At 61.3% G+C, this 43,227-nt stretch carries 48 protein-coding genes, 1 pseudogene and 1 riboswitch (1 of these 50 cut by a window edge); of the genes and pseudogenes, 24 read left to right on the top strand and 25 right to left on the bottom strand.

Annotated features, from left to right (window positions below; genetic code table 11):
• A pseudogene (locus GJV78_RS14430) lies at positions 1-496 on the bottom strand (hypothetical protein); the annotation flags it as partial.
• A 516-nt stretch (positions 497-1,012) separates the two neighbouring features.
• On the opposite strand from GJV78_RS14430, the gene GJV78_RS14425 reads away from it, so the two are divergent.
• A complete protein-coding gene (locus GJV78_RS14425) occupies positions 1,013-2,404 on the top strand; it encodes a hypothetical protein (RefSeq protein WP_155109023.1) in 1,392 nt (463 codons plus the stop codon).
• A 3-nt stretch (positions 2,405-2,407) separates the two neighbouring features.
• On the top strand, positions 2,408-3,406 hold the full coding sequence (locus tag GJV78_RS14420; protein WP_155109022.1) for an SPFH domain-containing protein: 999 nt from the start codon (positions 2,408-2,410) through the stop codon (positions 3,404-3,406).
• Positions 3,407-3,654: 248 nt separating this feature from the next.
• Here the strand turns inward: GJV78_RS14420 and ldtA are convergent, their stop codons facing one another.
• Positions 3,655-4,587, bottom strand: a complete 933-nt coding sequence (gene ldtA, locus GJV78_RS14415; RefSeq protein WP_155109021.1) for a L,D-transpeptidase — start codon at positions 4,585-4,587, stop codon at positions 3,655-3,657.
• A gap of 316 nt (positions 4,588-4,903) precedes the next feature.
• Between ldtA and GJV78_RS14410 the strand changes: the two genes are divergently transcribed.
• A complete protein-coding gene (locus GJV78_RS14410) occupies positions 4,904-5,140 on the top strand; it encodes a hypothetical protein (RefSeq protein ID WP_155109020.1) in 237 nt (78 codons plus the stop codon).
• A gap of 13 nt (positions 5,141-5,153) precedes the next feature.
• Positions 5,154-7,625 (top strand): toll/interleukin-1 receptor domain-containing protein, encoded by a 2,472-nt coding sequence (locus GJV78_RS14405; RefSeq protein ID WP_155109019.1) that lies wholly within the window; start codon positions 5,154-5,156, stop codon positions 7,623-7,625.
• 51 nt (positions 7,626-7,676) lie between these two features.
• Here the strand turns inward: GJV78_RS14405 and cobT are convergent, their stop codons facing one another.
• From cobT to GJV78_RS23945, 23 genes are all read right to left on the bottom strand, one after another.
• On the bottom strand, positions 7,677-8,747 hold the full coding sequence (cobT, locus tag GJV78_RS14400; RefSeq protein ID WP_155109018.1) for a nicotinate-nucleotide--dimethylbenzimidazole phosphoribosyltransferase: 1,071 nt from the start codon (positions 8,745-8,747) through the stop codon (positions 7,677-7,679).
• A 25-nt stretch (positions 8,748-8,772) separates the two neighbouring features.
• Positions 8,773-9,516: an adenosylcobinamide-GDP ribazoletransferase gene (gene cobS, locus GJV78_RS14395; protein ID WP_155109017.1), complete on the bottom strand. Its 744-nt coding sequence runs from the start codon at positions 9,514-9,516 to the stop codon at positions 8,773-8,775.
• A complete protein-coding gene (gene cobU, locus GJV78_RS14390; RefSeq protein WP_155109016.1) occupies positions 9,513-10,058 on the bottom strand; it encodes a bifunctional adenosylcobinamide kinase/adenosylcobinamide-phosphate guanylyltransferase in 546 nt (181 codons plus the stop codon). The genes cobS and cobU overlap by 4 nt, the downstream gene beginning before the upstream one ends.
• A complete protein-coding gene (locus GJV78_RS14385; RefSeq protein ID WP_155109015.1) occupies positions 10,052-11,575 on the bottom strand; it encodes a cobyric acid synthase in 1,524 nt (507 codons plus the stop codon). Before GJV78_RS14385 ends, cobU begins: the two co-directional genes overlap by 7 nt.
• Complete coding sequence (locus GJV78_RS14380; protein WP_155109014.1) at positions 11,572-12,387, bottom strand: energy-coupling factor ABC transporter ATP-binding protein; 816 nt, start codon at positions 12,385-12,387, stop codon at positions 11,572-11,574. The genes GJV78_RS14385 and GJV78_RS14380 overlap by 4 nt, the downstream gene beginning before the upstream one ends.
• A gap of 8 nt (positions 12,388-12,395) precedes the next feature.
• Positions 12,396-13,073 (bottom strand): energy-coupling factor ABC transporter transmembrane protein, encoded by a 678-nt coding sequence (locus GJV78_RS14375; protein ID WP_155109031.1) that lies wholly within the window; start codon positions 13,071-13,073, stop codon positions 12,396-12,398.
• On the bottom strand, positions 13,060-13,341 hold the full coding sequence (locus GJV78_RS14370; protein ID WP_155109013.1) for an energy-coupling factor ABC transporter substrate-binding protein: 282 nt from the start codon (positions 13,339-13,341) through the stop codon (positions 13,060-13,062). The genes GJV78_RS14375 and GJV78_RS14370 overlap by 14 nt, the downstream gene beginning before the upstream one ends.
• A gap of 10 nt (positions 13,342-13,351) precedes the next feature.
• Positions 13,352-14,080: a cobalt ECF transporter S component CbiM gene (cbiM, locus tag GJV78_RS14365; protein ID WP_155109012.1), complete on the bottom strand. Its 729-nt coding sequence runs from the start codon at positions 14,078-14,080 to the stop codon at positions 13,352-13,354.
• A complete protein-coding gene (locus GJV78_RS14360) occupies positions 14,077-14,790 on the bottom strand; it encodes a cobalt-factor II C(20)-methyltransferase (protein WP_155109011.1) in 714 nt (237 codons plus the stop codon). The genes cbiM and GJV78_RS14360 overlap by 4 nt, the downstream gene beginning before the upstream one ends.
• Entirely contained in the window at positions 14,787-15,581 is a 795-nt protein-coding gene (gene cbiK, locus GJV78_RS14355) for a sirohydrochlorin cobaltochelatase (protein WP_155109010.1), read from the bottom strand. Before cbiK ends, GJV78_RS14360 begins: the two co-directional genes overlap by 4 nt.
• Before the next feature lie 10 nt (positions 15,582-15,591).
• Complete coding sequence (locus GJV78_RS14350) at positions 15,592-16,377, bottom strand: cobalt-precorrin-6A reductase (protein ID WP_167519582.1); 786 nt, start codon at positions 16,375-16,377, stop codon at positions 15,592-15,594.
• Positions 16,374-17,099, bottom strand: coding sequence for a precorrin-3B C(17)-methyltransferase (locus GJV78_RS14345; RefSeq protein ID WP_155109009.1), 726 nt, complete (start codon positions 17,097-17,099; stop codon positions 16,374-16,376). Before GJV78_RS14345 ends, GJV78_RS14350 begins: the two co-directional genes overlap by 4 nt.
• On the bottom strand, positions 17,099-18,154 hold the full coding sequence (gene cbiG, locus GJV78_RS14340; RefSeq protein ID WP_155109008.1) for a cobalt-precorrin 5A hydrolase: 1,056 nt from the start codon (positions 18,152-18,154) through the stop codon (positions 17,099-17,101). Before cbiG ends, GJV78_RS14345 begins: the two co-directional genes overlap by 1 nt.
• Positions 18,135-18,908 carry a cobalt-precorrin-4 methyltransferase gene (locus GJV78_RS14335; RefSeq protein ID WP_155109007.1) on the bottom strand — a complete coding sequence of 258 codons (774 nt, stop codon included), beginning with the start codon at positions 18,906-18,908 and terminating at the stop codon, positions 18,135-18,137. The genes cbiG and GJV78_RS14335 overlap by 20 nt, the downstream gene beginning before the upstream one ends.
• Positions 18,901-19,470 carry a decarboxylating cobalt-precorrin-6B (C(15))-methyltransferase gene (locus tag GJV78_RS14330; protein WP_155109006.1) on the bottom strand — a complete coding sequence of 190 codons (570 nt, stop codon included), beginning with the start codon at positions 19,468-19,470 and terminating at the stop codon, positions 18,901-18,903. Before GJV78_RS14330 ends, GJV78_RS14335 begins: the two co-directional genes overlap by 8 nt.
• A complete protein-coding gene (locus GJV78_RS14325) occupies positions 19,460-20,065 on the bottom strand; it encodes a cobalt-precorrin-7 (C(5))-methyltransferase (protein WP_155109005.1) in 606 nt (201 codons plus the stop codon). The genes GJV78_RS14330 and GJV78_RS14325 overlap by 11 nt, the downstream gene beginning before the upstream one ends.
• The gene (gene cbiD, locus GJV78_RS14320) at positions 20,059-21,198 is read right to left on the bottom strand and encodes a cobalt-precorrin-5B (C(1))-methyltransferase CbiD (protein ID WP_155109004.1); all 1,140 of its coding nucleotides are present in this window, start codon (positions 21,196-21,198) and stop codon (positions 20,059-20,061) included. Before cbiD ends, GJV78_RS14325 begins: the two co-directional genes overlap by 7 nt.
• On the bottom strand, positions 21,195-21,827 hold the full coding sequence (locus tag GJV78_RS14315) for a cobalt-precorrin-8 methylmutase (RefSeq protein WP_155109003.1): 633 nt from the start codon (positions 21,825-21,827) through the stop codon (positions 21,195-21,197). Before GJV78_RS14315 ends, cbiD begins: the two co-directional genes overlap by 4 nt.
• An 11-nt stretch (positions 21,828-21,838) precedes the next feature.
• The gene (cbiB, locus tag GJV78_RS14310) at positions 21,839-22,798 is read right to left on the bottom strand and encodes an adenosylcobinamide-phosphate synthase CbiB (RefSeq protein ID WP_155109002.1); all 960 of its coding nucleotides are present in this window, start codon (positions 22,796-22,798) and stop codon (positions 21,839-21,841) included.
• The gene (locus tag GJV78_RS14305; RefSeq protein WP_155109001.1) at positions 22,795-24,174 is read right to left on the bottom strand and encodes a cobyrinate a,c-diamide synthase; all 1,380 of its coding nucleotides are present in this window, start codon (positions 24,172-24,174) and stop codon (positions 22,795-22,797) included. The genes cbiB and GJV78_RS14305 overlap by 4 nt, the downstream gene beginning before the upstream one ends.
• Positions 24,175-24,263: 89 nt before the next feature.
• A riboswitch (cobalamin riboswitch) is annotated at positions 24,264-24,438 on the bottom strand.
• Between the two features lie 269 nt (positions 24,439-24,707).
• Positions 24,708-25,619 carry a transcriptional regulator PocR gene (pocR, locus tag GJV78_RS14300; protein ID WP_155109000.1) on the bottom strand — a complete coding sequence of 304 codons (912 nt, stop codon included), beginning with the start codon at positions 25,617-25,619 and terminating at the stop codon, positions 24,708-24,710.
• Positions 25,620-26,144: 525 nt separating this feature from the next.
• Complete coding sequence (gene pduF / locus GJV78_RS14295; protein WP_155108999.1) at positions 26,145-26,954, bottom strand: propanediol diffusion facilitator PduF; 810 nt, start codon at positions 26,952-26,954, stop codon at positions 26,145-26,147.
• 30 nt (positions 26,955-26,984) lie between these two features.
• A complete protein-coding gene (locus GJV78_RS23945) occupies positions 26,985-27,119 on the bottom strand; it encodes a hypothetical protein (protein ID WP_269140487.1) in 135 nt (44 codons plus the stop codon).
• A gap of 357 nt (positions 27,120-27,476) precedes the next feature.
• On the opposite strand from GJV78_RS23945, the gene pduA reads away from it, so the two are divergent.
• The 20 genes from pduA to GJV78_RS14195 form a co-directional block, all read left to right on the top strand.
• Positions 27,477-27,761: a propanediol utilization microcompartment protein PduA gene (gene pduA, locus GJV78_RS14290; protein WP_155108998.1), complete on the top strand. Its 285-nt coding sequence runs from the start codon at positions 27,477-27,479 to the stop codon at positions 27,759-27,761.
• On the top strand, positions 27,758-28,570 hold the full coding sequence (gene pduB / locus GJV78_RS14285; protein ID WP_155108997.1) for a propanediol utilization microcompartment protein PduB: 813 nt from the start codon (positions 27,758-27,760) through the stop codon (positions 28,568-28,570). The genes pduA and pduB overlap by 4 nt, the downstream gene beginning before the upstream one ends.
• An 18-nt stretch (positions 28,571-28,588) precedes the next feature.
• Complete coding sequence (gene pduC, locus GJV78_RS14280; RefSeq protein WP_155108996.1) at positions 28,589-30,253, top strand: propanediol dehydratase large subunit PduC; 1,665 nt, start codon at positions 28,589-28,591, stop codon at positions 30,251-30,253.
• A 10-nt stretch (positions 30,254-30,263) separates the two neighbouring features.
• Positions 30,264-30,935 carry a propanediol dehydratase medium subunit PduD gene (gene pduD / locus GJV78_RS14275; protein ID WP_155108995.1) on the top strand — a complete coding sequence of 224 codons (672 nt, stop codon included), beginning with the start codon at positions 30,264-30,266 and terminating at the stop codon, positions 30,933-30,935.
• 14 nt (positions 30,936-30,949) lie between these two features.
• The gene (pduE, locus tag GJV78_RS14270; RefSeq protein ID WP_155108994.1) at positions 30,950-31,474 is read left to right on the top strand and encodes a propanediol dehydratase small subunit PduE; all 525 of its coding nucleotides are present in this window, start codon (positions 30,950-30,952) and stop codon (positions 31,472-31,474) included.
• A gap of 130 nt (positions 31,475-31,604) precedes the next feature.
• Positions 31,605-33,437 (top strand): diol dehydratase reactivase subunit alpha, encoded by a 1,833-nt coding sequence (locus GJV78_RS14265; RefSeq protein ID WP_155108993.1) that lies wholly within the window; start codon positions 31,605-31,607, stop codon positions 33,435-33,437.
• The gene (locus GJV78_RS14260) at positions 33,427-33,771 is read left to right on the top strand and encodes a glycerol dehydratase reactivase beta/small subunit family protein (protein WP_155108992.1); all 345 of its coding nucleotides are present in this window, start codon (positions 33,427-33,429) and stop codon (positions 33,769-33,771) included. Before GJV78_RS14265 ends, GJV78_RS14260 begins: the two co-directional genes overlap by 11 nt.
• A 25-nt stretch (positions 33,772-33,796) precedes the next feature.
• A complete protein-coding gene (pduJ, locus tag GJV78_RS14255; RefSeq protein ID WP_155108991.1) occupies positions 33,797-34,072 on the top strand; it encodes a propanediol utilization microcompartment protein PduJ in 276 nt (91 codons plus the stop codon).
• 24 nt (positions 34,073-34,096) lie between these two features.
• Positions 34,097-34,606 carry a BMC domain-containing protein gene (locus GJV78_RS14250; RefSeq protein WP_167519581.1) on the top strand — a complete coding sequence of 170 codons (510 nt, stop codon included), beginning with the start codon at positions 34,097-34,099 and terminating at the stop codon, positions 34,604-34,606.
• Positions 34,606-35,238: a phosphate propanoyltransferase gene (locus GJV78_RS14245; RefSeq protein WP_155108990.1), complete on the top strand. Its 633-nt coding sequence runs from the start codon at positions 34,606-34,608 to the stop codon at positions 35,236-35,238. The genes GJV78_RS14250 and GJV78_RS14245 overlap by 1 nt, the downstream gene beginning before the upstream one ends.
• Positions 35,235-35,726 (top strand): microcompartment protein PduM, encoded by a 492-nt coding sequence (pduM, locus tag GJV78_RS14240; protein WP_155108989.1) that lies wholly within the window; start codon positions 35,235-35,237, stop codon positions 35,724-35,726. Before GJV78_RS14245 ends, pduM begins: the two co-directional genes overlap by 4 nt.
• Before the next feature lie 3 nt (positions 35,727-35,729).
• The gene (locus tag GJV78_RS14235; RefSeq protein WP_155108988.1) at positions 35,730-36,005 is read left to right on the top strand and encodes a EutN/CcmL family microcompartment protein; all 276 of its coding nucleotides are present in this window, start codon (positions 35,730-35,732) and stop codon (positions 36,003-36,005) included.
• 9 nt (positions 36,006-36,014) lie between these two features.
• Positions 36,015-37,022 carry a two-domain cob(I)yrinic acid a,c-diamide adenosyltransferase PduO gene (gene pduO, locus GJV78_RS14230; RefSeq protein WP_155108987.1) on the top strand — a complete coding sequence of 336 codons (1,008 nt, stop codon included), beginning with the start codon at positions 36,015-36,017 and terminating at the stop codon, positions 37,020-37,022.
• Positions 37,019-38,413 carry a CoA-acylating propionaldehyde dehydrogenase PduP gene (gene pduP / locus GJV78_RS14225; protein WP_155108986.1) on the top strand — a complete coding sequence of 465 codons (1,395 nt, stop codon included), beginning with the start codon at positions 37,019-37,021 and terminating at the stop codon, positions 38,411-38,413. The genes pduO and pduP overlap by 4 nt, the downstream gene beginning before the upstream one ends.
• Before the next feature lie 10 nt (positions 38,414-38,423).
• Positions 38,424-39,536 carry a 1-propanol dehydrogenase PduQ gene (locus GJV78_RS14220; RefSeq protein WP_155108985.1) on the top strand — a complete coding sequence of 371 codons (1,113 nt, stop codon included), beginning with the start codon at positions 38,424-38,426 and terminating at the stop codon, positions 39,534-39,536.
• Positions 39,533-40,888: a 4Fe-4S dicluster domain-containing protein gene (locus GJV78_RS14215; protein WP_155108984.1), complete on the top strand. Its 1,356-nt coding sequence runs from the start codon at positions 39,533-39,535 to the stop codon at positions 40,886-40,888. The genes GJV78_RS14220 and GJV78_RS14215 overlap by 4 nt, the downstream gene beginning before the upstream one ends.
• A gap of 2 nt (positions 40,889-40,890) precedes the next feature.
• Complete coding sequence (pduT, locus tag GJV78_RS14210) at positions 40,891-41,445, top strand: propanediol utilization microcompartment protein PduT (protein ID WP_155108983.1); 555 nt, start codon at positions 40,891-40,893, stop codon at positions 41,443-41,445.
• Positions 41,445-41,786, top strand: coding sequence for a propanediol utilization microcompartment protein PduU (gene pduU, locus GJV78_RS14205; RefSeq protein WP_155108982.1), 342 nt, complete (start codon positions 41,445-41,447; stop codon positions 41,784-41,786). Before pduT ends, pduU begins: the two co-directional genes overlap by 1 nt.
• A 4-nt stretch (positions 41,787-41,790) precedes the next feature.
• Positions 41,791-42,243, top strand: a complete 453-nt coding sequence (gene pduV, locus GJV78_RS14200) for a propanediol utilization protein PduV (RefSeq protein WP_155108981.1) — start codon at positions 41,791-41,793, stop codon at positions 42,241-42,243.
• Positions 42,228-43,227 carry the 5' portion of an acetate/propionate family kinase gene (locus tag GJV78_RS14195; RefSeq protein WP_155108980.1) on the top strand. 197 nt of this gene lie beyond the right edge of the window, so the window shows 1,000 of its 1,197 coding nt (coding positions 1-1,000); the start codon lies at positions 42,228-42,230; its stop codon lies beyond the right edge, outside the window. Before pduV ends, GJV78_RS14195 begins: the two co-directional genes overlap by 16 nt.

The raw sequence follows: 43,227 nt of genomic DNA, 5'->3' as shown, positions 1-43,227 counted from the left end.
ATTTATAAAAGGAGCTTCGCTTCCTGGGTTCCGGGATCTCCTCTGCTGGTTTCTTTTTCCTGGCAGTCTGAGCATGTTGGGGAACATCAGTCTCGAAAGCTGGATCAGCTGATGGAACTGCCTGATAAAATGCCATTGCCGCAAAATTAGTATGAGGTTCCTGCTCTTCTCCGGCATCATTACAACCTTCACCACGAAGGCAGGATTTGGCAAAGACACGATTACGCTCACGTTCTTCCGCCAGTCGTTTTTCCTCCGCTTCTCGCTCTGCAACGACTCTGGCTGCGTACTCTTCCCTGGCAACCTCTACGGGATCTCTGCCTCTCCCCGTCCATTTTTCAATTTGCCTTAAAAGCGATGTTTGTAAAAACCAGTGACGATTCAAAGTGTTTAAAATCAAAGCGGTAAAACAGGCTGTTGAGCGCGGCCACTCTGTTTCCAGCGTGACAACACATCTCGCTATTTCCCCCACGCTCTGTATGCCTGGATAAGGCATATGACCTGAATTCCTCAACCAATAAAATCCAGTCAGACTCGTTCGGTAACGTAAAAGTGGTTACACCAGACGTTCTCCAGTCCGCCCCGGGGCGCGCCAGCCCTTGCCCGACCGTTAAAAAACCTCCCATAGCAAAATTCGGAACAGAACGTCCGGACCGCAGGCTTTATCTCATCCAGGGTTTCAAGTAACATCGCCCCGGAAGTGCCGTTAATTGCGTTTTTATCTGCCACTTTCCGGGCGTCGAGCGATGAATTTATCGTGGCAGCCCCACCGGCAGCGCCGATCGCCGCCATCGGGAGGGAATAAACGCAAATCTATAATTTTCATAAATACTAAGGAAGGTTACATGAATATAAATAATTATTTTTTACCGATACCGATATTCAAATCATCCGCATATCGCGCGCTTTTTATTTAATCCCGCGCATCGGTTGGAAAGCGTTCCGCTCTCCTTAAACGTCACTTTTTCTCTGCGGCAGGTGCCTGACGGGGAACCTATGGTTTTATTTCAATATGGCAAAACAGCTAAAAACAATTAAATGTCCGCAATGCGGAAGCACGCAAAAAACAGCGCTTGCAGCCGAACACTATCTTTGTCAGAGCTGTCATAGCGAGTATTATCTGGACAATGACGATATTAACGTTCATATCCGCCATCATGAACCGCCGCCGCATAAAGAATGCCTCCCTGAGGATGAGATCAGGCTGCTGAAGACGCTGGGCCTGATTGTCGTTGGCCTGCTGTTACTGTCCGGCGCGCTGACCCTTTTTTTCCGGTTCGAAAAAGCGGCCATCCCGGTAAAGCACACTTCGTCCAGCACCAGCACTACCGCGTCTCCGACATCGGAGCTAAAAAAGCCGGCCCGCTATACCACATTTGTCTGTTCGTTTTTGCCCCATTCGCAGCAAAAAATCTACCTTTCTGTGGTTGAAAAAGTTTCGGGAAGTGGTGTCCAGCAGCAGGCGGACGATCCAGAAAGCGGCTTCTACGCGGTTTTTACCGATCTTACTACAAAGAAAATTGTAAAAAAGGTGCGCATTAACTCCCACGCCAAAGCGAGATGGGGAACACCCTCGAAGAGCTGGAGTATCCGGGAATTTGCGGATGGCAAAATTTATCTTATTCTACTCCAGCGTGAATTATTTCAGCTGAATAGTGATACGTTGTCGATAGATCCCGTGGGCGAAACGTTTTTTTCCGGCCACAAAGCGTTTCAGTCCGGCATTGCCACCATTGATTTTGTCTCCCACAGCCAGGGCAGCGGCTTTACCATTCTGAGCAATGATGGCAAACGGCTGTACTATTATCCCGTAATTGATAAAGTTTATGCGGGCGATGATGCTATTTATAATGCCAGCCATTTTATGCGCAATCTGCTTCCTGACCACAGCCCGGCAACCCTCTACAAATTTGTTGGGCCGAAGTTCCCTAAGGAAGGGGACAAAAAGGAGTTAATCAAAATTACCTACCTGAATAATAACGGTGGCCCGATATCTATTCCACAGAGATTAAACTGGTATGAGGGCTACGATCCTGAATCAAAAACCTATGTCGGACCAGCGACCAAAATAAGAGTTCTGGATGACGCTGACCGATATCGCATCATTAATTTTAAGAATCTTACCGATCCGGATCGCATCTATTTCTCACCCGTCATTATGTATTATGACCAGAAAAATTTGTTTATTGCCGTAAAAGAAAACGCCAGCCCGGATGCAGCCTATAATCTGCAAAAGCTTGATCCTGATAGCGGCGCGGTACTCTGGACCATCCCTTCGCCGGGAATACAGGATATCTACCCGTTTGACGACGGCTTTTTAATGGAAAAGGACTGCACCCATCTCTACACCATCGATGCCGACGGAAAAACGCAAACCACCTACACGCTGACCTATGAGGAATAATCTATGTTAAGGAATTTATTTAAAAGACAGCTGCCGGGGGTCATCGAGTGGAAAAATCACGATCCCGCGGTTCTTTTCAGCCGGCTGGTCACGCCAACCGATGAAATCAAAAACGCCAGCAAGCTCATTGTCGCCCCCGGACAGGGATGCGTTCTGGTCTATGAAGGAAAAATTATCGATGTGCTCAGTGAACCGGGCATTCACGATCTGAAGACGGCTAACACACCTTTTATTACCTCACTGGCTAGCCTGCTGCGTCGCTTTGAAAGCGAACATAAGCTGTACCTTTACTTCTGGCGACAAACGGAGCAGGTCAACCAGCAGTGGGGAACCTCTTCCCCCGTCAAATATACCGAACCGAACCACCAGCTGCCGATGGAGCTTGGGGCCTACGGAACCTATGCGTTTCGTATTGAGGATGCGCGACTGTTTTTTGAGAATATCGTCGGTAGCCGGGATAGCTTTACGCAGGCGGATCTGCAGAGCATCATTAATTCCCGGATAGCGCCGGAAATCGCCGCTTTACTGGCGCAGGCCGGCTATGCCTACACGCAAATTGACGCGCAGCTCGCCGCCCTCTCCGCACAACTGAAAGCGGCCATCAACCAGATCTATAATGCGCTGGGGCTGCGGCTGACGGATATGCGCATTGCCGGTACGACCTTCAGCGAAGATACGCTGGCGCGCATCAGGCAGCTGGCGCAAATGAAGGTGGAAGCCGCATCGGCCAGCGAAGTCGGACTGGATTACGTCGGGCTGGAAAGGCTGCGTGCGCTGCGGGATGCGGCAAAAAATGAGTCCGGGCTGGCCGCGGCGGGGTTACAGCTGGGGGCCGGGCTGGATCTGGGGAAAACGCTGCTGCAGCCGCAGCAGACCGCTGTCGACACGCAGCAGCAGGAGCCGCAGGCAAAGCTGCGGATGCTAAAAAGCCTGCTCGAAGAAGGCATCCTGACCCAGGAAGAGTTTGATAGCAAAAAGAGAATTATTCTCGACAATCTCTAGGCCGCGTTCCTTCACCGGGCGTGGCGTCGACGCTAAGCTACAAGCGCGTAATCAAGCCTGGCAACACAGAGCACGCGCTTGTGGCTCGCATCCCGCAGGACCGGGGCTATTCAGGGCCGCTGCCGCGCTGCTCGCCGCGCATCGGCAATCACCAGACCTGACGGCTCGCGCCCTGCTCCTGACCTGAATGACCGCCAGGCGAGCCGCGTTCAAACGGCCCGCGACGGCAGCAGCCGGCGGGCCTGGCGCTAAATGCCTCTCTGCCCCGGCGTAATGTTCACCGGCATCCCGGAGCGGCGCTCCAGCGCTTCACGCGCCCGGACGCCGTCCACGCCGTCACCGTTCATCAGCACCCGGGTGACCGGCGTAACCGGCAGCGGCACTCTGTTATCAGATTCAAACTCCGCCCGGTTACGCGACAGCGGTTCGTGCACCTCAACCCAGCGGCTGCCGTCCGGCTCGGTCGTCATCTTCACCGGCCTGTCGATAATCTGCACCCGCGTGCCCACGGGCACGTTGTCGAACAGGTATTTAATATCGTCATTACGCAGGCGAATACAGCCCTGGCTTACCCGAAGCCCGATGCCAAAGTTAGCGTTGGTGCCGTGAATCGCGTACAGCCTGCCGATATAAATGGCGTACAGCCCCATCGGATTATCCGGCCCCGGCGGCACGAATGCAGGCAGGCTTTCGCCGCGCCTGGCATACTCACGCCGGGTGTTTGCGGTGGGCGTCCAGGAGGGGGCTTCCCGCTTACGTTCCACCCTCGTCACCCAGCTGCGCGGCGTTTCGCGGCCGGCCTGCCCGATGCCGATCGGCAGCACCTCAACGGTGTTGCCGCCGGGCGGGTAGTAATAGAGACGCATCTCGGCAACGTTAATCACCACGCCTTCACGCACGGTATCGGGCAAAATAAGCTGCTGCGGCACCACCAGGGTAGAGCCAGAAGCGGGCAGAAACACGTCCACATTTGGGTTTGCCTCAAGCATATTGCTCAGTCCCTGACCGTACTGTGCGGCAAAGGCCTCCAGCGGCTGCGTATTACCGCGCGGGACGGCGATGGTCAGCGGCGTCCCTACCAGGCGGCTACCTTCCGGCGGCAGTGGATAGCTCACCGCCAGCGCGCTGTGGCCGATCAGCAGCATCATAAAAGAGCAAAGCAGTTTCACCGGAGGCAGCATTCTCTATTCCTCTGTTTTAGCCGTAGACAGAAATTATAGCTTTTTTATATTGGGGCACGGCTTTCCCTGCATTTACCGCGGAGTTTATTTGCCAGCTGTATCTTTTGATCTGCGCCAGGCTTTTAATTATGCCCTGAAAATATTAAGAATTATTGCAGGTTAACCTGAAAACACACCGCCCGGTGGTTACAGGCAAAGCGCGCTTTCCCTTCGCAATAAGGCAGGATCCAGAACAGAGCCACTCCAGTTTTCGCCGCGCCATCGCGCCGGGAAAATCCCCCTGCATCTGCCTGAGCGCGCGGTTCACCGAACGTAAATGATTGCATCTGATAAGCCAGCGCCGCCGGTAACAGCACTTAAGGATGAACCCAATGCACCACGCGCATATCACCGGGAAATGATAAATTTATTTTATATTCACGGCATTCAATTTTATCTCTCGCCAGCCCCGAAAAAGCAGATGGTAATTTGCCTTAAAAATAAGTACATTGGTATCGCCCTGAACACGCTGTCATACAGCCCTACACACTTATCATTAATATTTATTTTGTGACACGGAGGCCAGCATGAAAGCTTTTTTATCCCATAACTTTGCCGATAAAGACTTTGTAAAAAAGGTTTATGAACATCTGTCAGCAACTCATGCCATATTTGATGAAAAAACATTCCCGTCTAATGCTTACCTGATTGATGAAATCAGAGAAAGCATGCTTGATTGTGAAATTTTTGTATTGTTTTTATCTAAATCCGCGCTGGCCAGCGGCTGGGTACAGGGGGAAATAAACTTAGCCAAGGAGCTGTTGTTTAACCAGTCGCTTAAAAAGATAATGGTTTTTTTATTAGATGACACAAAATGGAGCGAGTTACCTGAATCTTTTCAACAGTACCGCGCGGAATCGATCCCCAACCCCATTCAGATCGCCATCGCTATTCGCAACGAACTTCAGGCATTAGTAAAAAATCAAACGCAGGAGTGCTATGGGCGGGAGGATGATGTAAAGAAAATTACCGGTGACCTGATCATGATGGAGCAGAACCCGAAATTTCTTTTTCTCAGCGGCCCGGACGGTATCGGAAGAAGAACCTTAGCCCGCGAAGTCTATAAAAAGCTCTATCGTCTGGTAAATGGCTTTATTCAGCTTGATATCGGGGAATTTGCGGATTTAAGCAGTATACACGACTCGCTATTACAATATACTGCCAACTGGAAAGCGGGCGAATATCTTGATCAAAGAAAGTCATTTGATAAGTTAACCGAGCCGAAGCAGCTCGAAAAGCTCAGCGCCATGATTGATAGTATTTGCATCCCCGGCAAGCAGGCACTACTCATTAATATATCCAACTCCAATGTGATCAATGACGATCGCCTGAATGAACTTTTCATTTCCTTTATTACCGCCTTAAATAAGCATTCGTGGCCACTTGTGGTGTTCATCTCTAAAAGAAATGTGGATCTCGACGATCTCAAAGAGGGATACGCCTACCAGGTTTTCCCATTGAGTGAAGATGACTCTATCTACCTGTTCAGAATGCTTATCAATCTTTATAGCGTACATATCCCGAAATCAGAAACACATATTATAGAGCAAAGCGTTATCGGCCATCCGGGTTTAATAAATATGGTGGCAACCTATTTAAAAACCAATCCTGGATATAAAATCAACAAGACGCACGGCACTATTGTTTCAAAGGTCAGAACCGAGGTAAACAGACTCATCCAGGATTTCGTCAAAAATGACGTGAAGCTAGAAAAAGCCATCGGCTTTTTTGGCATGGCCGATATTGTGTCATTTAACGAAGCAAAAGAGATCGGTAAAAGCTGGCCAGACTTTGAGTACGGTTTATCAAAGCTGATTGACTCTGGTTTTTTACAATATCAAAAAAATGATTATCGCCTTTCCACCTATCTGCAAAATGCCGCCTCCAGATATGCGCAGATGTACCGTGCGGAGCTGTTACCGCATATCAAAGTCATCCTGCAAAAATACTCCGAGGTCGACAGCGACACCTACGTCCCCATCGATATTTTAGATGCCAGGATTGTCTCCCATTTAGTGACTGACGAACCCCTCCCCGATTATCTCAAAAACTTTGTCATGCCGATCCAGCTGATTAAGGCCGCAAAGCGACGCTATAATGAAAGGGAATACGCTGACGCTCTGCAGCTGGCGCAAGATGCTAACCAATGGCAAACCAAATTAAGCCCTGAGGGAAAAATTGAGACCTGGCGACTGATCGGGCTCTCCTCCGCCAGAACCGGCAATGAGAAAGCCTTTACCTCATTCAAAGAACAGTACTTAACTATTCCCAACCATCCCAAAAAAGATATCATCTACAATTTTGTCAACGGCTTCAAATACAGACTAAACGGCAGGCTGAAGGATGCGCTGAAGTGCCTGATGAAGATCGAAGAAAAAAGAGATATTGATGCCCATGTATTCCGGGAAATCGCCACAATCTACTCTTTTGATGAACGCTTCGATGAGGCGATATCCTATGCCGACAAAGCGCTGTCGATCGACGTTGATAACCCTTTCATCCTCGACATCAAGGCCTGGGCCTTATTGTCGCTGTATCGTCAGGAACGCACTACCGCATTAGTGAATAAAATAGAAGAGTGTCTGGAAAAATTAAAAATCGCGGATGAACGGAAAAACACCACCTTCTTCCACGTGCGTGAAAAGATGAAAGATGTGCTGGTTGATAATCAAAATATCGCCCTGCTCGATTCGTTATCCAAAAGCACCCAGCTGAATATTCAGCTAAAGATCTCTTTACTGGAAATCTTTTCCGCCAAAGGCCGGAACTATCAGTATGCGGAGCTGCTAAAAGATATTCAGAGCGTTATTAAACGCAAGAAAGACAACAAGATTATTGAGGTTAATCTCGCGAAAGTACAAATCAAGCACGCCATTGAACAGCAGGATTTCCCCGAAGCGGAAAGTCTGCTGAGCCGCTGGGGACACCGTTTTACCGACTATCTGGAGGAAAATCTTAAGAAGGAGATAATGCAGGTCAAAGCGTACTGCAAAAAGTGAGCGACCCGGCTGATGGACGAGCCGCCCACGCTCCGCAGCCGGGCCTGGACGTTACGCGGAGCGGCCCGGCGTCGCCGGCAGCACGATATTGCTGTCGGCAAGCTGCCCCATCGTGTCGTACATCGCGCAGGCCGCCTCGACGATGGGGATTGCCAGCGCCGCTCCGCTGCCTTCGCCCAGGCGCATCTCCATATTGAGGTAAGGCACCAGCCCCAGCTGCGCCAGCGCAATCCGCGCCCCCTTTTCCGCCGAGAGGTGCGACGGGATCAGATAAGGCTTAATTTGCGGGGCGATCCGGCAGGCCGCCAGCGCCGCCGAATAGGAGAGAAAGCCGTCAAGCAGCACCGGCAGCCCGCAGGAGGCGGCCCCCAGCATCACGCCGGCCATGCCCACCAGATCGAACCCGCCAACCTTCGCCAGCACGTCAACGCCGTCCTGCGGATCGGGCCGGTTGACGGCAATGGCCCGCCGTACCACGGCCACCTTATTGCCGATGCGCGACGGCGGCAGGTTAGCGCCGATCCCCACCACCGCTTCGGCATCGCTGCCGGTCAGCACCCCGACGATGGCCGCCGCCGGAGTGGTGTTGGCCATCCCCAGCTCGCCGACGCCAAACAGCGTCACGCCCTGCTGCGCCAGCCCGCGGGTATAGCGCATTACCTGCAGCAGCAGCGCCTCCGCCTGAGAGCGGCTCATCGCCGGGCCGACGGCGATATTGCCGCAGCCGCGGGCCACGCGCATATTCACCACGCCGGGGATCGGATCGGCGTCGATGCCGACGTCAATCACCTGCACCCGCGCCCCCGCCTGGCCGGCCAGCGCGCAGACTCCCGTGGTGCCGCGGGTCATGTTGGCGGCCTGGATGGCGGTCACCGCCTTCGGCGAGATCGCCACTCCCTCATCCCAGACGCCGTGGTCGGCGCACATCACCAGGATCGCCTTTTCACCGACCTGCGGCCGACCGTTCAGCCCCGGCATTCCCGCCAGCTGCACCGCCAGCGCCTCCAGCCGCCCGAGGCTGCCCGGCGGCTTCAGCAGGCCGTCAATATGCCGCTGGGCGCGGGCCATCGCCCCGGCGTCAGGCGCGGGAATAGCATCAAGTAAAGAGGTTAACGTCTGCATAAGGGTCCTCATGGTATTGGCCGACTCACAGCAGAGCCAGCAGGAAGATCAGCTCGCCAAGTTCAATTGCCGCGCCCAGCGTGTCGCCGGTTTGCCCGCCCAGGGTGCGCTTTAACTGCTGTCCGAGGATAAAAATCGCCGCGGCCGCCGCGACCATCGCCACCACGCCACCCATTCCCGGCAGCAGCAGCGCGGCCAGAAGCGCCGCCAGCCCCAGCGTCACGCCCGCCTGTCGGCCGGAAACGTGGCCGATAAAGACGTTTCCCAGCCCCTCCTCCCGGGCGTAGCGATGGCGATACATCAGCAGCACGGCGCATCCGCGACCTACCGCACTGGCCGCCGCCAGCGCGGCCAGCATCGGCGTCCCGCGCAGCGCCAGCTCGCTGATGACCAGCACCTTCGCCAGCAGCACGAAGATCAGCGCCAGCGCGCCGTGGGTGCCGAGGCGGCTGTCGCGCATAATCTCCAGCATCCGCTCCCGGTGGCGCGCGGAGAAAACGCCGTCGCAGGTGTCCGCCAGGCCGTCCAGATGAAAACCGCCGGTCAGCAGCGCCAGCGTCAGCACGCAGAACAGCGCCGCCAGCGGCACGCCGCACCACGCCTGAAGAATAACAAACGCCAGCCCGCTCAGGCCGCCGAGCAGCAGCCCCACCAGCGGAAAGGTGACGATACCGCGGGAGTAATGCTCAAAGTCCAGCCCCCGGGTCCAGCGGACGGGGACCGGCAGACGGCTGATAAATCCCAGCATCGCCCAGAACCGTACGATCATTTAATTTTCACTCCAATGCCGGACACCACCAGCCAGACCTCGTCCGCCGCCGTCGCCAGCCGCTGGTTGACCCGCCCGGCGATGTCGCGAAAATGGCGCGCCAGGCGGTTTTCCGGCACGATGCCCATCCCCACCTCGTTGGTCACCAGCACGACCCGCGCCGGACAGCGCCGGCAGGCGGCGATCAGCCTGTCGATCTCGTCGTCGACCGCCCGCTCCAGCGCCGCAAAATCCCACGTCTGCGGATCGCTTTCGCCGCCGAAGGCAAACAGCAGGTTGGTGACCATGGTGGTGATACACTCCAGCAGAACGGCCTCGTCGGGATCGCCCTCCGCCGCGATCAGCGCGTCCAGCTGCCGCCAGCGCTCGGCGGTACGCCAGTGCGCCGGGCGGCCGTCGCGATGGTGGCGAACGCGGGCGGCCATTTCGTCATCCAGAATTTGCGAGGTGGCGATGTAAAGCACCCGCGGCGCGTCGGCTAACAGCGCTTCGGCATGGCGGCTTTTGCCGCTGCGCGCGCCGCCGGTAACAAGGGTCAGCATAAAGGCTCCTGATGCTGCTGCATGATGGTATAAATTTTCGCCATGTCGATATGCTGTCGCATGGCCTCCGCCAGCAGATCGAACTGCTGCGCCTTATAGTGCGCGTACTGAAAGGCCAGATCCAGCGGCGGCAGCCCTTTGCGCTGCCGCAGGCCGTTCACCAGGGCGCGGGTGAAGTTGTCGCTGTCGAACAGGCCGTGCAGATAGGTGCCGAACGCCAGCCCGTCAGCGCTGACCGCGCCGTCGGCCACCCGCTGGCCGTTCTTCTGCAGCGCCAGCGCGCTGCGGCACGCCTCCCGCAGCGTCGTTTCGCCCATGTGGATCTCATAGCCGCTCACCGCTATTCCGGAGGCGGCCGCCAGCCATCCGGGCAGCGCATCCGCAAGCGTCGCCGTCGCCCGGGTGGTGGTTTTATGGTGGGCAAAGCGGGTGACGGTATCGAGCAGCCCCAGCCCTGGCCGGGTGCCGAGGCCCGACTCCACCTCGTCAATGATGGTTTCGCCAAGCATCTGGTAGCCGCCGCAGATGCCCATTACCGGCACCTTGCGACGGTGCGCCTGCAGCACGGCGTGGGCCATCCCGCTCTCCTGCAGCCAGGTCAGATCGCCCAGGGTGTTCTTGCTGCCGGGCAGGATCAGCAGATCGGCCTCCGCCAGCTCCTCCGGCCGACGCACGTAGCGCACCCGCACGTCCGGCTGCGCCGCCAGCGCGTTAAAGTCGGTGAAGTTGGCAATATGCGGCACCTGCACCACCGCGATGTCGATGTCGCGATGGTCCCGGCGCGGGTACTTGCCCTTTTGCAGGGCGACGCCGTCCTCATCCTCCAGATCGACGTCCAGCCACGGCATCACCCCCAGCACCGGCACCCCGGTCAGCGCCTCGATCTGCTCGATGCCGGAGTAGAGCAGCGCCACGTCGCCGCGAAACTTATTGACGATCACCCCTTTGACCCGCGCCCGCTCGCGCTCGTGCAGCAGCGCCAGGGTGCCATAGATCGAGGCGAACACCCCGCCCCGGTCGATATCCGCCACCAGGATCACCGGGCAGCGGGCCATCTCCGCCATCCCCATATTAACGATGTCGCGATCGCGCAGGTTGATCTCCGCCGGGCTGCCCGCCCCCTCCAGTACCAGCACGTCATACTGCCGCGCCAGGTCGTGATAGACGGCGAGGATCTGTTCGCGCAGCCGCGGCTTGTACTGGTGATAGCTCACCGCGTCCATGTCGGTCGCCACCTTGCCCATCAGCACCACCTGCGCCTTACGGTCGCTGGTGGGCTTGAGCAGCACCGGGTTCATCCGCACGTCCGGAACGATGCCCGCCGCCTCCGCCTGGAAAATCTGCGCCCGCCCCATCTCTTTGCCGTCCGGCGTGATGCCGGAGTTGAGCGCCATGTTCTGCGACTTAAACGGTGCAACGCGCAGGCCGTCCTGCGCAAAAATCCGGCACAGCCCGGCCACCAGCACGCTCTTGCCGACGTCCGACGCCGTCCCCTGCAGCATAATCGCCTGGGTCATGACCTCTCCTTCCGCGCCTCCCGGCGCATACGCTGAAAAAATTCATCTTCGGTTTTGCACAGCGGCAGGCCCGCCTGCGCGTGCAGTTTCACCAGCCAGGGCTGGGTCAGCCCGGCGTCGGCAATCAGTTCGCTACGGGCGAACACCGCCCCCGGCTCGCCGTGGGCCAGCACCTCGCCGTGGCCCAGCACATAAACGGTGTCGCTGACCTCATAGATCAGATCGATATCGTGGCTGGAGATCACCACATGGTTCCCCTGGGCCACGATGCGCCGGATAATTTCAATCATCTGCGCGCGTCCGGCCGGATCGAGGCCCGCCGTCGGCTCGTCGAGCAGCAGGTACTCCGCCTGCAGCACCAGCGCCCCGGCAAGGGCCACGCGCTTTTTCTGCCCGTGGCTTAAGCACTGGATCGGTCGGTGGCGGAAGGCGTGGGCGTCAACCAGCGTCAGGGCCTCCTCCACCCGGCGGGCAATCTCCGCCTCCGCCACCCCCAGGTTGCGCAGGCTGAAGGCGATATCGCTGTCGATATCGGTATAAAAAATTTGCCGATCGGGGTCCTGAAACAGGGTCGCCACCCGCTGGCGCAGGGCCAGCAGACCACGCCTGCCGTAGTCCAGCGGCTTTCCCTGCCACAGCACCGCGCCCCGCTGCGGGCGCAGCAGGCCGCTGAGATTCATAAACAGCGTGGACTTTCCGCAGCCGTTCGCCCCCACCAGCCCGGTGACGGCGTGTGCGGAAAAGTCCAGCGTCAGCCCCTTAAGCACCTGCTCGTCCTGATAGCGAAACCAGAGATCGGTGGTGGCAAGCATGTGGTTCCTTACAGGTGAAAGTCACCCTGATACAGTTTGACGTCAAGCACGGTGGTCATCTGCTGGTAGCGGATCAGCACCCGGGTAAACAGCAGCCCCACCAGCATCGCCAGCGAGCGATAGCCGTTCGGCAGGCTGCGGTAGCCAAAGCGCAGCGTCTGGGCGCGATGAATGGCCAGCGCTTCGTCCAGCAAAATAAAGATAAAGCGCCAGGTCAGCAGGATCTGCTCGGTGAGCAGCCTCGGCACCCGCGCCCGCTTCAGCAGCGCGATCAGCTGCGGAAACGGCAGGTTCAGCACCAGCCAGAGGGTCGCCGCCAGCGCCGCCAGGCTGCGCCAGAAGGTCTCGACGGCGGTGGTCATGCCCGACGCGGCGATCCCCAGCCAGTAATGGCCCACCGGCACTGCCGCCAGCAGGGCGTGCGGATCGCGGCTGACGCTGAACAGAATGGTCGCCACGCCGATCAGCAGAAAGCCGAACGGCAGCGCCATCCAGCGGCACCAGCGCAGCAAAGAGATGCGCAGCAGCCAGCAGGTCAGCCCGGCGGTAAGCGCCAGCTCGATGCCCTGCCCCAGCGGCGGCAGGACAAAGGCCAGCACCATCAGCGTCAGCCAGAGCAGAAATTTACGCTCCGGGGCGACGCGCAGCCAGCGGCTCCGGTAGCTGAGCCGATCAAGTCCGGTCATCACAACGCTGTCTGCCCCTCGCGTAGCCGAGAATGTAAAAAATCACCGCCGCCCCAAGGGAGCCCTGCAGCGTAAACAGCAGGCTCTCAACTTCGCCGCTGGCCGGTTCATACAGCGGCTGGAACCAGGGCTGGTAGTGCGGCGCGATGACCTGGATCTGGCTCTCCGCCTCGCCGTCCGACCCGCCATATTCACCGCCGTGGTTAATGAAAAACGGCAGTACGATCAGCGCCACCACCATCGCCAGAAGTATCAGCGTCTTTTTCATCTTCGCCTCCTTATGCGGCAATCAGCCGTCGTTTGGTCAGCTGGTCATAGATCATTACCGTCAGCAGCCCCTCGGCGATGGCGATGGGGAACTGCGTCAGACAGAAAATGCCCATAAACTTGACGATGGAGGCGGCAGCCCCCGCCTGCGGGTCCGGAAAGGCCGCGCCCAGCTGCAGCGAGGTGACAAAATAGGTCGCCAGATCCGCCAGCATGGCGCAGAGGAAGACGCCAACGTCGCGGCGCAGCCCCACCCGGCAGGCGATCCGCCACGCGGCGTAGCCGACCAGCGGCCCAATCACCGCCATCGACATCCCGTTGGCCCCAAGGGTGGTCAGCCCGCCGTGCGCCAGCAGCAGCGCCTGGAACAGCAGCACAATCGCGCCAAGAACCGACACAATCCCCGGCCCGAACAGAATGACCGCCAGCCCCACCCCGGTCGGGTGGGAGCAACTGCCGGTGACGGAGGGGATCTTCAGCGCCGACAGGACGAAGATAAAGGCTCCGCACAGGGCCAGCAGCACCTTCTGATGGCTGTCTTCCAGCACAATGCGCCGCAGGCACACCAGCCCGTACCACAGGCAGGGTAAAAACAGCAGCCACCAGGCCAGCGCCCACATCGGCGGCAGAAAGCCCTCCATAATGTGCATCGCAAAGGCCTGCTCCGGGATAACCATCAGCAGCAGCGCCGCCGCCAGGCCGCTCAGCGACAGCCGTTTCAGCCGTTGTTCACTCTTCATTGCTCACTCTCCAGACGTTTATTGACCAGAATGGTTGAGAAATAGGGCAGCGGCCGCTCATCGCTGACCTCATCCAGATTGCGCCAGCACTGCTCGCCGGGCAGCGTGGCCTCGGACATCATCAGCGCGCGATCCAGCAGCCCGGCCTCTCTGAGCAGCGCCTTAATGCGCGGGAAGCGGCCGTAAACCTTCATCAGCACCAGGCTGTCGTGCTGCGCCAGCGCCCGGGCGATGTCCGCCTCCGGCGCGGTGCAGGAGACCACCGCCAGCGACTGCTGCTCCATGGCCAGCGGGGTCTGCGAGCGCGCGGCGATGGCGGCGAAGGAGGTGACGCCGGGGACGATCTCCAGCCACTCCTGCCGCCCGATGCGCTGCAGCAGAAAAACCCAGGTGCTGAAGAGCATGGCGTCGCCGAGGGTAATAAAGCCAACCTGCTTTCCGGACGCCACCTCCGCCGCCAGCTCGTCGGCGACCGCGTTCCACACCGCCTCTTTCTCCGCACCGTCGGCGCTCATCGGAAAGTGGCGGCAGCGCACCTCAGTGCGCTCGCCGAGATAGTCGCGCACGATGGACAGCGCCAGGCTGTCGCCGCCCTTGCGACCGGCCGGCGCGTAGAGAATATCCAGCGCCCCCAGCACCCTGGCGGCGCGAACGGTAATCAGGTCCGCCGCGCCCGGCCCGGTGCTCAGGGCATAGAGTCTGCCGCTCATGCCGCCGCCTCCATCGCCGCGCTCAGGGCCTGGCGCAGGTGGGCCACGAACATCGCGCGCACCGCCGGGTTCTCCCCCAGGCCACTCAGCCACGGCGTCGCCGGGATGCCCGCGGCGTTGAAGCGGGTTTTCCATGAATCCTCTTCGTCCGAAGCCATGTCGTTAATGGCGTGGTCCCCGGCCACCAGCATCAGCGGCATCAGGTGGACGGCGCTAACCCCCTCCCTGCTCAGGCCGTCGATCAGGATATCCACCTCCGGGTAGCTCTCCACCGCCCCGACCCGCGCCGGAAACCCCTGGGCGGTCATCATATGATCGAGGCAGGCGTAGGCCGCAAAGGCGTGATGGCTGGCCCCGTGGCCCATAAACACCACCTTCTCCGATGCCGCCAGCGGCGGCATCTGCTGGCGCAGAGCCTGCATCAGCTGCGCGTAGTCGTCATGGCTGCTGAGCAGCGGCGCGCCGAGCGTCAGGCGGGCGAAGCGCGGGCGCATTTCCTGCACTTCGCGAACGATCTTTTCATACTCATCGCCGTTGATAATGTGCAGCGACTGGATCGCCACGTCCCGGTAGCCCAGGTCGGCAAGCCGCTGTAGCGCCTGCAGCGGCGTGTCGATATGAATGCCGTCGCGCCGCTCCAGCTTGCGGATAATCATGCCGGAGGTGAAGGCCCGGAACAGATCGCGATCCGGGCAGCTGGCCGCCAGCTCGCGCTCGCAGGCCACAATATTTTTCTCACAGGTGTCGTGATAGCTGGTGCCAAAGCTGACCACCAGAAGCGCTTTTTTCATTGTTTACTCCTTAAGTGGCGGCCAGCCAGCGCGCAAGGCGCTGCTCAAATGCCGCCAGACTTTCCAGTAATTCTTCGCCCGTCACCCCAGACGCCGGGCGCGCGATGACGATGCAGGGAATGCCCGCATCCAGACAGGGCTGTACTTTCTCCCGGTAGCCCCCTTCGGCACCGGAGGCTTTGGTCACCACCACGTCAGCCCGGCACTGGCGGTAAAAGGCGGCGTTGAACTCAGCGCTGAACGGCCCGCACAGGGCGAAGATCTCTCCGACGCCAAAGCCAAGCCCGGCGCACTGTGCTATCACCTCGGGAACCGGCAGCACCCGCGCCAGCAGCGTTTTTTCCGCCAGCCCGGCGCGCCAGCGCGCCAGATCCTTGCTGCCGGTGGTCAGCAGCACCCGTTCGCCGAGGGGGCGCGCCGTTTCGCAGGCTTCCTCTATACTGCGGACGTAAAACAGCAGCGGGTGGCGTAGCCCGCTCAGCTGATCCGGACGCTGATAGCGGCTCAGCGGCACCCCCGCCGTTGCGCAGGCCCGCCGTATGTTGTCGCTCACCGCCTCGGCGTAGGGATGCGAGGCGTCAATTACCCAGCGGGTACGGTTAGCCTTCAGCCAGGCGATCATCTCTTCCCGCTCCAGCCGCCCGCAGCGCACCCGCCCCTGAATATCGCCCGCCAGCTGCTCTCCGGTCGGCGTCGCCACCGACAGGGTGTAGCCGACCTTCGCCTCATCAAGCAGCCGACACAGCGCCCGGGCGTCGCTGGTGCCGCCGAACACCAGCACCTCGCCGTGGTTCACAGCGCGTAGCCCCGTGGGGTGATCATCAGACCATCCTGCACATAGGTGGCTTTGTTGCCGACGATCACCAGGCTGGTCATATCCACCGGTTCAAAATCCATCCCGCCCAGGGTGGTCAGCCACTTCTCCTGCTTTTTACGCCCGGCCGCCTTTACCACGCCCACCGGAGTGCGGGCGCTTTTGCTGGCGGAAAGCAGCTCAAAGGCGCGCGCCAGATGGCCTTCGCGACCGCGGCTACGGGGGTTGTAAAAGCAGATCACGAAGTCGGCTTCGCCGGCGGCGATAATGCGCTTTTCGATAACCGGCCAGGGGGTAAGCAGATCGCTTAAGCTGATATGGCAAAAGTCGTGCATCAGCGGCGCGCCCAGCAGCGAGGCGGCGGCGATACTGGCTGTCATGCCGGGGATCAGGCGCACCTCCACGTCAAGCTTCTGCCTGCTGACCAGCTCCAGCACCAGGCCCGCCATGCCGTAAATTCCGGCGTCGCCGCTGCTGATCAGCGCCACGTTATGGCCGGCCTGCGCCAGCTCAATGGCCGCCTGGCAGCGCTCAATCTCCTTGCACATGCCGGTTTTGATCACCTGCTTGTCGCCGGTGAAGGCCTTTACCAGGTGAGTGTAAGTTTTATAGCCGACCACGATCTCCGCCGCCTGCAGCGCCTCCACGGCCTCCATGGTCATCATCGCCTGCGAGCCAGGGCCAATTCCAATTACGCTTAACATCAGTGTGCTACTCCCAAAGTAATGGTGACGCCCTGTTCGCGCAGGGTCTCGCCGGACAGTTTTCCGTGACTCAGCAGCCAGGCCGCCGGTCCGGAAACGCTTCCCGTCCCGACCGTTTTACGCACGAAGGGGGATACCGGAAAACGGTGCTCATGCTCACGCAGCGCGTCAGCGGTAAAGGTTTCAAAAGGCACCCGCCAGCAGGAGGCCAGTTGAACCAGACCCGGCTCGTCCTTTTTCAGTGAGACGCTGCCGATGGCCTTCAGCGCCAGCGGGTCATAGCGCTGGGCCGCCAGCTGGCGCGCCAGCAGCGCGGCCAGCAGCGGAAACGGCGTATCGCGGCGGCAGCCGATGCCGGCCACCACCCGCTGCGGCACCAGCTTCCAGTGGCGCAGCGGAATCGTCGGCAGCTCGCTGCGCAGGGTGACGCAGATCAGCGCGTCCAGCTCCGGCAGCCGTTCAAGATCGGCCACGGTGATAAATCCGCGCCGGTCGCAGCGGCGGACCTCTTCGTCCAGCTCCGCGTCCCACCACAGGCCGACGCGCTGCCCGCTGACCAGCATCTGATTGACGATTTTTACCGCCGCGCGCAGGTCGTTCATCCGCGCGTCAAGCTGGAAGGCCAGGGTGTCCAGCGCCGCCATCTCGTTAACGTCGGTGGCGGTGGTGATCACCGGATCGGCCCCCAGCATCCCCGCCAGATAGCGGGTCAGCGCGTTCGCGCCCCCCGCGTGGCCGGAGAGCAGGCTGATAACGTGCTGCCCGCGCTCGTCGATGACCACCACCGCCGGATCGCTGAACTTGTCGTTGACCAGCGGAGCCAGCACCCGCACCGCAATGCCGGTGGCACCAATAAAAATCAGCGCCGAGTAGCTGGCGAACGCCTCGCGGGCGCAGTTGGCGAAGCCGTTCTCAAAGGGAAGAAACCCCTCCTCCAGCAGCTTTTCGCTGGTGAAGCAGGTAACCGGCAGCATCGCCGCCAGCCGCTTCGCCAGCGCAACGCCGCCGGGGGTCAGGCAGAACAGGGCGATGGATTCAGGCTTTACGGTATTCATGGCTAAAATCCGCGGCATAGAGTCGTGAGTAGTGATACTCATCCCCGAGGAAATTCCCGACCAGAATGAGCGCCGTTTTGCGGATCCCCGCGTCGCGCACCCGGTCGCCGATATCGGCCAGGGTGCCCCGGACGGTCTGGCTCTCCGGCCAGGTCGCCTTATAAATCACCGCCACCGGCGTGGTCGCCGGATAGCCGCCCTCAATCAGGCGCTCCGCCACCCGGTGAATACGCTGGACGGAGAGGTAGATGGCCATAGAGGTCTGATGGCTGGCGAAGGACTCCAGCTGTTCGCGGGCCGGCACCGGCGTGCGCCCCTCCAGGCGGGTAATAATCAGGCTCTGGGAAACCTCCGGGACGGTGTACTCCACGCCCAGCTCCGCCGCCGCGCCTAAAAACGCGCTGACGCCCGGCACCACCCGCCAGGGAATGCCGCGCCGGGCCAGCTCCTCGCCCTGCTCGCGCACCGAACCGTACAGCGAAACGTCCCCGGTCTGTAAACGCACCACCGTTTTCCCGGCTTTGACGCCGGTCTCCATCAGGTCGAGAATTTGCTCCAGATGCAGCGTTGCGCTGTCGTGCAGCTCGGCCCCCGGCGGGCAGTATTCCAGCAGCGCGGTGTTAATCAGCGATCCGGCGTAAATCACCACCTGAGCCTGCTGCAGCAGGCGATAGCCCTTGAGGGTAATCAGCTCGCGGTCGCCCGGCCCTGCGCCGACAAACCATACGCAGCGGGGATCAAAGGTCTCAGACATCGTTCTCTTCCTTCTGACAGGCGATAACAAAAACGGGATTATTCGGTTTGAAGTAGTGGCCGCTGCCGAGCGCGTTAAGCGATGAGACCTGCAGTTGCAGGCAGTCAACGTCCGGCACGCCGAGCTGCGCCAGATGCGCCAGGGCGACGGCGAGATTCTCCTGCAGGATAAAGGTCATCACCAGCCGACCGCCGGGGCGCAGCTGGTTCAGCGACCAGTCGATAAGCGCCGTCAGGCTACCGCCGCTGCCGCCCATAAAGATGGCGTCGGCCCTTTCGGCCACCGCCACCGGGGCCGCCTCCGGCACAATCTCGATATTGCCGCAGGCGAAGCGCCGACGGTTCTCCTCAAGCAGGCGCAGCGCGGCGGGATTGCGCTCGATGGCCGTCACCCGCAGGGCGGGATAGTGCAGCGCCGCCTCAATGGAGACGCTGCCGGTGCCCGCGCCGATATCAATCAGGTGACCGGCCCGGTGCAGCTCCAGCCTGGCCAGCGCCAGCGCGCGCACCGCCTCTTTGGTCATCGGCACCTTCTCGCCGCGCAGAAAAAGCTCATCTTTCATCCAGGATCACCACTGCGTTCATGTCGTATTGGTCGTTAACCTCGCTGACCGGCAGCCAGCGGATCCGTTCGTTGTCCATCGCCAGGTTTTCACCGATCACCATCCAGCAGTGGCCCTTGCCGCGTGCCGCCAGCCCGGCGGCGATCTCCCGCGGCCCGCAGCGGGCGTCGGTGACCATGCCCACCTTGCGATGGCGCGCCAGCTCGTCAAAGCTGACGCTGCGGCCGTGGCTGCTGGTCAGCCACATCTCGTTCATGTCGATGCCCGCCCGGGCGCAGAGATACTGCACCGCGCTGATGCCGGGGATAATGCGCACCCGCTGGCGGCCAAAGTGGGCCACGATCCGCGTGCCGATGCCGTAAAACAGCGGATCGCCGGAGGCGAGGATCGCCACCGTTTTATCCTGCCGCGCCTCCAGCCAGGCCAGCAGCTGCGGAATATTGGCCCCGAGGGCGAACCGCTCGCCGCCGAACGCCGGAAACTGCGCCAGGTGTCGGCTGCCCCCCACCAGCGCCTGGGCCTCCGCCACCGCCTGCCGCGCGGCGGGGGTCATCAGGTGCAGCCCCGCCGGCCCCATTCCCACCACGGTCAGCATTGCATCTCCCGGACGATTTCAGGGAGCGGTCGGCTGCTGCCCAGCACCTCGTTGTCAAAGGAGAACATGATGGCGTCGCAGGTGGGCGGGGTGCGGGTAAAGCGCAGCATCTGCCCGACCCGCAGACAGATGCGCCCGGCCAGCACGTCATAGATATGCTGGAAGCCGAACGCCGCGATGTGCTCCATCGCCGCCTCGGTGGTATCGCAGTCGGCGACCAGGGCCAGCAGCTCCGGCGGCGCGCCGTGCAGGGCCAGGTGCGCCACCAGGATCTCCATCCGCGCATCGGCAATATGGCTGTGGGTGTGAAAGATCCCGGCGGCGATTTTAATCAGCTTGCCCGGGTGGCCGACCAGCACGATCTGGCGGTATCCCAGACGCACCGCCTCCTCGATCATGTAGCCGACAAAGTTGCTCATAGTGACCACCACATCACCCTCAATGCCCAGCCGTTGGCGAACGAAGCGCTCCCCGTGGTTGCCCGGCACCAGCACCACCCGCTCCAGCCCGGCGGCGCGCTTGATCTCCAGCTCCAGCGACAGCGAGCGCTTCCAGCTCTCCTCCGACATCGGCGTAACGATGCCGGTGGTGCCGATAATCGAGATACCGCCGAGAATGCCGAGCCGCGAGTTGTAGGTTTTTTGCGCCCGCGCCTCGCCCTCCGGGGCGAAGATCTCCACCTCCGCGCCCCGGGTCGGGCCGATGGCCTCCCGCACCGCCATTTCAATGGTCTGGCGCGGAGTACGGTTGATGGCCGCGCTGCCCACCGGCAGGCCGACCCCCTTGCGCGTGACGGTGCCGACGCCTTCGCCGCCCGTCAGGGTTATTGCGCCGCTGTCGTTCAGGGTGACGCGGGCGAAAATCAGCATACCGTGGGTGGCGTCCACGTCGTCGCCGCCGTCCTTGCGGATTGCGGCAATCGCCTGCTGGCCCTCAATGTGCGGCGACTCAACGCTGAGGTTGAGGGTAACCCCCGACGGGGTGACGATGGACACCTGATGGATCAGATGCTGGCGCAGCACCATCAGCGCCGCCACTTTCGCCGCCGCCGTGGCGCAGGAGCCGGTGGTGTACCCCTTACGCAGCGCCTTGCCGTGGTGCCAGACCGGGGCGTCAAAGGCTGGCTGGCTCATCGCGCCCCCTGCAGGTGATAGAGGATGGCGTTGACGATGGCCGCCGCCACGTTGCTGCCGCCCTTGCGCCCCAGCGCCGCGACGGCGGGCAGGCCGCTGCGCGTCAGGGCCTCCTTGGACTCCGCCGCGCCGACAAACCCCACCGGCACGCCCACCACGCCGCTGACCGCCACGTCGTGCTCCAGCAGCCGGAACAGCGCCGTCGGCGCGTTGCCGAAGACAAACAGCTTCTCGCCCGCTTCGTTAACGGCGATATCCACCGCCGCCATCGAGCGGGTGATCCCCTGCGCCTTCGCCTGCGCCACCACCCGCGGATCGCTGATATAGCAGCGGCACTCGCCGCCGAACGTCGCCAGCAGCGTCTTGTTGATACCGGAGAGCGCCATGGTGGTGTCGGTATAGATAACGCCGGGACGGCTCAGGGCCGCGCAAAGCCGCTGCAGGGCGTCGTCGGAAAACCAGAGGATATCCAGCCACTCAAAATCGGCGGTGGTGTGGATCACCCGCTTGATAATCGCCTCGTGCAGCGGGCTGGCGAACCGGTATTCCGGGCGGGTTTCACTGACGATCTCGCCGATGATGTCGAAGCTTTTGGCCTCAATGGCCCGGGGCTGCTGAATGTAATGCATGATCGTTATCCTCAGAGCGCGCCAGCCGCCAGCCACCGCGCCGCCATAAACAGCGCCAGGGCCAGGGTTGATGCCACCCACATCAGTCGAATCGTTTGTGAAATATCATCTACGGCGATATCGCGCCGGGCGTCGCCGATCCACGGTTTCTCCACGCGCTCGCCAAAATAGTCGTTAGGGCCGCCGAGCCGGATGCCTAACGCCCCGGCCACCGGTGCCTCCGCCCAGGCGCAGTTGGGGCTGCTGTGGCGATAGCGGTCGCGCCAGCCGATGCGCAGCGCCGCCGCGCCGTCGTTGCGGCATAAAAACGCCGCCGCGCTCAGCAGCAGCCAGCCCAGGCGGGCCGGAATAAAATTGGCCGCGTCGTCCAGCCGGGCGCTGACCATGCCGATGGCGCGGTATTTTTCATGCTTGTAGCCCACCATCGAGTCGAGGGTGTTGACCGCCTTGTAGGCCATCGCCAGCGGTGCCCCACCGATCGCCAGGTAAAACAGCGGGGCGATAACGCCGTCCACGCTGTTTTCCGCGACGGTTTCCACCACCGCCCGGTTAATCTGCTCAGGCCGCAGCTGCGAAGTGTCGCGCCCGACGATCCAGGAGAGTTTTTCCCGGCTGGCCGCGAGATCGCCCTGGCGCAGCGGGCGCTCCACTTCGCGGGCGGCGTCGGCCAGGCAGCGCCCGGCCAGCACGGTGAAGATCATCCACACCTCCACCGCCCAGCCGAGCCACGGATGCAGCGACCGCGCCAGCGCCAGAACGCCCCAGGCGACCGCCCACGTCAGCCCCACCACCACCAGCCACAGCGCGCCGCCGCCGAGGCGCAGCGCCCGGTCGCTGCGGCAGCAGCGGCGAACGGCGCGCTGCACGACGCCGATCAGGCTGCCGATCCAGCGCACCGGATGCGGCCAGCCCTGGGGATCGCCGATAAGCAGATCCAGCAGCCAGGCGAGGCCCCACGCCAACAGCGTCATAGCGCCGCCCTCGCCGCCGCCAGCCAGTGGCGCAGCATCCGCGGCCGCTGGGCAAAGTGGACGTGCAGATAGCTGGCGAAGGCGCTGCCGGCCTGCCAGCCGCCGGACCACGCCTGCAGCGTGACGCCGTCGCGTACCTTACGGCAGTCCAGCACCGCCGGAGTGGCCGGCTGAAAATCGGAGTAGTGGAACTCATGGCCGCGCAGCACCTCGCCGGCGGCGGCCAGCAGGGTCTGCTGCCGGGCCAGGGCTTCGCAGTAGCCAAAGCGGGTCAGCCGTTTGCCCATCGTGCTGTGGCCGGGAATGATGTCGGCCATCGGCCAGCGGCGTCCGTCGGCGTCGGTCAGGCTGCTGCCGAGGTACATCAGCCCGCCGCATTCGGCGTAGATCGCCACGCCGCGCCGGTGCGCCGCGCGCAGCTGCTCCAGCATGGCGCTGTTGCCGGCAAGCTTCGCGGCGTGCAGCTCCGGGTAGCCGCCCCCCAGCCAGATCATCTGGCAGGCGGGCAGCTGGCGATCGCGCAGGGGGCTGAAACGCACCACGTTAACGCCGGTTCGCTCCAGCAGCGCCACGTTGTCGGGATAGTAAAAGTTGAAGGCCTCGTCATCGGCCAGCGCCAGGGTCAGGCCTGCGCCCTCATCCGCGGCGGGCAGCTCGGGCCAGGCCCCCTGCGGCAGGGAGGTCAGCCGGCTCAGGGCCAGCAGGCGGTCGATGTCCAGCGTCTGCTCAAGGGTGTCGGCGAACATCTGCCACGCCGGCTGGCTGACCAGCGACTCCCGGGCGGTCACCAGCCCAAGATGACGCTCCGGCAGCGCCACCCCCTCCACGCGCGGGACGTAGCCCAGCACCGGCAGGTCGCAGTATTTTTCAATGGCCGTTTTCAGCAGCCGGTAGTGCGAGGCGCTGTTGACGCGGTTCACGATCGCGCCGACGATATTCAGGGAGGGATCGAAGTGGCAAAAGCCCATCACCGTGGCGGCGACGGAGGTGGAGACGGCCCTGCCGTCCACCAGCAGGATAACCGGGCAGCCGAGCTGTTTCGCCATGGCGGCGGTGCTGCAGTAGTTCGGGTCGGTGCCGTAGCCGTCGTACAGCCCCATCACCCCTTCGATCACCGCGATATCCGCCTGCTGCATCTGCTCGCAGAACAGGGCGTTGAGGGTCGGTTCGGGTAGCATAAAGCCGTCGAGGTTGCGGGAGGGGGTGCCGCACAGGGCGGTATGCCAGCCGCTATCCAGGTAGTCGGGGCCTACCTTGCAGGGCTGGACCCGCAGCCCGCGTCTCTTCAGCAGGCTCAGCAACCCGAGCGTTACGGTGGTTTTACCGCAGCCGCTGCCGGTGCCTGCAACAATAAACGCGCGATGCTCTGCTGCCATTACCCTGATCCTGTTCAGGGTGGTAGGGGTGTAAACGCGCCCGGTCCTGCGACCGCCCGCATCTGCGCAACCCACTTCCCACCGAAGTTGTTGGTTATAACCGACAGGCCGGTCTTCTGGCTTAGCGTCATCCTCACCCGCCCTTCCCAATCTTGCGATCAGTGGTATTTACGGGGTCGTCAGCATCACAGCAGCGGGGGCTGCGGGGGATTCTCACCCCCTTCCCTGCCACATTCGTGGCAAACCTGTCGGCAACATTCGCGGCAATATTTATCCGCGACGCGGATTTATTATTCCGTCTTTCACTTCAAACCGGCTCGTTCCATTTGAAGCAGTTGCCAAAGAATAATGAAATCAATTTGTGTTGACACTGTATCTCATCACAAAAATAAAAACCGGCGCACTTTTCTATGTAAATAACACGGCTTCGTTGTACGATAACAAATTATTGCTCTGCCAGGGCTTATTTCTTCCCGTATGCCTTCGGATACAGGTATCGTCCGAGCCGCAAGCCAATAGCAAAATATTGCTCATTACGCCGTTTCAGCGGAGGCGTTATTACTATTTTGCTGTCGATAAGCCTGCGGCGTCACCTGATAGGTCTGGCGAAAAACTTTGCAAAAATAGCTGGTCTGGGAAAAGCCTAAATTACGCGCAATGCTGGCGATGCTCCAGTCGCTGTGACACAGCAGCTCGCGGGCGCTGGCCATGCGCTGCCGGTTAACCCAGGCGTTAAAGCCAATACCCTGATATTTTTTAAACAGCTTGCTGAAGTAGTAGGGGCTGAGATAGACGTGGGAGGCGACGTCCTCCAGACGCAGATCGTCCGAAAGGTGGGCGTCAATATAGCGCAGCGCCTTCTTCATTTTGCTGTCATGGGGATTGACGCCGCGACTCGCACGCGCCGGCTCCGCCTGCTGCGGCGTGTCTTTAATCACCACGAAGTTAAGCTGCTTTTTCAGGCAGTTCTCGACGATCAGCTTCAGCAGATCCGCCGAGGCCATCACCCGCGAGTAGTCCATTTCCGGCACGTTACGGAACTCGTTTAACAGCTGCGGATCGGACTGCCAGCGGTCGTCGACGTTCAGAATATCAACCAGCCCGACGTCATTGGAGAGCCGCACCTGGCCGCACAGCACAAAGCCCACCAGATGGCCGGCAATAACCAGCGGAATAGAGAAGTCGGTCAGCCCGGCGTGACAGCGGTAGATACACGGCCCATCTGATTTTGACGCCTCCAGCCCGCCGCAGCGATCGCTCATACGGCAGCGGCTGCTGAGCTGAGGATGCTGGCGCATCAGCTGGCAAAACGGGGTGAAATTAAATAATTCGGAAATTTCATCACCATGAATATTGACAACCACAACCGCCAGGCTGGTGGCTTGCGCAAAATCCTGTGCGATTTTATTAATGAGTTCTGAGTTCAGGGTGCTCGCAGAAATCATGATAAAATCCCTCAGTTAATCCATTGTTATAATTAAATACAACTTCTTCACATATTTCCCACCATGCCTGTTTACCGGCGAACGGTAAGTATATACCCCGGCTAATTGGGGCGGCATGATCAAACGCAACACGTTTTATACCCGTTATACTTCAGGCTGCGTGTGCGTTGGCTTCTGGTTACTCGTCTCATCCATGAAACGCGCCCCGACTGGCCTGCAGGAAAGAGGCCGGAAGAGAAGCTGGATATCTCCTTTAGCCAGCGCCCGTGCGGCCCGAAACCCGGCGGATATATACCCAAAATAATTCGAGTTGCTTGTAGGCGGCAAGGGAACGAATCCCCAGCAGCATAGATAACTATGTGACTGGGGTGAGCGAGTGCAGCCAACACCCATGCAACTTGAAGTATGAAGGGTATAAAAGACAATAACAAAAGTCTCCCCCCCTGGGGAGACCTTTTCTTCGGTTCATGACGGCAGATCACGAATTAAAATCAGAGAGTGTGATATTGCCGACACGCCGTGCGATCACGCATCCGTTTCTGTGGCCTTACAGCTGTTACAGGGTAAATTTTTACCGATGCAGAAGCGGTAGATTGCCGCCCCGATGCAGGCCCCGACGATCGGCGCAATAATTGGCACGACAAAATAGGGGATGTCGCGACCGCCGGTCATGGCGATATCTCCCCACCCCGCCAGCCAGGTGAACATTTTCGGACCAAAGTCGCGCGCCGGGTTCATGGCGAATCCGGTCAGCGGACCGGTGGAGGCACCGATCACCGCCACCAGCAGGCCGATCAGCAGCGGTGCCAGCGGCCCTTTCGGCACGCCGTTGCCGTCGTCGGTCAGCGCCATAATCAGCCCCATCAGGATGGAGGTAATCACCATCTCGACCAGCGCCGCCTTCCAGACGCTCAGCGCCGCAGCCGGATAGGTGCTGAAGATACTGGCCAGCTGCAGGCTCTCAACGCTGCCGCGCACCATTGAGTTCGTCGTCTCAAACTCGATAAACAGGCTGCTGTACAGCAGGTATCCCAGCGCCGCGCCGCCGAACGCCCCGGCGACCTGCGCGACGGCATAAGGAACGACCTTGCGCCCGGGAAAGCAGGCAAACAGCCACAGGGCGATGGTGACCGCCGGGTTAAGGTGCGCGCCGGAGATACCGGAAGTCAGGTACACCGCCAGCGAGATCCCCAGCCCCCAGATAATACAGATTTCCCATAGTCCAAGACTGGCTCCCGCCACCTTGAGCGCGCTCAGACAGCCGATACCAAAGAACAGAAACAGCCCGGTGCCCAGAAACTCGGCAACGCACTGCGCTTTTAGTGAATCATTCATGGTGACACCTTAATTAGAAGAGTTCGTGTCTTACCAGCGAATTCCCTGCTGGCGGTAGAGTACAACGAACGCCACTATAAAAACTGCCGCCAGAAAATTGTTGGCAATCTGCAAAGCGCCGGCTTCGCAAAATCGTGCTGCAATAGCAAATTCTTGCTCTGCCATTATTTCGCGAGCGCTCTGCAACAGGTATTCTGGCTATTACAAGCCACTTTTTAAAATAATAAAATATTGCTCAGGCGAGATTTCTGTTTTTCAGGCAGCGTCACATTTGCGCCGCCCATATAACAAATGAAATATTTTTTGTCACCCCTAAAAGTGTAAATATGGAGTGGCAATAGCTAAATTATCACATCGATAACTAAAAAATTAGTCTTTAAAAACAGCGAGATATAATAACAAAAAACAATTTTATCGCATTCAATCCCCACTATTTTTTTCACCTCATTTTTAACTCAGCCATTCTTTTTCCTCGCTTCTTTTTATAGTCGGGACTATCGGATAAACCCAGGCGAGGTCTGTATGCAACAAGAAGCATTAGGAATGGTAGAAACCAAAGGCTTGACTGCGGCCATAGAGGCCGCAGACGCAATGGTGAAGTCGGCCAATGTGATGCTGGTCGGCTACGAAAAAATTGGCTCCGGGCTGGTGACGGTAATCGTCCGCGGCGACGTAGGCGCGGTAAAAGCGGCGACGGACGCCGGCGCGGCCGCCGCGCGCCACGTGGGCGACGTGAAAGCCGTACACGTCATTCCGCGCCCGCATACCGATGTAGAAAAAATCTTACCCAAGGGAATTGACCAATGAGCAGCAATGAACTGGTGGATCAGATCATGGCGCAGGTAATCGCGCGCGTGTCGACGCCGGAACCGTCGGCACTCCCTGATACCCCCCACCCACAACGAGAGACGGCTATGGCAGAAAAGAGCTGCAGTTTAACGGAATTTGTTGGCACCGCCATCGGCGACACCGTCGGTCTGGTTATCGCCAACGTGGACAGCGCCTTACTGGACGCGATGAAGCTGGAAAAACGCTATCGCTCTATCGGCATTCTTGGCGCGCGTACCGGGGCAGGCCCGCACATTATGGCCGCAGACGAAGCGGTAAAAGCGACCAACACCGAAGTGGTGAGCATTGAGCTTCCCCGCGACACCAAGGGCGGTGCCGGCCACGGCTCGCTGATTATTTTAGGCGGCAACGACGTTTCCGACGTTAAGCGCGGCATCGAAGTGGCGCTGAAAGAGCTGGACCGCACCTTCGGCGACGTCTACGCCAACGAGGCCGGGCACATCGAGCTGCAGTACACCGCCCGCGCCAGCTATGCGCTGGAAAAAGCCTTTGGCGCGCCCGTTGGCCGGGCCTGCGGGGTGATCGTCGGCGCGCCGGCCGCGGTCGGCGTGCTGATGGCCGATACCGCCCTGAAATCCGCCAACGTTGAGGTGGTGGCCTACAGCTCCCCGGCGAGCGGCACCAGCTTCAGCAACGAAGCCATCCTGATTATCTCTGGCGACTCCGGCGCGGTGCGTCAGGCGGTAACGTCAGCGAGGGAAATTGGCAAAACCGTGCTGGCGACCCTCGGCGCAGAGCCGAAAAACGATCGCCCGTCCTACATCTGACACCCGCGAGGCTGATTCATGAGATCGAAAAGATTTGAAGCACTGGCGAAACGCCCTGTGAATCAGGACGGCTTCGTCAAAGAGTGGATCGAAGAGGGCTTCATTGCGATGGAAAGCCCTCAGGATCCGAAGCCGTCGATTAAAATCGTCAACGGCGCGGTCACCGAGCTTGACGGCAAACCGGTGAACGAGTTTGACCTTATCGACCACTTTATCGCCCGCTACGGCATCAACCTGGCGCGTACGGAAGAAGTGATGGCGATGGATTCGGTTAAGCTGGCCAACATGCTGTGCGATCCTAACGTCAGGCGCAGCGACATCGTGCCGCTGACCACCGCCATGACCCCGGCGAAAATCGTCGAAGTAGTGTCGCACATGAACGTGGTTGAGATGATGATGGCGATGCAGAAAATGCGCGCCCGCCGTACGCCCTCCCAGCAGGCCCACGTCACTAACGTTAAAGATAACCCGGTGCAGATTGCCGCCGACGCCGCCGAGGGCGCATGGCGCGGATTTGACGAGCAGGAGACGACGGTCGCCGTGGCGCGCTACGCCCCGTTCAACGCCATCGCCCTGCTGGTCGGCTCCCAGGTAGGCCGCCCGGGCGTGCTCACCCAGTGCTCGCTGGAAGAGGCCACCGAGCTGAAGCTCGGCATGTTGGGCCACACCTGCTACGCCGAAACCATCTCTGTCTACGGCACCGAGCCGGTGTTTACCGACGGTGACGATACCCCGTGGTCGAAGGGCTTCCTCGCCTCCTCCTACGCCTCCCGCGGGCTGAAAATGCGCTTTACCTCCGGCTCCGGCTCCGAGGTGCAGATGGGCTACGCCGAAGGCAAATCGATGCTCTATCTGGAAGCGCGCTGCATTTACATCACCAAAGCCGCCGGCGTCCAGGGGCTGCAGAACGGCTCCGTCAGCTGCATCGGCATTCCGTCCGCCGTGCCCTCCGGTATCCGTGCCGTACTGGCGGAAAACCTGATCTGCTCAGCGCTGGATCTGGAGTGCGCCTCCAGTAACGACCAGACCTTCACCCACTCGGATATGCGCCGCACCGCGCGCCTGCTGATGCAGTTCCTGCCGGGCACCGACTTCATCTCCTCCGGCTACTCCGCCGTGCCGAACTACGACAACATGTTCGCCGGCTCTAACGAAGACGCCGAGGACTTTGACGACTACAACATTCTCCAGCGCGATCTGAAGGTGGACGGCGGTCTGCGTCCGGTGCGCGAAGAGGACGTTATCGCCATTCGCAACAAGGCGGCGCGCGCCCTGCAGGCCGTGTTCGCCGGAATGGGGCTGCCGCCGATCACCGACGAAGAGGTAGAAGCCGCGACCTACGCCCACGGGTCGAAGGATATGCCGGAGCGTAACATCGTCGAGGACCTTAAGTTTGCCCAGGAGATCATCAACCAGAACCGTAACGGTCTGGAGGTGGTAAAAGCGCTGGCCAAGGGCGGATTTACCGACGTTGCCCAGGACATGCTCAACATCCAGAAGGCCAAGCTGACCGGGGATTATCTGCACACCTCCGCCATTATCGTAGGCCATGGGCAGGTGCTTTCCGCCGTAAACGACGTTAACGATTATGCCGGTCCGGCAACAGGTTATCGCCTGCAAGGTGAACGCTGGGAAGAGGTGAAAAACATCCCTGGCGCACTCGATCCCAACGAACTTGGCTAAGGGGTGAAAAATGGAAATTAATGAAAAACTGCTGCGCCAGATAATTGAAGAGGTGCTGGCTGAAATGCAGCCCAGCGACAAGCCGGTCTCCTTCCGCGCGCCGGGCACCGCCAGCGCGGCCACTGCCGCCCCTCAGGGCGAAAGCTTTCTGACCGAAGTCGGCGAGGCTAAACCGGGCACCCAGCAGGACGAGGTGATTATCGCCGTCGGCCCGGCGTTCGGCCTGTCGCAGACCACCAACATCGTCGGTCTGCCGCACAAGAGCATTCTGCGCGAAGTGATCGCCGGCATTGAAGAAGAGGGCGTGAAGGCGCGGGTGATCCGCTGCTTTAAATCCTCCGACGTGGCCTTCGTCGCCGTTGAGGGCAACCGCCTGAGCGGCTCCGGCATCGCCATCGGCATCCAGTCGAAAGGCACTACGGTGATCCACCAGCAGGGGCTGCCGCCGCTGTCAAACCTGGAGCTGTTCCCGCAGGCACCGCTGCTGACCCTTGAGACCTATCGCCAGATCGGCAAAAACGCCGCCCGCTATGCGAAGCGTGAATCACCGCAGCCCGTACCGACCTTAAACGATCAGATGGCGCGCCCGAAATATCAGGCTAAATCCGCCATTCTGCACATCAAAGAGACGAAGTACGTGGTGACCGGTAAAAATCCGCAGGAACTGCGCGTGGCGCTTTAATAAAGGATACCTTCATGAATACCGATGCAATTGAATCGATGGTTCGGGACGTGTTAAGCCGCATGAACAGCCTGCAGGGCGACGCCCCTGCCCCGGCCTCCTCTGCGGCCGTTGCCACGCCCCACAGCGCAAAAGTCACCGATTATCCGCTGGCGAACAAACATCCGGAGTGGGTAAAAACGGCGACCAACAAGACGCTCGACGAGTTCACTCTGGAAAACGTCCTCAGCGACAAGGTGACGGCGCAGGATATGCGCATCACCCCGGAAACCCTGCGTATCCAGGCGGCCATTGCCCGGGATGCGGGGCGCGACCGCCTGGCGATGAACTTTGAGCGCGCGGCGGAGCTGACCGCCGTGCCCGACGATCGCATTCTGGAGATTTACAACGCCCTGCGCCCTTACCGCTCAACGAAAGAAGAGCTGATGGCCATCGCTGACGATCTCGAAAATCGCTATCAGGCCAAAATTTGCGCGGCTTTCGTGCGTGAAGCGGCAACGCTCTACGTCGGGCGCAAAAAGCTCAAGGGCGATGATTAATCTCAACCTCGTTCACGCCGCCTGACGGCGGCGAAGGCATGGCTCCCGACGCGCCGGCGACAGCCTGCGCCCCGGGTGAAAAGCGCAGCCGACCGGGGCTGCGTGAAGTACGACGAGAAAAGGATTCGGTATGCAATACATAGCTGGCATTGATATCGGCAACTCATCCACGGAGGTCGCGCTGGCGCGGCTTGATGAGGCTGGCGCGCTGAACATCATCGGCAGCGCGCTGGCGGAGACCACCGGAATTAAGGGCACGTTGCGTAACGTGTTCGGCATTCAGGAGGCGCTGGCCCAGGCGGCCAAAAACGCGGGCATCAACGTCAGCGATATTTCGCTTATCCGCATCAACGAAGCCACGCCGGTGATTGGCGACGTCGCGATGGAAACCATTACCGAAACCATCATCACCGAGTCAACCATGATCGGCCACAACCCGAAAACCCCGGGCGGGGTCGGTCTGGGCGTCGGCATGACGATTACGCCGGAGGAGCTGCTCACCCGTCCGGCGGATACGCCCTATATTCTGGTGGTCTCATCGGCGTTTGATTTTGCCGACGTTGCCACCATGATCAACGCCTCGGTTCGCGCCGGCTATCAGCTGACCGGCGCGATCCTGCAGCAGGACGACGGCGTGCTGGTGAGCAACCGGCTGGAAAAGCCGCTGCCCATCGTTGACGAGGTTCGCTACATTGAACGCATTCCGCTGGGTATGCTGGCCGCCATTGAGGTCGCCGTGCCCGGCAAAGTCATTGAAACCCTCTCCAATCCTTACGGCATCGCCACCGTCTTTAACCTCAGCGCCGACGAAACCAAAAACATCGTGCCGATGGCGCGCGCGCTGATCGGCAACCGCTCCGCCGTGGTGGTAAAAACGCCCACGGGCGACGTAAAAGCGCGGGCGATCCCCGCCGGGAACATTGAGCTGCTCTCACAGGGGCGCACCCTGCGCGTGGACGTCGCCGCCGGCGCGACGGCCATCATGAAGAAGGTGAGCGAATGCCCGAAAATTGACAACGTGACCGGCGAAGCGGGCACCAATATCGGCGGTATGCTGGAGCACGTACGCCAGACTATGGCCGAGCTGACCAACAAGCCCAGCGGCGAGATTTTCATTCAGGATCTGCTGGCCGTCGATACCTCCGTTCCGGTGAGCGTCACCGGCGGGCTGGCCGGCGAGTTTTCGCTGGAGCAGGCGGTGGGCATCGCCTCGATGGTCAAATCCGATCGCCTGCAGATGGCGGCCATCGCCGGTGAAATTAAGCAAAAACTTCACGTAGAAGTGCAGATAGGCGGCGCGGAAGCCGAAGCGGCGATTCTCGGCGCGCTGACCACGCCGGGCACCACGCGCCCGCTGGCGATCCTCGATCTGGGGGCCGGCTCCACCGACGCCTCGATCATCAATCCGCAGGGGGAGATCATCGCCACCCACCTGGCGGGCGCGGGGGACATGGTCACCATGATCATCTCCCGGGAGCTGGGGCTTGAGGATCGTTACCTGGCGGAGGAGATCAAAAAATATCCGCTTGCCAAGGTGGAGAGCCTGTTTCATCTGCGCCACGAGGACGGCAGCGTCCAATTTTTCCCCGAGCCGCTGCCGCCTGCGGTTTTCGCCCGCGTCTGCGTGGTGAAACCCGACGAGCTGGTGCCCCTGCCCGGCGATCTGCCGCTGGAAAAAGTTCGCGCCGTTCGCCGCAGCGCCAAAGAGCGGGTGTTCGTCACCAACGCGCTGCGGGCGCTGCGCCAGGTCAGCCCGACCGGCAACATCCGCGATATTCCGTTCGTGGTGCTGGTGGGCGGCTCCTCCCTGGACTTCGAGGTGCCGCAGCTGGTGACCGACGCGCTGGCGCACTACCGGCTGGTGGCCGGGCGCGGCAATATCCGCGGCAGCGAAGGGCCACGCAACGCCGTCGCTACCGGGCTGATCCTCTCCTGGCTGAAGGAGTTTGCCCATGACCGCTAAGCAGAACCTCCCCGCCATCGCCATCACCGCTATCGGCGACTGCGTCGCCCGCTGGCGGGAAGTGCTGCTCGGCATTGAGGAGGAAGGCATCCCCTTCATTATTCAGAACCAGCCTTCAGGAGAGATCGTCGACAGCGCATGGCAGGCGGCAAACCGCTCGCCGCTGCTGGTCGGCATCGCCTGCGACAGCGAAAGGCTGGTGGTGCACTACAAAAATTTACCTGCTTCAGCGCCGCTTTTTACGCTGACGCATCAACAGAATTACCCTGCCCTGCGAAGTGCTGGTAACAACGCGGCAAGGTTAGTCAAAGGTATCCCCTTCCGGGACCTTTAAGTTTAATCCACAGGAGAACAGCAGTATGAACAACGCACTGGGACTGGTTGAAACAAAAGGGTTGGTCGGCGCTATCGAAGCCGCAGACGCCATGGTGAAGTCCGCCAACGTGCAGCTGGTCGGCTATGAAAAAATCGGCTCCGGCCTGGTGACCGTCATGGTTCGCGGCGACGTCGGCGCGGTGAAGGCGGCGGTTGACGCGGGCAGCGCAGCGGCGCGCGCCGTCGGCGAAGTGGCCTCCTGCCACGTGATCCCGCGTCCGCACAGCGACGTCGAGGCCATTTTACCGAAGTCAGCCTAAGCCGCAGCGGATAAGGAGCACAGCGTGAAGCAATCACTGGGATTACTTGAGGTGAAAGGTCTGGCATTAGCCATTATTTGCGCGGATGCCATGGCCAAAGCCGCTTCCATCACGCTGGTTGGCCTTGAAAAGACCAATGGTTCAGGCTGGACGGTCATCAAAATTACCGGTGACGTGGCTTCGGTTCAGTCGGCCATCGTGACCGGTGCCAGCTTCGCCAGCCAGCAGAACGGCCTGGTGGCGCAAAAGGTTATCGCCAGGCCCGGCGAGGGGATACTGTCCCGCAGCGTGCCTTCAGAACCTGAAGCCGCGCCTGCGCCGGCCCCTCTCGCCGCACCTGAACCCGGAATCGGCGTGGACGCGCCGGTAGCAGAAGCGCCTGAAACCGGGGTCGGCGTGGAAGCACCTGCCGTCGACGCGCCGCAGGAGACCGCCATCGTGAGCTGCAATTTATGCCTCGATCCGGCCTGCCCGCGCCAGAAGGGTGAACCCCGGTCATCGTGCCTGCATACGGGCAAGCGAGGTGAAGCGTAATGGATAAACAACTGCTGGAAACCGCGGTCAGCAAGGTGCTGGATGAGATGCGGGAGCGTCCGATTCCGCTGGGCGTCTCTAACCGACATATCCATCTCAGCCAGCAGGACTATGAGCGGCTCTTTCCGGGCCAGCCTATCAGCGAGAAAAAAGCGCTGCTGCAGCCGGGCCAGTACGCCGCCGAACAGACCCTGACGCTGGTCGGCCCGAAGGGGCAGCTTAAGAACGTCCGCCTGCTGGGGCCGCTGCGCGGCGCAAGCCAGGTGGAAATTTCCCGTACCGACGCGCGAACCCTGGGGGTAGCGGCACCGCTGCGCATGTCCGGCGATCTCAAGGGAACGCCGGGCATCCGGCTCGTCAGCCCCTGGGCGGAGCTGGAGCTGACGTCGGGCGTGATCGTCGCCCAGCGCCATATCCACATGTCGCCGCTGGACGCGCTGATCCTGCGGGTGACCCACGGTGACAAAGTTTCCGTGGCTATTGAGGGTGACGAACGGCGTCTGATCTTCGACAACGTGGCGGTGCGCGTTTCGCCGGATATGCGGCTGGAGATGCATATCGATACCGACGAAGCCAACGCGGCGGGCGCGGATAACCCACGCGCCACCGCCCGGCTGGTGACGCCGCGATGAACGGCGAACTGCTGCAGCGCATCGTCGCGGAGGTGGTCTCCCGCCTGGCGCGGCGCGCTGAAAGTACGGCGACGCTCAGCGTCGCGCAGCTGCGGGAAGCCGACGCCCGCATGCTGATTTGTCGCCACGCCACCCTGCACGTGCTGCAGGCGGATCTGCCGCTGCTGGCTCAGCTGGCGGAGCCGCGGTCATCGGACGCCGCGGCGCGGATCGTTCATGAGGCGCTGGCGGCCGGGGTGCGGGTGCGGCTGTCGCTACAGCAGCGGCTGCTGCGAGCGCTGCCGCTGAAGGCCCTCGCCCGCCTGCCGCTGCGGCTGTACGACGAGCAGGGGCGGGAGGTCGTACCGCATCCGGACGGCGTGCTCAGCTACGCTGACGTCGCCCGGCTCTCCGGCGGCACGCTGGTGCTGCGCCGGAAATGCATCGTGACCGCGCTGGCGCGCGAAGCCGCCGCCGCGCGCGATATCCACATCATTAAGCAGGAGTGAACCATGCATCTGGCACGTGTAACGGGCGCGGTGGTATCCACGCAAAAATCCCCTTCTCTGGTCGGGAAAAAGCTCTTGCTGGTACGGCGGGTCAGCGCCGACGGCGAGCTTGCCGCGCAGCCCACCGTCGGGGATGAGGTGGCCGTCGACTCCGTCGGCGCGGGCGTTGGCGAGCTGGTGCTGCTCAGCAGCGGCTCCAGCGCCAGACACGTATTTTCCACGCCCAATGAGGCCATCGATCTGGCGGTGGTCGGCATTGTGGACACGCTTTCTCGCTAAGGGGGAGTTATGGCGATTTATACCCGAACCGGCGACGCGGGAACCACCGCGCTGTTCACCGGCCAGCGGGTGAGTAAAACTCATCCGCGCGTCGAGGCCTATGGCACCCTCGACGAGCTGAACGCCGCGCTAAGCCTCTGCGTCTGCGCCACCCTCAACACGCAGCATCGCGAGCTGCTGGAGGCGATTCAGCTGCAGATTTTCTGGCTCAGCGCCGAGCTGGCCAGCGAAAGCGAGCAGCCCGCACCGGGGCGACGCTATATCAGCACGGAAGAGATCGCCGCGCTGGAAACCGCAATCGACGTCGCCATGGGGCGCGTGGAGCCGGTTCACAGCTTTATTCTGCCGGGGCGCTGCGAGGCCGCCAGCCGCCTGCATTTCGCCCGCACCCTGGCCCGCCGCGCCGAGCGGCGTCTGGTGGAACTGGCCGCGGAGGTGACCGTCAGGCAGGTGCTGTTGCGCTACATCAACCGCCTGTCGGACTGCCTGTACGCGCTGGCCCGCGCCGAAGATCACGACGCCCGGCAGAATAAAATTATTCAGGAGGTCGCCCGACGCTATCTGGCCTCCGCCGACGCCTCCTCCGTCACAGAGTCCGCGGGGCCGCTCACCTTTCAGGAACTTCACCAGCTGACCCGCGCCGCCATTAGCCGGGCCGGGGCGCTGGGCGTTCCCGTGGTTATCAGCATCGTTGACGCCAACGGCACAGAGAGCATCGCCTGGCGGATGCCGGACGCGCTGCTGGTCAGCAGCGAGCTGGCACCGAAGAAGGCGTGGACCGCCGTGGCGATGAAGACCGCCACCCACGAGCTGGCGGCGGCGGTACAGCCCGGCGCGCCGCTCTACGGTCTGGAAAGCCATATGCAGGGCAAAGTGATCACCTTCGGCGGCGGGTTTCCGCTGTGGCGCGAGGGCGTCCTGGTCGGCGGCATTGGCATCAGCGGCGGCAGCGTTGAGCAGGACATGGACATTGCACAGGCCGCCGTTGCGGCAATTAACGTGAGAACACATCAATGAATACATCTGAACTCGAAACACTGATCCGCAACATTCTGAGCGAGCAGCTGGCACCGGCCAAAGGCGACGCGAGCGGTGCCCGGAGCAACGGTATTTTTAACAGCGTCGACGAGGCCATTAATGCCGCGCACCAGGCCTTTCTGCGCTATCAGCAAAGTCCCCTGAAAACCCGCAGCGCCATTATCAGCGCCATTCGCGAAGAGCTGAAGCCGCACCTGGCGGCGCTGGCGGAGGAGAGCGCCGCCGAGACCGGCATGGGCAATAAAGAGGACAAGTTCCTCAAAAACCAGGCCGCGCTGGACAACACGCCGGGAATCGAGGATCTCACCACCACCGCCCTGACCGGCGACGGCGGGATGGTGCTGTTTGAATACTCGCCGTTCGGCGTTATCGGCTCCGTCGCGCCGAGCACCAACCCGACGGAAACCATCATCAATAACAGCATCAGCATGCTGGCGGCGGGGAACGCCGTCTACTTCAGCCCGCATCCGGGTGCCAAAAAAGTGTCGCTGAAGCTCATCTCCATGCTGGAAGAGATCGTCTTCCGCAGCTGCGGGATCCGCAACCTGGTGGTCACCGTCGCCGAACCCACCTTTGAGGCCACCCAGCAGATGATGGCGCACCCGAAAATCGCCCTGCTGGCGATTACCGGCGGGCCGGGCATCGTGGCGATGGGCATGAAGAGCGGTAAAAAGGTCATCGGTGCGGGTGCAGGTAACCCGCCCTGCATCGTGGATGAGACCGCCGATATCGTGAAGGCGGCGGAAGATATCATCAACGGCGCGTCCTTTGATTACAACCTGCCGTGCATTGCCGAGAAGAGCCTGATCGTGGTGGAATCGGTAGCGGAGCGCCTGGTACAGCAGATGCAGAACTTCGGTGCCCTGCTGCTCAGCCCGGCGGATACCGATAAGCTGCGGGCCGTCTGCCTGCCGGAAGGCCAGGCCAACAAGAAGCTGGTGGGTAAAAGCCCGTCGGCAATGCTGGAAGCCGCCGGTATTGCGGTGCCGGCAAAGGCCCCTCGCCTGCTGATCGCCGTGGTTAACGCTGACGATCCGTGGGTTTCCAGCGAACAGCTGATGCCGATGCTGCCGGTCGTGAAGGTGAAAGATTTTGACGGCGCGCTGGCGCTGGCGCTGAAGGTGGAAGAGGGCCTGCACCATACCGCCATTATGCACTCGCAGAACGTGTCGCGTCTGAACCTGGCCGCCCGCACTCTGCAGACCTCAATCTTCGTTAAAAACGGGCCCTCTTATGCGGGTATCGGCGTCGGCGGCGAAGGCTTCACCACCTTCACCATCGCCACCCCTACCGGCGAAGGCACCACCTCAGCCCGCACGTTCGCCCGCTCGCGCCGCTGCGTGCTGACCAACGGCTTTTCCATCCGCTGATGAGGTGGTAATGAAGACCTTTTCACTGCAAACCCGCCTCTACAGCGGTCAGGGAAGCCTGAAGGCGCTACAGCGCTTCAGCCACAAGCACGTCTGGATTATCTGCGACGGCTTTCTGGCGCGCTCGCCGCTGATTGATATGCTGCGCGAGGCGCTGCCGACGAGTAACCGCGTCAGCGTCTTCAGCGATATCACCCCCGACCCCACCATCGGCATCGTCGCGCAGGGCATCGCGCAGATGCAGGCCCTGCGCCCGGAGGTGGTGATCGGCTTCGGCGGCGGCTCGGCGCTGGATGCGGCCAAGGCCATCGTCTGGTTCAGCCGCCAGGCCGGCATTGAGATTGAAACCTGCGTGGCGATCCCGACCACCAGCGGCACCGGCTCGGAAGTAACCAGCGCCTGCGTTATCAGCGATCCGGAAAAGGGCATTAAGTACCCGCTGTTCAACAACGCGCTCTATCCGGATATGGCGATCCTCGATCCGACGCTGGTGGCCAGCGTGCCGCCCGCCATCACCGCCAACACCGGCATGGACGTGTTAACCCACGCGCTGGAGGCGTACGTTTCATCGCGCGCCAGCGACTTTACCGACGCGCTGGCGGAAAAGGCCGCGCAGTTGGTCTTTCAGTACCTGCCGGTGGCGGTGAAAAAAGGCGACTGCCTGGCGACCCGCGGAAAGATGCACAACGCCTCGACCCTCGCCGGCATGGCCTTCAGCCAGGCCGGGCTGGGCCTGACGCATGCGATAGCGCATCAGCTGGGCGGCCAGTTTCATCTGCCGCACGGGCTGGCGAACGCCCTGCTGCTCACCGCGGTGATCCGCTTTAACTCGCAGGATCCCCGCGCGGCGAAGCGCTACGTTCGCTTCGCGAAGGCCTGCCATCTGTGCGCCAATGACGCCAACGACGTCAGCGCGCTGAATGCGCTGATTTACCACGTTGAGCAGTTGAAAAGGGCGTGCGCGATCCCCGGCCTTGCCGACGCGCTAAAAGAGGCGAAACCGGAGTGGGCGCGGCGCATCCCGGCGATGGTGCAGGCGGCGCTGGCGGACGCCACGCTGCGGACCAACCCGCGCGCCGCCGACGCCCGCGCAATCCAGCAACTGCTTGAGGAGCTGCTATGAACAGGGCCCTGAACGTCGAAACCGCTCTTCTTGATCCGCAGACCATCCGCGACCGGGTGCGGGACGCGGGCATCGTGGGTGCCGGAGGCGCGGGTTTTCCGACGCACGTCAAGCTGCAGGCGCAGGTTGACACCTTCCTCGTCAACGCCGCCGAGTGTGAGCCGATGCTGAAGGTTGACCAGCAGCTGATGGCGCAGCAGGCGGCGCGCCTGGTTCGCGGCGTACGCTATGCGATGCAGGCCACCGGAGCCAGCGAGGGGATTATCGCCCTGAAGGAAAAATATCGCCAGGCCATTGACGCCCTTACCCCGCTGCTTTCCGCCGGAATCAGGCTGCATATCTTGCCGGACGTCTACCCGGCCGGCGACGAGGTGCTGACCATCTGGCTGGCCACCGGACGTCGCGTGCCCCCCGCCGCGCTGCCGGTCAGCGTCGGCGTGGTGGTCAACAATGTGCAGACCGTGCTCAACGTCGCCAGGGCGGTGGAGCAGGAATATCCGGTAACCCGCCGTACCCTGACGGTCAACGGCGCGGTGGCCAGACCGCTGACCGTGACCGTTCCCATCGGCATGTCGCTGCGCGACGTGCTGGCGCTGGCGGGCGGGGCAACGGTTGACGATCCGGGCTTTATCAACGGCGGGCCGATGATGGGCGCGCTTCTGCCCTCGCTGGACGCGCCGGTGACGAAAACCACCGGCGGCCTGCTGGTGCTGCCGAAATCGCATCCGCTGATCCAGCGGCGGCTGCAGGATGAGCGCACCGTGCTTTCCGTGGCGCGCACCGTCTGCGAGCAGTGCCGCCTGTGCACCGATCTCTGCCCCCGGCACCTTATCGGCCACGAGCTGTCGCCCCATCTGCTGGTGCGCGCCGTCAACTTTCAGCAGGCCGCCACGCCGCAGCTGCTGCTCAGCGCCCTCACCTGCTCAGAGTGCAACGTCTGCGAAAGCGTGGCCTGCCCGGTGGGCATCTCGCCGATGCGCATTAACCGGATGCTCAAACGCGAGCTGCGCGCGCAGAACCAGCGCTATGAAGGGCCGCTCAGGCCAGCCGACGAGCTGGCGAAATATCGTCTGGTGCCGGTGAAGCGGCTGATCGCCAAACTGGGGCTTAGCGAGTGGTATCACGACGCCCCGCTCGCCCCAGAGGAGCCGCCGGTGGAGCGGGTCACGCTGCTGCTGCGCCAGCATATCGGTGCCAGCGCCCTTCCCTGCGTGCAGGCCGGCGAGCGCGTCGTTCGCGGCCAGCGCGTGGCCAGTATCCCCGACGGGGCGCTGGGCGCGCCCGTGCACGCCAGTATTGACGGCACCGTCGGTGAAATCACCGACCAGTCCATCACGGTTGTAAGAGGTTAACCATGTCTCAGGCTATAGGTATTTTAGAACTCACCAGCATCGCCAAAGGGATGGAAGCCGGTGACGCGATGCTCAAGAGCGCCAATGTGGATCTGCTGGTCAGTAAGACCCTCTGTCCGGGAAAATTTTTACTGATGCTGGGCGGCGACGTCGGCGCGGTGCAGCAGGCTATCGCCACCGGCGAGGCGCTGGCGGGCGATAAGCTGGTCGACAGCCTGGTGCTGGCCAACATCCACGCCAGCGTGCTGCCGGCCATCAGCGGCCTGAACAGCGTTGAGCAGCGCCAGGCAGTGGGGATTGTCGAAACCTGGAGCGTGGCGGCCTGCATCAGCGCCGCCGACCGGGCGGTGAAGGCGTCTAACGTCACCCTCGTTCGGGTGCATATGGCGTTCGGCATTGGCGGCAAGTGCTATATGGTGGTCGCCGGGGAGATCTCCGACGTCAATAACGCCGTGGCGGTGGCCTGCGAAAGCGCCGGAGAGAGAGGCCTGCTGGTTGGTCGCTCCGTGATCCCGCGGCCGCACGAGGCGATGTGGCGTCAGATGGTGGAGGGCTAATGGAAACGACCGAACGTATGATCCAGGAGTACGTGCCGGGGAAACAGGTGACGCTGGCGCACCTGATTGCCAACCCCGGCAAGGATCTGTTTAAAAAGCTGGGGCTGCAGGAGAGCGTTTCCGCCATCGGCATCCTGACCATCACCCCCAGCGAAGCCTCAATTATCGCCTGCGATATCGCCACCAAGTCCGGGGCGGTGGAGATTGGCTTTCTTGACCGCTTTACCGGCGCGGTGGTGCTGACCGGGGATGTCTCCGCCGTGGAGTACGCCCTGAAGCAGGTGACGCGCACCCTGGGCGAAATGCTGCGCTTTACCGCCTGCCCCATCACCCGGACCTGACGCCATGAAGCGGATGATGCTAATCGGCCCCAGCCAGTGCGGTAAAACCTCGCTGACCCAGTGTATGAGCGGCGAAGCGCTGCACTATCAGAAAACCCAGGCCATCGTCTGGTCGCCGGTAGCTATCGATACGCCCGGCGAATATCTGGAAAATCGCGGCCTTTACAGCGCGCTGCTGGCCAGCGCCTGCGAAGCGGAGGTCATTGCGCTGGTGCTCAACGCCGACGCCCAGTGGTCGCCCTTTTCGCCCGGCTTTACCGGGCCGATGAACCGGCCCACTATCGGGCTGGTCACCAAATCAGATTTAGCCGATCCGCAGCGCATTGCTCGGGTCGCAGGCTGGCTGGAACAGGCCGGCGCACAGCAGGTTTTCGTCACCAGCGCGGTGGCGAAGACCGGGCTTGATAAGATGTACACCTGGCTAAACGCAAAGGAATCTTCATGTCTCACAAAATAATGGCTATCAACGCGGGCAGCTCATCGCTCAAATTTCAACTGCTGGAGATGCCCCAGGGCAGGCTGCTCTGCCAGGGGCTGATCGAGCGCATCGGCATGGCGGAGGCGCAGGTAACGCTGAAAACGCCTGAGCAGAAGTGGCAGGAAACGCAGCGCATCGCCGATCATCGCGAAGCGGTCACCCTGCTGCTGGAGAAGCTGATAAGCCACCAGATTATCGCCAGCCTGCAGGATATCGACGGCGTCGGCCATCGCGTGGCCCACGGCGGGGAGACCTTCAGGGATTCGGCGCTGGTTAACGACCACACGCTGGCGGAAATTGAGCGCCTGGCGGAGCTGGCTCCCCTGCACAACCCGGTTAACCTGCTGGGGATTAACGTTTTCCGGCAGCTGCTGCCCGCCACGCCCTCGGTCGCGGTCTTTGACACGGCGTTCCATCAGACCCTGGACGAGTCGGCCTATATCTACCCGCTGCCCTGGCGCTACTACGCCGAGATGGGTATCCGCCGCTACGGCTTTCACGGCACCAGCCATAAATACGTCAGCGCCACGCTGGCGGAAAAGCTTGGCGTTCCCCTCAGCGCCCTGCGCGTCGTCGTCTGCCATCTGGGCAACGGCAGCAGCCTGTGCGCCATCAAGGAGGGCCGGTCGGTGAATACCTCCATGGGCTTCACCCCGCTGTCGGGCGTGATGATGGGCACCCGCAGCGGCGATATCGATCCCTCCATTCTGCCGTGGATCGCCCAGCGCGAAGGGAAGACGCCCCAGGAGATTAACCAGCTGCTGAACGGCGAGTCCGGCCTGCTGGGCGTTTCCGGAGTGTCGCACGATTATCGCGACGTCGAGCAGGCGGCGGACGCCGGTAACCCCCGCGCGGCGCTGGCGCTGACGCTGTTTGCCGAACGCATTCGCGCCACCATCGGCAGCTATATTATGCAGATGGGCGGGCTGGATGCGCTGATCTTTACCGGCGGCATCGGCGAAA

Source organism: Intestinirhabdus alba (genome assembly GCF_009711095.1).
GTDB classification, from domain to species: Bacteria; Pseudomonadota; Gammaproteobacteria; order Enterobacterales; family Enterobacteriaceae; genus Intestinirhabdus; species Intestinirhabdus alba.
This window is presented reverse-complemented; position numbering and strand designations above follow the sequence as displayed.

Excerpts from the sequence above, each read along its gene's own strand:
- GJV78_RS14425 (WP_155109023.1), top strand. The coding sequence starts at position 1,013 with ATGGCAAAACAGCTAAAAACAATTAAATGTCCGCAATGCGGAAGCACG.
- GJV78_RS14420 (WP_155109022.1), top strand. The coding sequence starts at position 2,408 with ATGTTAAGGAATTTATTTAAAAGACAGCTGCCGGGGGTCATCGAGTGG.
- ldtA (WP_155109021.1), bottom strand. The coding sequence starts at position 4,587 with ATGCTGCCTCCGGTGAAACTGCTTTGCTCTTTTATGATGCTGCTGATC.
- GJV78_RS14410 (WP_155109020.1), top strand. The coding sequence starts at position 4,904 with ATGATTGCATCTGATAAGCCAGCGCCGCCGGTAACAGCACTTAAGGAT.
- GJV78_RS14405 (WP_155109019.1), top strand. The coding sequence starts at position 5,154 with ATGAAAGCTTTTTTATCCCATAACTTTGCCGATAAAGACTTTGTAAAA.
- cobT (WP_155109018.1), bottom strand. The coding sequence starts at position 8,747 with ATGCAGACGTTAACCTCTTTACTTGATGCTATTCCCGCGCCTGACGCC.
- cobS (WP_155109017.1), bottom strand. The coding sequence starts at position 9,516 with ATGATCGTACGGTTCTGGGCGATGCTGGGATTTATCAGCCGTCTGCCG.
- cobU (WP_155109016.1), bottom strand. The coding sequence starts at position 10,058 with ATGCTGACCCTTGTTACCGGCGGCGCGCGCAGCGGCAAAAGCCGCCAT.
- GJV78_RS14385 (WP_155109015.1), bottom strand. The coding sequence starts at position 11,575 with ATGACCCAGGCGATTATGCTGCAGGGGACGGCGTCGGACGTCGGCAAG.
- GJV78_RS14380 (WP_155109014.1), bottom strand. The coding sequence starts at position 12,387 with ATGCTTGCCACCACCGATCTCTGGTTTCGCTATCAGGACGAGCAGGTG.
- GJV78_RS14375 (WP_155109031.1), bottom strand. The coding sequence starts at position 13,073 with ATGACCGGACTTGATCGGCTCAGCTACCGGAGCCGCTGGCTGCGCGTC.
- GJV78_RS14370 (WP_155109013.1), bottom strand. The coding sequence starts at position 13,341 with ATGAAAAAGACGCTGATACTTCTGGCGATGGTGGTGGCGCTGATCGTA.
- cbiM (WP_155109012.1), bottom strand. The coding sequence starts at position 14,080 with ATGAAGAGTGAACAACGGCTGAAACGGCTGTCGCTGAGCGGCCTGGCG.
- GJV78_RS14360 (WP_155109011.1), bottom strand. The coding sequence starts at position 14,790 with ATGAGCGGCAGACTCTATGCCCTGAGCACCGGGCCGGGCGCGGCGGAC.
- cbiK (WP_155109010.1), bottom strand. The coding sequence starts at position 15,581 with ATGAAAAAAGCGCTTCTGGTGGTCAGCTTTGGCACCAGCTATCACGAC.
- GJV78_RS14345 (WP_155109009.1), bottom strand. The coding sequence starts at position 17,099 with ATGTTAAGCGTAATTGGAATTGGCCCTGGCTCGCAGGCGATGATGACC.
- cbiG (WP_155109008.1), bottom strand. The coding sequence starts at position 18,154 with ATGAATACCGTAAAGCCTGAATCCATCGCCCTGTTCTGCCTGACCCCC.
- GJV78_RS14335 (WP_155109007.1), bottom strand. The coding sequence starts at position 18,908 with ATGTCTGAGACCTTTGATCCCCGCTGCGTATGGTTTGTCGGCGCAGGG.
- GJV78_RS14330 (WP_155109006.1), bottom strand. The coding sequence starts at position 19,470 with ATGAAAGATGAGCTTTTTCTGCGCGGCGAGAAGGTGCCGATGACCAAA.
- GJV78_RS14325 (WP_155109005.1), bottom strand. The coding sequence starts at position 20,065 with ATGCTGACCGTGGTGGGAATGGGGCCGGCGGGGCTGCACCTGATGACC.
- cbiD (WP_155109004.1), bottom strand. The coding sequence starts at position 21,198 with ATGAGCCAGCCAGCCTTTGACGCCCCGGTCTGGCACCACGGCAAGGCG.
- GJV78_RS14315 (WP_155109003.1), bottom strand. The coding sequence starts at position 21,827 with ATGCATTACATTCAGCAGCCCCGGGCCATTGAGGCCAAAAGCTTCGAC.
- cbiB (WP_155109002.1), bottom strand. The coding sequence starts at position 22,798 with ATGACGCTGTTGGCGTGGGGCCTCGCCTGGCTGCTGGATCTGCTTATC.
- GJV78_RS14305 (WP_155109001.1), bottom strand. The coding sequence starts at position 24,174 with ATGGCAGCAGAGCATCGCGCGTTTATTGTTGCAGGCACCGGCAGCGGC.
- pocR (WP_155109000.1), bottom strand. The coding sequence starts at position 25,619 with ATGATTTCTGCGAGCACCCTGAACTCAGAACTCATTAATAAAATCGCA.
- pduF (WP_155108999.1), bottom strand. The coding sequence starts at position 26,954 with ATGAATGATTCACTAAAAGCGCAGTGCGTTGCCGAGTTTCTGGGCACC.
- GJV78_RS23945 (WP_269140487.1), bottom strand. The coding sequence starts at position 27,119 with ATGGCAGAGCAAGAATTTGCTATTGCAGCACGATTTTGCGAAGCCGGC.
- pduA (WP_155108998.1), top strand. The coding sequence starts at position 27,477 with ATGCAACAAGAAGCATTAGGAATGGTAGAAACCAAAGGCTTGACTGCG.
- pduB (WP_155108997.1), top strand. The coding sequence starts at position 27,758 with ATGAGCAGCAATGAACTGGTGGATCAGATCATGGCGCAGGTAATCGCG.
- pduC (WP_155108996.1), top strand. The coding sequence starts at position 28,589 with ATGAGATCGAAAAGATTTGAAGCACTGGCGAAACGCCCTGTGAATCAG.
- pduD (WP_155108995.1), top strand. The coding sequence starts at position 30,264 with ATGGAAATTAATGAAAAACTGCTGCGCCAGATAATTGAAGAGGTGCTG.
- pduE (WP_155108994.1), top strand. The coding sequence starts at position 30,950 with ATGAATACCGATGCAATTGAATCGATGGTTCGGGACGTGTTAAGCCGC.
- GJV78_RS14265 (WP_155108993.1), top strand. The coding sequence starts at position 31,605 with ATGCAATACATAGCTGGCATTGATATCGGCAACTCATCCACGGAGGTC.
- GJV78_RS14260 (WP_155108992.1), top strand. The coding sequence starts at position 33,427 with ATGACCGCTAAGCAGAACCTCCCCGCCATCGCCATCACCGCTATCGGC.
- pduJ (WP_155108991.1), top strand. The coding sequence starts at position 33,797 with ATGAACAACGCACTGGGACTGGTTGAAACAAAAGGGTTGGTCGGCGCT.
- GJV78_RS14245 (WP_155108990.1), top strand. The coding sequence starts at position 34,606 with ATGGATAAACAACTGCTGGAAACCGCGGTCAGCAAGGTGCTGGATGAG.
- pduM (WP_155108989.1), top strand. The coding sequence starts at position 35,235 with ATGAACGGCGAACTGCTGCAGCGCATCGTCGCGGAGGTGGTCTCCCGC.
- GJV78_RS14235 (WP_155108988.1), top strand. The coding sequence starts at position 35,730 with ATGCATCTGGCACGTGTAACGGGCGCGGTGGTATCCACGCAAAAATCC.
- pduO (WP_155108987.1), top strand. The coding sequence starts at position 36,015 with ATGGCGATTTATACCCGAACCGGCGACGCGGGAACCACCGCGCTGTTC.
- pduP (WP_155108986.1), top strand. The coding sequence starts at position 37,019 with ATGAATACATCTGAACTCGAAACACTGATCCGCAACATTCTGAGCGAG.
- GJV78_RS14220 (WP_155108985.1), top strand. The coding sequence starts at position 38,424 with ATGAAGACCTTTTCACTGCAAACCCGCCTCTACAGCGGTCAGGGAAGC.
- GJV78_RS14215 (WP_155108984.1), top strand. The coding sequence starts at position 39,533 with ATGAACAGGGCCCTGAACGTCGAAACCGCTCTTCTTGATCCGCAGACC.
- pduT (WP_155108983.1), top strand. The coding sequence starts at position 40,891 with ATGTCTCAGGCTATAGGTATTTTAGAACTCACCAGCATCGCCAAAGGG.
- pduU (WP_155108982.1), top strand. The coding sequence starts at position 41,445 with ATGGAAACGACCGAACGTATGATCCAGGAGTACGTGCCGGGGAAACAG.
- pduV (WP_155108981.1), top strand. The coding sequence starts at position 41,791 with ATGAAGCGGATGATGCTAATCGGCCCCAGCCAGTGCGGTAAAACCTCG.